We start from the raw sequence: 55708 nt of genomic DNA, 5'->3' as shown, positions 1-55708 counted from the left end.
CGGTGGTGGCTGGTCGGTCGCGGTTGAGTACGGCCGGGGTGATGATCGCGGCGTTGTTGGCGTTGCTTGGTTTCACCCTCGTGGTGCAGTTGAAGACGACGTCGACGGATCCGACGTTGGGGGCGACGCGTCAGGAGGACCTGGTGCGGATCCTGTCGGATCTGGATGCGCGGGAGAACCGGCTTCAGCAGGACATTCGGGCGTTGGAGGACAGTCAGCGGCAGTTGGCCTCGGGCGAGCAGGGCCGTCAGGCGGCGTTGGACGAGGCGACGCGGCGGGCGGACGAGCTTGGTGTGCTGGCGGGGACGTTGCCGGCGGTGGGGCCGGGTCTGACGGTGCAGTTCATCAGTGGGGCCAAGCCGATCTCGGCGACGCGGGTGTTGGACGCGGTGCAGGAGCTGCGGGGCGCCGGTGCGGAGGCGATGCAGATCACCGGTGGTGACCGGACGGCGGTGCGGGTCATCGCGTCGACGTACTTCCTGGACGGGGAGAACGGGTCGCTGGTGGTGGAGGGGCGGCGGTTGCCGCCGCCGTTCACGATCACGGTGATCGGTGATCCGGCGACGATGCGTACGGCGTTGAACATTCCTGGCGGGGTGGTCGCGTCGGTCCGGGGTGACGGCGGTAACGTGACGTTTGGGGAGCGTGAGGTTGCCGAGGTTTCGGCGCTGCACGCGCCGATCAAGTTGGAACACGCCCGTCCGGTCTCCTGACCGGCGCGGCCGCGCCGGGCCGGTGGTCCGGGGCACCGATGGATGAGGACGCGTCTGGTGATTCCCGAGGATCTGCGATACACCGCCGAGCATGAGTGGGTGGCGGGTGAGGGCACGGGTTCGGCCCGCGTCGGCATCACGCACTTCGCGCAGGACGCGCTTGGCGACATCGTGTACGTGCAGTTGCCTGAGGTCGGTGCGGTGGTCGCTGCCGGTGATTCGTTGGGTGAGATCGAGTCGACAAAGAGTGTGTCGGAGATCTACTCGCCGGTGGCGGGTACGGTGGCGGCGCGCAACGAGGCGCTTGGTGACACGCCCGAGTTGATCAACTCGGATCCGTATGGTGCGGGTTGGTTGGTGGAGATCACGCCGAATGACCCGACGGCGTTGGACGGGTTGCTGACTGCGGGCGCGTACCAGAAGATCACCGAAGGCTGAGTGTGCTTGATCCGGCGGGCGTGTTGTCTGCGCGCGTCCGGTTGCCCTGCATTTCGGCGCTGGCTAGGCTCGCCCAGTCGACCGAGAAGAAACCATTAGTTGAGCGTTGCGGAATTGCCTTCCCGGGCACGGGGAGCCAGCCGCCGGGTGTTCGAGTGCCCGGCGGCCAGACCCGCCATTACCCGACGCCGACCGAACAGATCCGTGAGGTGGTCCCATGACGCGGCCAGACGACGAGTTCCCCCCGCTCGACGTCACTTCGACGCTCAATCTCGGCTCGCTCGACGAAGTGCTGGAGGGCCCGGACACCGATGTGGTGCCGAGCCGGATGTCCGGTTCGTTGCCGCCCGGCATGGCGCTGCTGGTGGTTCGTCGGGGTCCGAATGCGGGTGCCCGGTTCTTGTTGGACCACGATGTGACGACCAGTGGCCGGCACCCGGACAGTGACATCTTCCTTGACGATGTGACGGTGTCGCGGCGGCATGCTGAGTTCCACCGGGACGGTGGCACGTTCACGGTGCGGGATGTGGGCAGCCTCAACGGCACGTATGTGAATCGTGAGCGGGTCGAGGCGGCCACGTTGAGCAATGGTGACGAGGTTCAGATCGGTAAGTTCCGGGTGGTGTTCATCGCCGGTCCGCGCCCGGAGGAGGAGGCCGGCCGGGGGTGAACGAGCCTGCGGCCTCCACGCCACCCGGGGCGGCCCGGTCCCAACCGCTGATGAGCATCGGTGAGGTGCTGGGGCAGTTGCGGGTGGATTTCCCGGACACCACGATTTCGAAGCTGCGGTTCCTCGAGGCCGAAGGGCTCGTCGAGCCGCAGCGGACGGCGGCTGGTTACCGGAAGTACAGCTGGGACGATGTGGCGCGGTTGCGGTTTGTGCTGTCCGCGCAGCGGGACCGGTATCTGCCGTTGCGGGTGATCCGTGAGCAGTTGGCGGAGTGGGATTCGTCCGGTGAGCAGCCGGGGCGGTCGCGGCCTTCGTTGGTTGCGGTCGGTCCTGATGGTGCGGTGCCGGGTCGGGAGTCGGTGGAGCCGGCCGAGTCGTCGCAGGTGCGGCTCGGCCGGGCTGATCTGGTGGCCCGTAGTGGGATCGACGAGTCGACGTTGGTGGAGTTGGAGCGCCTCGGTGTGCTCGTGTCTGATCCGCCTGGCTGGTACGACGGGGATGCGTTGATCATCGCGTCGGCGGTGGCGGGGTTGGCGGCGTACGGGTTGGAACCGCGGCATCTGCGGGGTTACCGGAGTGCGGCTGATCGTGAGGTCGGTTTGTTCGCTCAGTTGGTGGCGCCGTTGGCGCGGCAGAGTGATCCGGCGGCGCGGGCGCGGGCTGCGGAGACGGCGCGGGAGTTGGTGGCGTTGTCGGAGCAGTTGCATGCGGCGTTGGTGCGGGTGGGTCTGCGGTCGACGTTGGGTCGGTGATGGTGGCGGCTGGGCGGCGGCGGAGCGGAAAGATCTCTTTCGGGAAGAGTGCCGTAGGCTTGCTGGGGTAACCCCTTTCTGGCGCGGGCGTGGTGCTGTAGCGCATGGGACGGCCGTGTTTCGGTCCGTGTACCGTGCAGGGAAGGGCGCGGTGCGTAGGTTGACGACGACACGGAGGCGGCGGTGCGCGAGCTGAGCGTGGTCGGAGTTCGGGTGGAGCTGCCCAGCAACCAGCCGATCGTCCTGCTCAGGGAGGTCGAGGGCGACCGCTATCTGCCGATCTGGATCGGTGCGGTCGAGGCCACGGCCATCGCTTATGAGCAGCAGGGTGTGAAGCCTGCCCGTCCGTTGACGCATGATCTTCTGCGGGACGTGTTGGCGGCTTTGCAGGCGCCGTTGCAGGCGGTGGAGATCACTGAGCTCAAGGAGAACGTGTTCTACGCGGATCTGTTGATCGGCGATGGGGTGCGGGTGTCGGCGCGGCCGAGCGATTCGATCGCGTTGGCGTTGCGGGTTGGTGCGCCGATTCGTTGTGCTGAGCAGGTCCTCAGCGAAGCGGGGATCGTTATCCCTGACGAGCAGGAGGACGAGGTGGAGAAGTTCCGCGAGTTCCTGGAGCAGGTGCGTCCGGAGGATTTCGCGGGCTGACTGGGCTCGGTTCCCGGGTGGGTGTCACTGTTGGTGATGCCCCGGGGCGGGTTGGTGATCTTTCTCGGGTGGCTGCGCGGCGTGTCGCGCCTGTTTCTCCGTGGTAACTCCTGAGCGTGGCGATAGGGTTGCCGTGTCGAGGGGTGCGCGTCCCGGAAGCGACGCGTCGCCGCACTGACGGGGAGGTTGTCCGGATGCACGAGCCGCAGGATTCCGATCCGGGTGCACAGTTGAGTGAGCCGGGTGTCTCGGCGACTGAGAGTGATGGCTCGGTGGGCTACCGAGGTGTGACGGCTTGTCACGCGGTGGGCATCAGTTATCGGCAGTTGGATTACTGGGCGCGGACGACGCTTGTGGTGCCGAGCGTGCGGGACGCTTCGGGCTCGGGGACGCAACGGTTGTATTCGTTCCGGGACCTTGTGGTGTTGAAGGTCGTGAAGCGGTTGTTGGATGCGGGGGTGTCCCTGCAGAACATCCGTAAGGCGATCGAGGCGTTGCGGTCGCGTGGTGTGGAGGATCTGGCGGGGATCACGCTGATCTCTGATGGGACGACGGTGTACGAGTGCCGGTCTCCGGAGGAGGTGGTCGACCTGTTGCAGGGTGGCCAGGGTGTGTTCGGGATCGCGATCGGTGGGGCTTTCAAGGAGATCCAGGGGTCGTTGTCGCATCTGCCGGCGGAGCCGGCGAGTGGCCCTGCGGAGCCGGCGGTGGCGCCCGAGGTGGAGTCGGTGGCCGACGAGTTGGCGGCCCGGCGGGCGCGGCGGCGCGCGGGCTGAGTCCCGTCCCCGCTGTTGCGGGTTTTCTTTCGCAGTCCTTTGGTCGACTTCGTCTTCTGGGGATTCGCGGTGTCCGAGCGCGTCGGATGCCCCGGTTTCAAGCGAGCCGACCCGTGGCGCTGGTGTTGCCCCGCGGGTCGGGGGTCCACTGTGGGTTCCGGTCATGGGCTCTGACCTGGCTGTGGTGACTCTGCGTGTGTGGCGTTGTCGGGAATCGGATAGGGGGGCCCTGACCGGGCGTCAGCGGCACGCTATCGTCCGACACGGTCCATCGGTGTGGCGCCGTGGCATGAAGGTGTTGCGCCGGTGTCCGTTGCCCCTGCGCGCTGACCCGGCGCGACCCCTCCATCCCTGGAAGGAACGACCGTGACGGTTACGCAAGAAACCGCTCCCTCCTCGCACTACGACCGCATTGGCGGTGCGAACGCTGTGAAGGCGGCCGTCGAGCTGTTCTACGACAAGGTGCTCGCCGATCCTGAGCTGGCGCCCTATTTCACCTCTGTGGACATGGCGGCTCAGCGGCGGCACCTCGCGCTGATGCTGGCGGTGGTGTTGGGTGGCCCGAACGAGTACGCGGGTCGCGGGTTGGCCGAGGCGCACCAGCCGTTGGGTATCACCGCGGAGCAGTACGCCAAGGTCGGTGGGCACCTGAGCGCGGCGTTGACCGAGTTGGGTGTGCCCGGGGACATCCTGGCCGACGTGCAGGCGGTGCTGGCGCAGGTTCAGGATCAGGTGGTGGCCGCCGGGACGCATCCGGGCGCCTGAGCGTGGACGCGGCCCGACTCAAGCAGAGTTGGTCCCAGGTCGCCGGGCACGGCGATCAGGTTCCGCTCTTCTTCTATTCGACGTTGTTTCTGGCCCACCCGGAGACTCGGCAGATGTTCCCCACGAACATGGCCGGTCAGCGGGACCGCCTCGTCACCGCGTTGGGGCACATCGTGTCGCATGTGGACCAGGTGGACCGGCTTGTGGGTTATCTGCAGGATCTGGGGGCGGACCACCGGAAGTTCGCGGTCCGCGCCGAGCACTATCCGGCGGTCGGTGAGGCGCTGCTGGCGACGTTGCAGCATTTCCTGGCAGAGCAGTGGACCGACGAGTTGGCCCAGGACTGGGCTGCGGCGTACGGGCTGGTCGCGCAGGTGATGACGGAGGCGGCGCAGGCGGCGGAGGCGGTGAATCCGCCGTGGTGGGTGGCGGAGATCGTGGCCCATGAGCGGCGGGCGTTCGACGTGGCGGTGTTGACGTTACGTCCGCAGTACCTGTTGCCGTTCACGCCGGGTCAGTCGATAGGGGTGTCGCATCCGTCGGTGCGGTCGTGGCGGTACTACTCGCCGGCGAACGCTCCCCGCGCGGACGGCACCGTGGAGTTGCATGTGCGGGCCGCGCCGGGTGGTGCGGTGTCGTCGCGGCTGGTGTATGGGTCGTCGGTGGGTGACCGGGTGCATCTGGCCGCGCCGGTGGGGGAGCGGCTGGCGTTGTGGTCGGCCGGCTCCAGCGATCTGTTGTTGCTGGCGGCGGGCACCGGCTGGGCGCCGGTGAAGGCGTTGGTGGAGCAGGTCGCCGCGGAGGGTTCCCATCGTCGGGTGGATCTGTACGTGGGGGCTCGTTCGCGCAGCGAGTTCTATGACAGTGACGCGATCGACAAGTTGGCGTCGTCGTGTCCGTGGTTGACGGTGACGTATGTGGTGGGTGCGGATGTGAACCGGCCTGGGGAGTTCGTGCACGCGGTGGACCGGGCGTTGGCCGATGGTGACTGGCGTTCGCGGCACGTGTACGTGTGTGGGTCCGACGAGATGGTGTCGCATTCGGTGCAGGCGTTGGCGCGGGCGGGTTTCCACGCCGGTCAGGTGCACCACGAGGGTTTGGGCGCGCAGTGGTACGGCCCGGCGTGGCGTACGGCGGTGCGGCAGCAGTCGAGCGAGAGGGGTGAGCAGTGAGCGCGACCCCGATCAGCCGGTACGACGGTGTGCAGGTCTCCGGTGGTGTGCAGGTGCGGATGACGGCCGACCGGGTACGGCGGTGGGAGTTCGGTACGGCGCCGTTCGCGCGGCGCGGCTATGACAGCGCCGACGTGGACCGGTTCCGGGTGCAGGTCGCCGACGAGCTGGATCTGATGGCGACGCAGATCGCGAACCTGCGGGCGGAGAACGAGCGCCTCACCGACCGGGTGGAGTTGCACCGGCACGGGGTGATCCCGAGCGCGGGTGCGGTGGCGAAGACCCCGGCGGCGAAGGAGGTGAATCTGCTGTCGGCGGCGCAGCGGGAGGCGGAGCAGATCATCGCGCAGGCGCACGACTACGCGCGGCGGGTCGCCGAGTACGCCCGGGTGCAGTACGAGAGTTACATGCGGGCGGCGGCGGAGGAGGCGAAGTTGGAGGCGGAGCGGGCGGTGGCGGACTACCGCGCGTCGGCCGGGCCGAGCTTCGACGATTCGGTGGCGACCCGGGAGGCGTTGCGGATCTTCGGGGAGATGATGGTGTCGCACATGCAGGCGGCGGCGCGTCATCTCGACGAGGGCAGTGAGCAGTTGGCGCGGACGATGGATCGGATCGCCGCGCAGACGCCTGGTGGGCCGTTCGTGGACGGTGCGCCGGGTCAGACGGCGTTGCCGCGGCACCACCAGCGCTGAGGTGTGTGACCGGTGGGGTCCGCCGACAGCGGATCCCACCGGTCAGGTGCGGGTGGCGTCGACGGCGTCGGCGATGGGTGTCGGTCCGGCGACGAGTTCCAGTGTCGCGCCTGCGGTGTGGGGTGCGTCCAGGAGCGCGGCGAGGACGAGGGCGACGTCGGCGCGGCTGATCGCGCCGCTGCCGGCGTGGCGGGTGAGGGTGACGTGGCCTGTCGGGTCGTCGTCGGTGAGTCGGCCGGGGCGCAGCACCGTCCAGGCGAGGTCGCGGGCGCGCAGGTCGTCCTCGGCGGCGCGTTTGGCCAGCAGGTACGCGGCCCACACGTCGTCGGTGCCGGGGCTTGGTGGCTTGTCCACGCCCATGGAGGACACCAGCAGGTAGCGGTGGACGCCGGCGTGGGTGGCGGCGTCGGCGAGGAGCGCGGCGGCGCCCCGGTCGACGGTGTCCTTGCGGGCGGCGCCGCTGCCGGGGCCGGCTCCGGCAGCGAAGATCACCGCGTCGGCGCCGTCGAGGTGCGCGGCGAGGTCGGTGACGTCGGTGTGTTCGAGGTCGCAGACGACCGGGGTGGCGCCGGCGGCGCGCAGCGCGGGCGCCTGGTCGGGGTTGCGGATGAGGCCGACGGTGGTGTCGCCCCGGTCGGCGAGGTGACGCTCCAGCAGTCGGGCGATCTTGCCGTGGCCTCCGGCGATGACGATGCGCATCGTTTCAACGTACCGGCCGGGGCCGGTCGCGGCTCGTGCACTGCTGAGGGCGGGGTTGGTCGGCGGTGGGCGGGCTGAGGCAGCATGGTGGGGTGACCGACAGCCTCGACGCGTTGACCTCGCTGCTGGCCGGTGGGCGGGTGGTGGTGCTCAGTGGGGCGGGCCTGTCCACCGAGTCGGGCATCCCGGATTACCGGGGGCCCAGCGGCGTGGCCCGCCGGCACACGCCCATGACGTTCCAGGCGTTCACCGGCGATGCTTTGGCGCGGCGGCGGTACTGGGCGCGGAGTCATCTGGGGTGGCGGGTGATCGCGCGGGCCGCGCCGAACGCCGGGCATCGGGCGGTGGCGCGGCTGCAACACGCCGGTCTGGTCGACGCGGTGATCACCCAGAACGTGGACGGGTTGCACGGCGCCGCCGGCAGCGCGCCGGTGGTGGAGTTGCACGGCCGCCTGGACGAGGTGACCTGCCTGGACTGCGGCAACCTGACGTCCCGGGAGGAGGTGGACCGGCGGCTGCGCGAGGCGAACCCGGACTTTGTGGCGCAGGTCGACGCGGTCAACCCGGACGGTGATGTGGATCTCCCCGACGAGCAGGTGGCCGGTTTCCGGCCGGTGGACTGCGGGATCTGTCAGACAGGCATGCTGAAACCGGACGTGGTGTTCTTCGGTGAGACGGTGCCGCCGCAGCGGGTCGCGCGGTGTTTCGACCTGGTGGAGCAGGCGCGGGCGTTGGTGGTGTTGGGCTCGTCGTTGACGGTGATGTCGGGTCGCCGGTTCGTGATCCGGGCGGCGAAAAACGGCATTCCGGTCGCGATTGTCAACCAGGGGCCGACCCGTGGTGACGGGTACGCCACAGTGTGCGTGGACGCGCCGTTGGGTGTGGTGCTGCCCGCGCTTGCCGACCGGGTCGCCGCCGGGGCGTGGGTGTGACGGTCCGGGGGTAGGACATCGGCTCGAAACACCGGCGCTGGTAGCGTTGACCGCGCCGGTAACACCCACGTGGGAGAGACCGCCCGACAGCACCCGGGGCGGCGCCGAAGGGGCAAATCCTCCCCGGAACCTCTCAGGCAAAAGGACCTCGTGGGCAGGCACTGTGGAGCGCCCCTACAGGGGTGCGACAGAGGGGGAGGCCGACACGTCGACCTCGCCCCGGGAGTGCCACTGATGACCGTTGAGCAGTTCGCCACCCGTCACATCGGTCCCGGACCGGACGATGAGCGCCGCATGTTGGAGGTCGTCGGGCACGGCTCGGTCGACGAGCTGATGGACGCGGCGATTCCCGAGGTGATCCGCTGGCACGGCACGCTGGACCTGCCGGAGGCGGCCACCGAGGCCGAGGCGATCGCCGAGCTGCGGGCCCTGGCGGCGCGTAACACCGTCGCCGTGTCGATGATCGGCCTGGGGTATCACGGCACGCACACTCCGGCGGTGATCCGCCGCAACGTCCTGGAGGACCCGGCCTGGTACACGGCGTACACGCCGTACCAGCCGGAGATCAGCCAGGGCCGCCTGGAGGCGCTGCTGAACTTCCAGACGATGGTCACCGACCTGACCGGGCTGGCCACCGCGAACGCCTCCATGCTCGACGAGGGCACCGCCGCCGCGGAGGCCATGACCCTGGCCCGCCGGGCGTCCAAGAGCAAGAGCCGTGTGTACGTCGTCGACGCCGACGCGCTGCCGCAGACCATCGCGGTGATCGCCAGCCGGGCGGAGCCGCTGGGCATCGAGGTGCGGGTCGTCGACGTCGAGCGCGACGAGCTGCCGCAGGAGTTCTTCGGCCTGCACCTGCAGTACCCGGGGGCGTCCGGGGCGGTCCGTGACCACTGCGCCCTCGTGCAGGCCGCGCACACCGTCGGGGCCCTCGTCACCGTCGCCGCGGACCTGCTGGCGTTGACGCTGCTGCGCGCTCCGGGCGAGATCGGCGTGGACATCGCCGCCGGCACCACGCAGCGGTTCGGCGTACCGATGGGCTTCGGTGGGCCGCACGCCGGTTACCTGGCGGTGCGCTCGGGCCTGGAGCGGATGCTTCCCGGCCGGCTGGTCGGTGTGTCCCGTGACGCCGACGGCAACCCCGCCTACCGGTTGGCGTTGCAGACCCGTGAGCAGCACATCCGTCGGGAGAAGGCGACGAGCAACATCTGCACCGCGCAGGTGCTGCTGGCGGTGATGGCCGGCATGTACGCCGTCTACCACGGCCCGGACGGGCTGCGGGACATCGCGACGCGTACCCATGCGATGGCGGCGCGGCTCGCGGCCGGGCTGCGCGCCGGTGGCGTGCGGGTCGCGGACGTCGCGTTCTTCGACACGATCACCGCGAGCGTGCCCGGTCGGGCGGAGCAGGTCGTCGCGGCCGCCGCCGAGCGTGGGGTGAACCTGCGGCTTGTCGACGCCGACCGGGTGGGTGTGTCCTGCGACGAGACGACGACTGTGGCGCACCTGCAGGCGGTGTGGGCGGCGTTCGGGGTGCCGGCGTTCGACGGCGACGGCGACGGCGACACGGCGCTGCCGGCCGACCTGGCCCGGACGAGCGACTTCCTGACCCACCCGGTGTTTGGCAGTCACCACTCGGAGACGGCGATGCTGCGCTACCTGCGGCGGCTGTCGGACTTCGACTACGCGCTGGACCGGGGCATGATCCCGTTGGGGTCGTGCACGATGAAGCTCAACGCGACCACCGAGATGGAGCCGATCTCCTGGGCGGAGTTCGCCCACATCCATCCGTTCGCGCCGGACTCCCAGACCGCCGGCTACCGGGAGATGATCGGCCAGTTGGAGTCGTGGCTGGCCGAGGTGACCGGCTACGACGCGGTGAGCGTGCAGCCCAACGCCGGGTCGCAGGGTGAGCTGGCGGGGCTGCTGGCGATCCGCTCCTACCACGCGTCGCGGGGCGAGTCGCACCGCGACGTGTGCCTCATCCCGTCGTCGGCGCACGGCACCAACGCGGCGTCGGCGGTGATGGCCGGCATGCGGGTCGTCGTGGTGGCCTGCGACGACGACGGCAACGTCGACCTGGTCGACCTCGACGCGAAGATCGACAAGCACCGCGACGCGCTCGCCGCGATCATGGTGACGTACCCGTCGACGCACGGCGTGTACGAGACGGGCATCGCGTCGCTGTGCGCGAAGGTCCACGACGCCGGCGGGCAGGTGTACGTCGACGGGGCCAACCTCAACGCGCTTGTCGGGTTCGCCAAGCCGGGGAAGTTCGGCGCGGACGTGTCGCACCTGAACCTGCACAAGACGTTCTGCATCCCCCACGGCGGCGGCGGCCCCGGTGTGGGTCCGGTGGCGGTGCGTTCCCACCTGGCGCCGTTCCTGCCCGGCGACCCGCTCGGCGCGCACGTCGATGCGACGCCGGCGATCTCGGCGGCGAAGTACGGGTCGGCGGGGATCCTGCCGATCCCGTGGGCGTACCTGCGGATGATGGGCGCTGCCGGTCTGACCCGGGCCACCGGCGTGGCGGTGCTCGCCGCGAACTACGTGGCGGCGCGGCTGCGCGGGCACTACCCGGTGCTGTACGCCGGCAACAAGGGCCTGGTGGCGCACGAGTGCATCCTTGACCTGCGGCCGTTGACGAAGGCCACGGGTGTGAGCGTGGACGACGTGGCGAAGCGGCTCATCGACTACGGCTTCCACGCGCCCACGATGTCGTTCCCCGTGGCGGGGACGCTGATGGTGGAGCCGACCGAGAGTGAGGACCTGGCCGAACTGGACCGGTTCTGCGACGCGATGATCGCGATCCGCGCGGAGATCGACCAGGTCGCCTCGGGGCAGTGGCCGGCGGGCGACAACCCCCTGGCGAACGCGCCGCACACCGCGGCGATGGTCAGCGGTGACGACTGGCCGCACCCGTACCCGCGGTCGGTGGGCGCGTATCCGGCCGGCGTGGACCGGGCGGGGAAGTACTGGCCGCCGGTGCGGCGTGTCGACGGCGCGTACGGCGACCGGAACCTGGTCTGCTCGTGCCCGTCGCCGGAGGCGTTCGAGGACTGACACCGCCGGAGGCTCTGGCGACGGCGGGCCGGGGCGGGCGGTGTGTGCCGCCCCGGCAGCCGCGCTGACCTGGGCTCGGGTGTCCCGTACCGGGGGACTAGCCTGGGTCGGCGGCGGCGATTCGGTGACGCTGGGTGGTCAATCAGGCCGCGAGGGCGTGTCGGGCGGGGCCGCGGTGCGGGGCGATGCTGCTGCCGTCGGGGAGCAGCTCACCGGTGTCCTCGAAAACGATGACACCGTTGCAGAGCAGGCTCCAGCCCTGCTCAGGGAAGCAGGCGAGGACCCGGGCGGCGTCCCGGTCAGTGGCTTCGGCGGAAGGGCAGGTCGGTTGGTGCTGGCACATCGGGTTCTCCGGACTGTGGGGGCACTGTGTCATGGTTCACATGACCAGTGACGCACAGTACCAAGTGAAAGTGTCCAGCATCGAGCAGGTGTCGGTCTTGTGTACGGGAAATCCACTGAACGGATGAGGAAGATCAGTCCATACGGCGTGGAAACGCTCCCAGAGGTGCTGGTCGATGCGCCAGCGGCCCCCGCCGGGTGCCGCGGGGCGCTCGTCGAACGCGCCCGTCTGCACTGGCGCCGCACCGACGGAGGCGACCCCGCCGCGCTCGCGCAGGAGTTCCTCGCCGCGCACGGGCTGCCCCTGCACGACCTGGCCCGACCCACACCCACCGGCCACCGCACCGACACCGGCCTCTGCGGCGCCGCCCTGTACCTGTCCGCCGCCGCCGGCGCGCACCTGACCGGCGGCCCACAGGGCAACGCCGAGCCCGCACCCGCCCTGCCCGACCTCGCCGTCGTCGTCTACCACCACCGCCCGCGCACCACCCCGGCCAGCGGCCCACCCGCAGGCTGGTGGCTCGGCGACTGGGCCGAGAGCTGGACACCCACCCAACACGCCCACGCCGTCGACGCCGTCCGCGCCGCCATCGGCCGCGGCGACGTCTACCAGACCAACCTCGTCGGCCACGCCGCCGCCCGCTACACCGGCGACCCGATCCCCGCCCTGCGACGCCTCGGCGGCCTGCCCGGCGCCCGCTACGGCGGCGTACTCACCGGCGACGGCTGGGCCATCGGCTGCGCCTCACCGGAAACCCTCATCGAAGCCCACGACGGGCAACTGATCACCCGACCCATCAAGGGCACCCGCCCCGCCACCCCCGCCGGCCGCGCCGAACTGCTCGCCAGCGCCAAGGAACGCGCCGAACACATCATGATCGTCGACCTGGAACGCAACGACCTCGCCCGCGTCGCCCGCACCGGCACCGTCGAGGTCGACGACCTGTTCGCCGTACGCCGCTGGTGCGACCTGTGGCAGGCCGAGTCGACAGTCCGCGCCCACGCCGCCGACGGCCTCGGCCTGGCCGACCTGCTGCGCGCCACCTGCCCCGGCGGCTCCGTCACCGGCGCACCCAAACACGCCGCCCTCACCCAGATCGCCGCCCTCGAACCCGTCGGCCGGGGCGCCAGCATGGGCGCCCTCGGCTGGGTCGCCCCCGGCCGCGTCGACCTCGGCCTGACCATCCGCACCGCCGCCGCCGACGGCGACCGGCTGCACACCTGGGCCGGCGGCGGCATCACCTGGGACAGCGACGCCCACGCCGAGGTCGCCGAAGCCGCGGCGAAAACCGCACCGATCCGCGCCACCCTCGCCGGGCAACCGCCACCACCGCCGATACGCTGACCCCATGACCATGCGGCCCATCCGGATCATCGGCGACCCCGTCCTGCGCACCGACTGCGAACCGGTGACCAGCTTCGACGCCGAACTGCGCGCCCTCGTGGCCGACCTGATGGACACCCTGCTCGGCGCACCCGGCCGCGCCGGCGTCGCCGCACCCCAGATCGGCGTCAGCGCCCAGGTGTTCGTCTACGACGCCGACGGGCACCGCGGCCACCTCGTCAACCCCACACTGGAACTGTCCGACGAACTCCAGGACGACGAGGAGGGCTGCCTGTCCATCCCCGGCCTGTACTTCCCGACCCGACGCGCCCTGCACGCCACCGCCCACGGCGTCGACCAGCACGGCGAACCACTCACCATCTCCGGCAGCGGCTTCCTGGCCCGCGCCCTGCAACACGAGACCGACCACCTGCGCGGCACCCTCTACGTCGACACCCTGCGCGGCGACATCCGCCGCCGCGCCCTGCGCGAGATCCGCGCCGGCCGGTTCGACTCACCCAGCCGCCCCCGCTGACCGGCTACCGGGCCGTCACCACACACTCGTCGAAGTCGGCCACCCGGGTGAACCCCACCCGCTCGTACAGCCGCACCGCCGCTGCGTTGTCCGCCTTCACGTTCAACGTGACGTGCTCGACGCTCTCGCGCAGCCGTACACACAGCGCCGCCACCACCGCCGCGCCCAACCCCCTGCCCCGCCACCGCGGATGCGTCGTCACGTTGCCCAACGCCGCCACCCGGTAGGTCCGCGAGAACACGTGCACACCCGCCACCGCCACCAGCTCACCGCCCTCGCGCACCCCCAGGTACTGCCCGGTGTCCAGCATCCGCGCGTCGAACCAGTTACCCGGGTACGCCCGCGCGTACAGCTCGCGCAACTGCGGCAGATCCGCCGCACCCAACTGCGTGCCGGCAGGCGGCACCGCCGCCAGCCGCGCCGGATCGGTAAGCGCCATCCGATGATGCCGGCCAGCAGCACCCACCCGGAACGACCCGTCCAGCGCCTCGGCGAGGCCGGGGGACAGGTGCGCGTACAGCCGGGCCGGCAGCACCGGCGCCGCCTCGGCCAACAACGCCGCCAGCTCCGCCCGCCCGTCCGGCGCCGCGAGCGCCACAAGCGTCGGCGGATCCATACCGTGATACAGCAGGATCACCTGTTCACCCCGCCGGAACCACGACGTGTACGGCCAGAGGAAATCGTCCAGATCACCCAACTGGTACGCGTGCAGCACCGGGTCCCGCCCCAGCAGCCGCGCCAGGACCGCCCGGTCGTGCTCGGCCACCACCGGCATCAGCGGGCCACCCACTGGTCGTAGCCCAACTTCGTCACCAGCGCCAACACGACCACCAGCAGGACGATCCGCACGAACCCCGAGCCGCGCCGCAACGCCATCCGCGCACCCAGCACCGCACCGGCGATGTTGCACACCGCCATCGCCGCGCCCAACAGCCACCACACGTGCCCGGTCACCCCGAACACCACGAGCGCACCCAGGTTCGTGCCCGCGTTGACGACCTTCGCCATCGCCGATCCGTGCACGAAGTCCGCACCCACCACCATCGTGAACGCCAACACCAGGAACGTGCCCGTACCCGGCCCGATCAACCCGTCGTACAGGGCGATGCCCACCCCGGCCACCGCGATCACCACAGCCACCCGCGCCGGGGTACGCCGCGCCGGCTGCGCCACCACCCCGAGCCGGGGCCGCAGCAGCACGAACAGCGCCACCGACACCAGCACCACCAACACCACAGGCCGGTACGCCGACGCCGGCACCGCACCCGCCAACGCCGCACCCACACCCGCGCTGAGCACCGCGAACCCCGCCGCCGGCCCCACCACCCGCCAGTCGATCTTCGTGCGCCGCGCGTACGTCGCCGCCGCCGTCGCCGTACCGAAGATTGCCGCCAACTTGTTGGTGCCCAACGCCGTCGCCACCGGCAACCCCGGCGCCGCCACCAGCAACGCCGGCAGCAGCAGCAACCCGCCACCGCCGACCACGGCATCGACCCACCCGGCCATCGCGGCAGCGGCCAGCAGCGTACTCAGCGTCACGGCGTCCACGGCCGGCAATTCTCCCCACCCAACGCCCCTGACCGGCGCCCAAGTGGCCAGCCTCACCCCGTCACCGACCCCGAGCCCGCCGCAACCACACCCCCAACGCGCCGATCGCCACGAACACCAGCACCGAACACAGCAACAGCTTCACCACCGGGCAACCATGCCACGGGGACGTAGGGTGCAGGAGTGCGCCTGGCCACCTTCAACCTGCTGCACGGACGATCCCTCACCGACGGGCTCGTCGACCCCGACCGCCTCGCCGACGCCGTCCACGCCCTCGACGCCGACGTCCTCGCCCTTCAGGAAGTCGACCGCGACCAGAGCCGCAGCGGCCACCTCGACCTCACCGCCATCGCCGCCCGCGCCCTCGACGCGCCGCACCACCGCTTCGCCGCCGCCGTCGTCGGCACCCCCGGCGAACAGTTCCGCCCACTGCGCCACGACGACGACGGCCACGGCGAACCCTGCTACGGCATCGGCCTGATCAGCCGCCACCCCGTCCGCAGCTGGCACGTCACCCGCCTCAAACCCGCACCCGTGCGCTCCCCGGTCTACGTTCCCGGCCCCGGCGGCGGCCTCATCCTGCTGCACGACGAACCCCGAGTCGTCCTCGCCGCCGTCCTGGACACCCCCCACGGGCCACTCACCGTCGCCGCGACCCACCTGTCCTTCGTCCCCGGCTGGAACGCCCACCAACTCCGCCGCACCATCAGCGCGCTACGCGCCCTGCCTGGCCCCCGCGTCCTGCTCGGCGACCTCAACCTGCCCGCCGGCCCGGCGCGGCTCATCACCGGCTGGCGCCCCCTGGGCCGCCGCCCCACCTACCCCTCCGGGCAGCCCCGCGTGCAACTCGACCACATCCTCGCCGACCGGCACGCCCTCGCCGAACTCCCACCGGTACGCGCCGTCACCGCACCGCTGTCCACCATCTCCGACCACCGCCCCCTGCTGGTCGACCTCGGCTGAAAGCGGGCACTTCGGCCCCGCGAGCCGCAAGATTCCCTCAAGATCATTGCATCGACGTACTCCGACAACCATGCTGGGCGGGTCGCGCCACGATCAACTAGTCGGAGGCCACATGAGACGCAAGCGACCCACCCTCATCGCCATATCCACTGTCATCGCTCTCACGCTGACCATCTCACCCACCCCCGCCAACGCCCAGAGCGCCGCGCAACCCAACCAGGTCGCCAACCTCACCGTCCGCCAGAGCGACGGGTACGCCACCCTCGCCTGGCAGCACGTCGACGGCGCCACCGACTACCAGATCGAACGCACAGCGGTCGACGCCAACGGCAACCCCACCGGCGCACCGACAATCGTGGGCATCTGGCGACCCAACCGCCAGGTCAACCAGCAATCACCCACCTTCGCCGACGCCGGATTCAACCCCGGAGACCGGTTCCAGTGGCGGGTACGCGCCCGCGCCGGCACCACCGAACAGCCCTACTCCGAACCGGTCGTCGCCACGACCACCGCGCCCTGGGGCAACCCCGACACCCCCGGCGAGCAACTGCGCACCCAGTGGGAGACCACCCGCGGCGCGCAGTACACAAACGACGTCAACGAGTACGCCTACACCGAGGCCATCGACGCCCTCAGTGACCGCGTCCGCGTCGTCGAGCTCGGCCGCACCCTGCAGAACCGGCCCATCAACATGATGGTCTTCGGCAACCCGCCGGCGGCCACCCCGGAGGCCGTCGCCGCCACCGCACCCGTCGCCATCAACTGCAACGTGCACGGCAACGAGCCCGGCGACCGCGAAGCCTGCCTCATCATGGCCCGGCAACTCGCCTTCAGCACCGACCCGCGGATCATCGACCTGCTCAGCCGCACCAACGTCCTGATCGTCCCCACCATCAACGGCGACGGTCGGGCCAACAACACCCGCGGCAACGCCTCCGGCCAGGACCTCAACCGCGACTACTCGCTGATCCGTCAGCCCGAGACCACCGCGTACATCAAGATGGTCCGCGACTACCGGCCCGTTGCCGGCTACGACGGCCACGAGTACGGCAACGCCCGCGCCGGTGACCTGCCGATGCTGCCGCCGCGGCACCAGAACGTGCCCCAGTCCATCTTCGACCAGTCCCAGGACATGATCGAAGGCCACATGTACACGAAGGGCGCCGAAGACGGCTGGTGGGCCTGCCCCTACGGCTGCGAAGGCGGCAGCACCGTCGGCAACAGCGAGGAAACCATCCTCCGCAACACCCTCGGCCTGAAGAACGTCGCCAACTCCCTGCTGGAGCTGCGCAGCTCCGGCGGCCAGACGCGACCCGACGAGGGCAACACCGCGAACAACCGCCGCCGCAAGACCTACTCCGCGCTGTGGACGTTCCACCAGTTCCTCGACTACCACCGCGCCAACAAGGCAGAGATCCTCGCCTCCCGCGCCGAGGGCATCGAGAGCCAGGCCGCCAACACCGGCCGCCTTGTCTTCCGCGGCTCCCGACCGATCCCGGCCCACCCTGCACCGCACCCGGGTGACAGCCCGCCGGGACTCGACGCCCCCCGCGCCGACCTCATCCTCGACGACGCGCCGTGCGCCTACCGGCTCACCGAGGAGCAGTACAACGGCGCACGCACCGACGGCCCCGGCGGCGTCGGCGCCACCGTCGCGCAGCGCATCGCCGCACACGGCTGGAAGGTCGTCAAGACCACCGACGGCTACTACGTGCCCCTCAACCAGCCCGAACGCGGCCTGATCCCGCTACTGCTGGACACCAAGGGCGTGGAGAAGCTCGTCGACGGCGAGCGCATCTACCCGAACCTCACCGGCCGCCGCAACGGACCACTGACCGTCTCCGGCTTCACCTGCGCCGTCGACGCCACCATCAACGGACCGGTCACCATCCGGGCCGGCGCGGCGCTCGTCGCGACCGGAACCACAATCAGCGGCCCGGTCACCGCCAACGGCGCCTCCGGTGTCCTGCTCGCCGACAGCACCGTCAACGGCCCGGTCCAGATCGCGAACAGCACCAACGCGGTCTCCCTCATCGACGTCGCCGTCTCCGGCCCGGTCAACCTGACCGGCAACACCACCGGCGCCGACGTGCCGCTGCTGGCCGGCAACATCATCCGCGGCCCGCTCAACTGCACCACCAACAGCACCGCCCCGACCAACCTCGGGGTCAGCAACACCGTCCACGGCCCACGCAACGCCCAGTGCGCCGCGCTGTGACCGTCAGCTAGTCGCACCACAGTGCCGGCGGCGCGGGCGTGAGCCCACGCCGCCGGCACACCCATCAACCCGACACCCATGGAGTACGCCGTGTCGCAACCCGCCACCTCGAACGGCACCCGACCGCGGCGCTACCGCCTGCTCGCGCCCGCCCTGCTGCTCGCCCTCACCGCGTGCAGCAGCACCCCCGCCGACCCACGCCCGGTCGCGGTAGCCGAGATCACCGGCCCGCTCTGCGCCGCCCTGCCCACCGGTGACGACCCCGGCAACCCGACATTCCTCGCCGGCCAACCCGTCGACGAGGCGCTGCGCTGGATGCCCACCCTCACCACCTTCGAGGCGGCAGTGCGCGCCAGCGGCGTCCTCACCGAACTGCCCAAGGACGGCCTCACCGTCCTCGCGCCGTCCGACGACGCCTTCGCCGCGAAGTTCTCCGAGGACAACTGGGACGACCTCATGGTCCGACACACCGGCCAGCTGCGCCCCCTGCTGAAGGCACACCTCGTCGCGGGAACCCACGCGATCGACGACCTGCTGAAGGCCGGCACCGCCACCACCCTCGACGGCACCACCATCACCGTCACCGGCACCGCCCCCACCGTGCGCCTCGCCGACCGCGCCGACACCGTCTGCGCCGACTACCGGGCCACGAACACCCGCATCCACATCATCAACTCGGTCCTCGGCACCCTGCCCACCACCGCCAACGACTCCGACCACAAGGCCCACTGATCACCGCGCCGCCGGCTCCTCCCGGCCCGCCGGCAGGAGCGCCGCCAACGCGCGGTTCGTCCGGTTGGCCCGCACCGCGTCGCGCTGCTGCCCGGCAGTCACCTCGATGTACGTCTGCGACGACGCCAACGACGCGTGCCCCAACAACCGCATGATCTCCGCAGCGCTCGCCCCGTCCTCGGCCAACCGCGTCGCGAACGTGTGCCGCAGCGCGTGCAACCGCGCGCCCCGCGGCACCCGGTCACCGATGCCCGCCCGCCGGTAACACGACTCCACCAGATACTGCAGCCCACCACGGCGCAACGGCTCACCGCGCCGGTCCACGAGCAACGCCGAGTCGGGGCGTACCGACCGGGACCCGAAACGCCGCGCCCGACTGTCCAGGTAGTCCACCAGCACCCGGTCCAGATCCGCCTCGATCGGCACCACACGGGGCCGCCCGCCCTTTCCGGCCACCTCGATCCGCCGCTCACCGGGCCGGCCACCCAACGAGTCGACACGCAGCGCGAGCAGCTCCGACAGGCGCAGCCCGGCGCAGAGCGCCACCGCCAACACCGCGACGTCCCGCTCCGGCCACGGGTCACGCTGCCTGCCCTCGTCACGGGCTGCGGAGGCCAGCAGCACCTCGGGGGTGTCCGCGCCACGCAACGGCTTGGGCTGGGGGAGTAGCGCCCGGGGACGCCCGACCGCCGGCATCGGATTGCCCGCCACGACACCGTCGGCGACCAGGAATGTGAAGAAACTGTTCCAGGTGGACCAGGCCCGGTGCACCGACGCGGCGGCCCGGGGCGCGGCGAACCGGGCGAAGGCCGCCCGCATCACCCGGGGGGAGAGGTCGGTGATCGACAACGCGTCGAGGGGGAGGGGAGTGGTGGCGTCCTCGGCGACCAGGGCGGCCACCGCGTGCAGGTCCCGCCGGTACGCCGCCAGGGTGTGGGGGGAGGGCTTGCGGGTGGCGCGGGCGGTCAGGAACTCCTCGATCAGAACCATGAGCGATTCGTCCTTTTTGTCATGCATAAGGGATATTATGCATGATTTTCGCGTTGCTCGGAAGGGGGGGAGAAGGGGAGTGGCGAGCGGGCTGGGGCACGTATCGTGCGCGACATGACGTCGCCCGTCGCCGCATGTCCCGACTGCGGTCGACCCGGCATGCCGACGGTGTACCGGGAGCCGTACGACACTGCGGAGTGGGTCTGCGCCGAAGGGCACCGGTGGCGGGCTGTTGACCGGCCCGGGTGGGCGCCGTGGGCAACGCCGGCCGCTGTCAGCGGTGACCGCGCGTCGACCCCGGATCTCATGGACGTCGTCAGGGACGGGCGGAGGTGGCGGATCGGCACTGCCAGCGACGTCGCCTGGATCGCGGGCCGCACCTCGTCCGGCGGCCGGTCCGTCACCACGGCGATTCCTGCGGTGTTCGAGGCGTACGCCACCTTCCATCCGCCCGACGACGTCAGCTTCGACGCCCACGAACGTGCCGTCGTCGACGAGTTGACGGCACGTACCCCGGATCAGCCCTGGTGGCTGGGCTACCTGGACACCGGCGCCCACGACATCGTCTTCCCGGACGCCGCGAAGGTGTCGCTCTACTGGGGCTGGTCGTACGTGCTCGTCGAGGCCGGGCCCGAGCAGGCGCTCACGTGGCGGACCGGGCACATGCGCGGCGACGGGCGGTTGCCCGACCTGTTCTTTCCGGCGGATCGCTCCTGGCTCGTCTCCGCCCTGTGGGACGACACCTGGACCGATGTCGGTGGCAGCGCCGCGCTGCTCGCGGGCCTGCGGCGCAACCCGTTGGTCACGGCGCGGCTCGTCCAACCTGACGAGGCCCTGACCCGCCAGTGACCCCTTCCGAGGGGACCGCGAAATCACGCTACTTTACATAATGCACATTATCGAATCGAGGCTGCCTGCCGCCGCTGTACCGCTCGGCGTTCGTCTCTGTCCCCCGCTGGCCGAGACCGTGGAGCCTCCAGCCACTGTCCGCACTCATCACGTCATCCGTCCGACTCGTCGTGTCCCGCCGTGGGTGTGACGGGTGCGGGCGCGAAAACTCATCACCAAGCCGTACCCACGAGGGAGCGCAACCGGCGGTCGGCCGGAAGCGCTCCCCTCGCACAAGTGGTCAGGAGGCCGCTAGGGCACCATCCAGCTCAACACCGGGGTCGCCTGTAGGCCGACCAGCAACGCCATCGCGGAGATCAGAACCACGCTCCAGCCGAACATGCGGCGGAACAGGTCGCCCTCCCGGCCACTCAGTCCCACCGCGCTCGCCGCGATCGTCAGGTTCTGCAACGAGATCATCTTCCCGACTACGCCGCCGGACGCGTTGGCCGCGGCGAGCAGCACCGGGTCCAGGCCGGCGCGCTGCGCGGCGGTGACCTGGAGTGCGCCGAACAGCGAGTTGGACGACGTGTCCGAGCCGGTGAGCGCCACACCCAACCAGCCAAGCACCGGCGAGAGCAGCGCGAACAGCCCGCCGGCACCGGCCATCCAGGTGCCCAGCGTCGCGGTCTGCCCGCTGCCGTTCATCACGAACGCCAGCGCCAGCAGCCCGCAGACGGTGAGGATCGCCCAGCGCAGCGACGCCAACGTCTGCCCGTACGCGACGAGTGCGGCGCGCGGGGTGACGCGCAGGATCGCCATCGTGACCAGGCCAGCCAGCACCAGCAGCGTGCCGGTCGAGGAGAGCCAGTTGAAGCGGAAGACCGGCAGCGACGACGGTGTGCCGGCCACGGTCAGCAGATGCAGCCCCGGCCAGTCGAAGGTCACGGTGACCGCGTTGAGCGCGTCCGCGATCGCGGGCACCTGGGACAGGCCGAAGATCGCCACGATCACCAGGTACGGGGCGTACGCCCGCCAGACCTCCACCGGGGCGTCCGGCTGGTTCGGCGCCACCGCCGGGCGGCTGGCGAGGGCCACCGCACGATCCGGCTGGCTCACCGACCCAACCGGCCCGCCCGATTCGGCAGTCGGCCGGGGCCCTGCCGGTCCTTCCTGCGGCGGGGCGTCGGACGCGCCACCGGTCACCTGGTCCTCGTGGCGCCGGGGCGGCCACGCCCGCGCGGTCACGGCCACGACCACGGCGCTGACCAGCCCCGCGACGATGTCGGCGAGGGCAACCGAGAGGTAGTTCGACGTGAGGAACTGTGCCAGCGCGAACGACCCGCCGCAGGCGACTGCCACGTGCCAGGTTCCGCGCAGCCCTCGGCGACCGCCGACCATGCCCACCAGCAGCAGCGGAATGAACACCGCGATCACCGGTACCTGACGCCCGGCCATCGCGCCCAGGTCGCCCGTCGGCAGGTCGGTGACCCGGGCCAGCGTGGTGATCGGCAGGCCGAGCGGCCCGAATGCGGCCGGCACGGTGTTGGCCACCAGCGCCACCGTGGCCGCCTTCATCGGACCGAAGCCCAGCGCCAACAGCATCACCGTGGTGATCGCGACCGGAGTGCCCTGCCCGGCCAGCCCTTCGAGCAGTGAGCCGAAGCAGAACGCGATCACCAGGGCCTGCACCTGCCGGTCGTCGCTGACCCGGGCAAACGAGCGCCGAAGCACGTCGAAGTGCCCAGTCGTCACGGTCATCCGGTAGATCCAGATGGCGGTGCCGAACGTCCACACGAGCGGGAACAGCGCGAACGTGGCACCTTGACTCGCGGTGAGCAGCGCCTGACCGGTCGGCATCGCGTAGACCACGATGGACACCAGTAGTGCGACGGAAAGCGCGCCGAGCGCAGCCAGCCACGCCCGTACCCGTACGACGCCGAGCAGCAGGAACAGCGTGATGATCGGCAGCCCGGCGACGAGGGCACTCAACGCCAGTGAGTCGGCGAGAGGATCCAGAGTCGGACGGTACACGCACACCTCCAGCAGCACGTCGACCAGAGGCCATCGCATCGAAGGTGCTCACTTTAATCCGGCCGACGGCGGCGTACCCACTTCGAAAATGCGCGGTACGAGGACATGCTGGACCGGGTGCTTGTGCCTCAAGCCGCTTGAGGTCGCATGGTGGGCGTCGTGGACAGCGATGAGCTGTACCCGATCGGGGATGTCGCCCGGCGGACCGGCCTGTCCCGCCACTGATCTATTCGGGGATCGTGGCGGTCGCCGCGCTGCTCGGCTGGGCCGCCATCATGACCTCGACGGGGGTGGCCATGCGGGCGCAGCCGATCGACGCGCGCGAGTGACGGCCCACCCCCGTGCCGGCAGTTGTGCGGCGGCGGGACGTTCGGCCGTGCGCCTGATGGTGTGCCCGGCGGGCGGGGCCGGTGCCGCTCCTCCGCCGGGTTCGCGGTGAAGGAGCCACGAGGGCAAGATCGGGGGCCCGTAGGATCGGGTCATGTCTGAGGCCCAGCCGCTCCCCCGGTTCCGCCAGCGCGCGGCGAAGATGGGTGAGCTGGTGGCCCGGCAGATCCTTGAGGACATCGTCGAGCAGGGGTTGTCGGCCGGGGCGGGGCTGCCCACCGAGGCGCAGATGTTGCAGGCGTACGGGGTCAGTCGCGGGACGCTGCGGGAGGCGCTGCGGATCCTGGAGATCAACGGTCTGGTGCGTGTTCGGCCGGGTCGGGGTGGTGGGCCGATCGTGGGGGCTGTCGATCCGCACACGTTCGGTCGGACGATGGCGTTGTTCATGCAGATGGGTCGGACCCGGTTCGGTGAGCTGGTCGAGGCGCGCGTGATCATGGAGCCGTTGATGGCCCGGTTGGCGGCCGAGCGGCGTGATGAGGCGCACCTGCGGGAGTTGGCCGAGTCGATGCGGGAGCACGCCACGTTGGAGGAGCGTGACGAGGCCAGCTATCTGGCGGTCATGCAGCGTTTCCACGGTGTGGTGGCGGGACTGTCGGGCAACGGGGTGCTGGATCTGTTCGGTAGGGCGTTGAAGGAGATCTACACCGAGCGGGTGGTGGCGGCCGAGCGTCGTCCGGAGCGGTGGGAGGACGTGCGGCGGGAGCACCAGGCGGTCGCGGCGGCGATCGCCGATGGGGACGCGGCGCGGGCGGAGACGTTGATGCGGGCGCACATGGTCGCCCTTGCCGATCACCTCGAACGTGATTACGCGGGTCTGCACGACGAGGTGATCGGCTGGTGGTGACCTCCGGTCAGGACAGGGCGCTGGAGAGGACCGCCTGCACGGGCGTGGTGTCCTTGTCGACGCGCCAGGTGGTGTCCTGGTCGTGCCAGTCGGCGCCGAGGGCGGTGACGGCGGGCATGACGTCCTTGGCGAACAGGGTGAGGTGGTCGCGTACCTCGTTGCTCGTCATGTCGCCGGCGTGGTTCATGAGGATGAGGTGCCCGGCGCCGGTCTGCTCGTAGAGGCGGTGGATCTGCGCGGTGACCTGGTCGGGGGTGCCGACGAGGAGGATGCCGGCGTCGATGAGGTCTTCGTAGCTCATGCGGCGGACGGCGCCGAGGCGGCCCTGGAGGGCGGCGACGGCGGCGGCCGGTGGAAAGTAGCCGGGTGGGCTGGCGGCGCCGAGCCGGAGTTTGCCGGGCTTGAGGTAGTACATGAGTTTGCGGCCGATCTCGCGGGCCTTGGCTTCGGTCGGTGCGACGTGGCACAGGGCCATGTAGGCGAAGCGGTCCGGGCCGGGTTCGGGTTGGCCCGCGGCGACGGCGGTTCGGCGGTAGAGCCGGAACGAGGTGGCGGTGTCGTCGTAGGTGCCGAGCAGGTTGCACAGTGTGTAGCCGTGGCGGGCTGTCCATTCGACGAGTCGGGTGGAGGTGCCGCTGATCCAAATCGGTGGGTGTGGCTGCTGGTACGGGCGGGGCCACACGCTGACGTACCGGTAGTGGTAGTGGCGGCCCTCCCAGGAGAAGACGTCGCCGCTGGTCCACGCCTTTTTGATCAGGTCGTGGGCTTCGATGAACATGTCGAGGTTGTGCACGGGGTTCTGGTTGGACGGGAACGTCTCGCCCTGGACGCCGCGGACGAAGCCGCAGTCGATGCGGCCGCCGCTGACCGAGTCGAGGTAGGCGATCTCCTCGGCGACGCGGATGGGGCTTTCGCGGTGTGGCAGTGGGGTGCCGAGCACGAGGACCCGGCCGCGTCGGGTGCGGTGCAGGACGGAGGCGGCGCTGAGGGTGGCCGAGACCTGCAGGGTCGACGCGGACTGGTGGTGTTCGTTGACCATGAGGTCGAAGCCGAGTTCGTCGGCGAGTTCGTACTCGTCGAGGTAGCGCTGGTAGAGCTCGTGGCCGAGGACCGGGTCGTAGTAGCGGTTGGGCATGAAGTATTTGAGGCCGCGGTTTGCCTCTTCGGCCTCGGGTGCGATGTACGGGTAGGGCATTTCGGTGAAGTGGTAGAGCTTCACTGGGCCTCTCCGATCAGGAAGGACCGGACCAGCCGGTGGAATGCGTGGGGGCGTTCCAGGTACGGGTAGTGCCCGGCGTGCGGCAGCTCGACGAAGCGGGCCGAGGGCAGCAGGTCGGCCAGTGCGGCGCTGTGGCGTGGGGGTACGAGCCGGTCGTGGGTGCCGGCGATGACGAGGGTGGGCATGGTTGCCAGGTGCAGCCATCGGCGTAGGCGTGGGTCGTGCAGGAAGGGTTTCCAGGCGTACCGGGACAGGGCGGCGCGGTCGGCGAAGGCCCGTTCGTAGTCGTCGTCGGTGAGGCCGGGTGGGTAGCCGGGCATGCGCAGGTCGTGGCAGGCGGTGGGTTCGGCCCAGCCGAGTTCGACGATCTCGGTCGGGTCGAGCAGGAGGATGTCGGCGAAGTCGGGTTCGGTGGGTCCAGACAGTTTCACCCCGTACGGGCTGACGAGGGTGAGGGTGGTGAACAGGTGTGGTGCGCGTACTGCCATCTCCAGGGCGATCCAGCCGCCGAAGCCTGCGCCGGCCAGGTGCAGGGGGCCGTGTGGAGGGTCGGTGACGGGGTCGGACAGGTAGTGCTGGGCGAGGTCGGCGACGCTGTCCCAGTCCTGTGCGGTGTCGTCGAGTGGTGTGCCGAAGCCGGGGTGTCGGGGTACGACGACGTGCAGGTCGTCGGCGAGCAGGCCGAGCGCGCCGATTCTTCCGGGGAGGACGTCGGCGTCGTGGAGGAACAGCAGGGTGCTCATTGTGTGGTCCTCCCCCGGTTGAAGAAGGTGCGCAGGAGGGTGGCGACGGCCTCGGGTTGGTCGAGGTTGGGTGCGTGGCGGGCGTCCATGCGGTGCACGTACACGTGGGGGGTGAGGTTTTCCAGGTGGCGGCCCCAGTCGGGTTCGAGCAGGTCGTCGCGGGTGGCCTCGACCACGAGGATGGGGACTGTGGTGTCGCGCAGGGGGGTCGGCCAGTTGTCGGGGCCGGGTTTGGGCAGGGTGGGGTGTTGCAGGCGGGGGGCCATGCAGGCCTGGACGTGGCCGGGTTTGCGGGTGTTGGCGTAGCGCACCTGGACGGTGTCGTCGAAGCCTGGGTATTCGTCGGCCATGAGGGCGACGAGGCGGCGTGCGTCTTCTTCGGTGCCGTCGAAGCGGCCGAGTTCGGTGGTGCCCTTTGTGGAGCGCCAGGGGCCGCCGGTGCCGCAGATGCTCACGGCGGACAGGGCGGGCAGCGCTGGTGTGGGTGTGGCGAGTGCGCGCAGGAGGAGGGATCCGCCGAAGGATTGGCCGGCGAAGTGGGCGGCGTCGACGTCGAGGGCGGCGCAGAACGCGGCGAGGTGGGCGGTGCGGAATGAGTACGGCGAGCGGTCGAGGTAGACGACCTTGTCGGTGTCGCCGTAGCCGAGCAGGTCGGGTGCGAGGACCCGGTAGTGCTGGGCGAGCAGCGGCATGACCCGGGACCAGCTGCCGATGGCGTCGCCGCCGAATGCTCCGTCGTGGACGAGGACGACTGTGCCTTCGGGTTGTCCGGGCGGTGTGGATTCCCAGTAGCGGGTGGTGAAGCCGCCGGCGTTGATGGTGTGGGTCCGTGGTTGGGTCATGGTTCTGCCTCGCGGTGGGTGGGCTGCGGTCAAGGGCTGTCGGGGTGGAAGGTGCCGTAGCGGCCGTTGTGGTGCAGCAGGGGTTCGGCGTCGGTCTGGGCGCGGGCGTGTAGCACCTCGCCGCAGAGGATCCAGTGGTCTCCGCCCTGGTGGATGGCGGTGGTGCGGCATTCGAGGACGGCTGTGGTGCCGGTGGCGAGGGTGGGCACCGGTGTGCGGCCGGTGACGATGGCGGCGGCGAGGTCGTCGAGGTCGCGGCCTCGGCTGGCGAAGGCTCGTGCCCAGGCGGCGCGGTCGGCGGCGAGGTAGTTGATGCTGAATCGGCCGGCCTGTTCGGCCAGCGGGGCGACGCCGGTTTTGGTGTCGACGGCGACCATGGCCATTGGTGGTTCGCCGGACAGGGATGTGGCCGAGGTGCAGGTGACGCCGGTGATGCCGCCGGGTCCGCCGGGTATGAGGAGGATCGCCACGGGCGCGGGTACGCGGCGGAAGGCGGCCCGGAACCGTGCGGGTTCCACGAGGCGGTCAGGGCTTGTGGGGTTCATGGTGCCGCTCCCCTGTCGGTGGGGTCGTCGGTGCGGGTCAGCCACAGGTGGTGGACGTCGGTGCGGGTGGTGAGGTGTGCGGCTGTGGGGCTGCCGCCGATCACGACGGCTGAGGCGACCCAGTCGGCGCTGGCGCCGGTGCGGGCCAGGACTGTGCTCTGGGTGATGTCGGAGGTGGCGGGTCGGCCGGTGCGTGGGTCGATGAGGTGGTGGTCGTTGGTGCCCCAGCGGCGTTTGCCGATGCCGCTTGTGGCGACGCCGCCGTCGCGGACTCGCAGGACGTGGCCGTTGGGCAGGTTGACGGGCCAGCCGTCGCCGTCGGGGCCGGGGCCGCGGCAGGTGACGTCTCCCCCGACGCTGGCGGCGGAGTTGGGGCCGAGCCAGGTGACGATGTCGTCGGCCCACCGGCCCTTGGCGAGCGCGCCGACGTCGATGCCGTATCCGGGTGCCAGGCGGGCGGTGCTGGGGCGTAGTTCGAGCACCTCGGCCAGGGGTGGCACGGGGGTGGGTGTCGTGGGTGGCGCGGTCGGTGGTGTGCCGGTGGTCCAGGAGTGGACGTAGCCGGCGGCGAGGAGCCGGGGCAGCATCGCGGCGTTCACCAGGTTGGCGCTGGCGGCGGCGACGGCCAGGGCGTGGCGGAGCATGGCGTGCAGGTCTGCGGAGACGGGGTGCCAGCGGCCGGCGGCGGCGTTCAGGTGCGACAGTTCGCTGTCGGGGCGGAATCGTGAGTAGCGCCTGTCGAGGGCATGGAGTCGTCGCTGGACCTCGGCGAACGGTGTGGCGGGTGTGCCGTGGCTGGCGAGGGTCACGTCGCAGGTGAACACCGAGCAGGTGTAGCGCTGTGTGGGCGCGGTGGTCATGCGGGTGCTCCCTTCATCACCAGTTTTAACATGCTAAACATGATGATGTTTCGGGAGCAAGGGGCTGTCCAGGTGGTTCCCCGCCCGACCCGTCGTCGTTGACGGGCCGGGCGGGTCACCGCGGCGGGCTATCGGCCCGCCGCGTCCCGGTCCAGCACCTCCTGGGCGCTGCGGGCGACCGCGGCGTCGATCAGCCGGCCGTCGGCGGTGACCGCCACTCCGGAGCCGCTACGTGCGACGTGGGCCAGCCGGTCGACGATGTCGCGGGCCGCGTCGATCTCGGCCGTCGTCGGCGAGAACACCGCGTTCACGATGGGCACCTGCGCGGGGTGGATCGCCGTGCGTCCGCGGTAACCCTGACGCAGCAGCAGGCGGCTTGTCGCCTCGAGCCGCTCCGGGTCACGCAGGGCCGTCTCGGTCGGACCGACCGGCGGGGCGATACCGACCGCCGCGCAGGCCAGGACGATGCGCGAGCGGTGCGGCCACAGCTCCTCCCGGTCCGGACCGGGTTGCAGGCGCAGCTCCGCCGCGAGGTCCGCCTCGCCCAGGCCGAGACGCTCGACGCGGGGGGCGGCGGCCACGGCCTCGGCGCGTAGCACGCCGCTCGCCGTTTCCAGCAGCGCGAACACGGCTGTCGACCCGTGCGGGACGCCACTGTCGCGTTCGGCGTCGCCGAGCAGCCGGTGCACCTCGGCCAGCAGGTCGACGTCGGCCTTCGGCACGACCACACCGGTCAGGTGCGGGCCGACCACCGCGGCGATGTCGGCGGCCGGTGTGTCCGCGTTGAGGCGTACCCACCACTGCACCGTGGCGTCGGCGTCGGCGAGGAACGCGCCGACGCTGGCCCTGGCGGTGGCCTTGCTCGCCGGTGCGACAGCGTCCTCCAGGTCGAGGATGCAGGCGTCGGCGCCCCGGGCCGCCGCCCGGGCCATCTTGTCCGGCTGGTCCCCCGGCACGTACAGGTAGCTGCGGGCGGTGGGCAGGGGTGCCCCGATAGCCGTCACGGGCGCGTGGGGCGGGCCAGGTACCGGCCGCGCGGCTGCCCGACCAGGGCGCCGTCGCGCAGGATCTGCTCGCCGCGCAGGAACGTGTCGGTGACGCGAGCGGTCAGTTCCATCCCCTCGAACGGCGTGTACTCCTGCGTCGACAGTGAGTCGTCGGCCCGGACCGTCCAGGTGTGGTTCTCATCCAGCAGGCAGAAGTCGGCGTCCAGCCCTTCGGCGATGGCGCCCTTTGTGGCAAGGCCGTAGCGGCGTGCCGGCGCCCACGAGGTCAGCTCGGCGACGCGGGCGTAGGACAGGCCGCGCTTGGAGCCCTCGCTGACCAGGCCGGGCAGCAGGTACTCGGCGCCGCCGAAGCCCGACTTGGCGACGAAGATGTCGTCGGCCGGCTCGCCGAACTTGGTCTCGGCGCGGCAGCAGGCGTGGTCGCTGACGACCCAGTCGAGGTGCCCGTCGAGCAGGTAGCCCCACAGCGCCTCGACGTCCTCGCGGGGACGCAGCGGCGGGTTGACCTTGCCGCCGAGGCCGTGGGCGGTGTCGATGTCGGCGAGCAGGTGGCCGATCGTCACCTCACGGCGGAAGTCGACGTGCGGGAACGCCTTCGCCATGCGCAGCGCCGCGTCGACGGCCTTCGCCGAGGTCAGGTGCAGCAGGTTGATGGTGGGCAGGCCGGTCTCGTGGGCGAGGTAGGAGGCGATGCTGATCGCGAGGCCCTCGGAGTGTGGCGGCCGGGAGGCGCTGTAGGCGGCAAGCCCGGTGAGGGCGCCCTCCTCCTCGACCAGGCGGGTGTACGCCCGCATGATCTCGGCGGTCTCGCAGTGCAGCGACAGCGAGATCTCGTCGGCCAGGTCGGGGAACTGCTCGCGGGCGGCCTGCACGCCGCGCATGACGAACTCGAAGTGCGCGTAGTCGTAGCGGGCGTCCGGCGGGATCATGAGGAAGGAGCTCTGGTCGGTGGAGCGGCCGTGCAGGCCGTGGCCGCCGTAGAACATGAACACCTTGAACGAGGTGACGCCGTGGTCGCGGATCAGCTCGGGGATCTCGTCGATGTGCTCACTGGTCATGGGCGCGACGTGGAACGCGTAGTCGACGTAGGACCTGTGGTCGGTGGCGCTGCGCACCTCGGGGAAGAACTCGCGGTACGGTCCGCCGCGGTTGAGGTAGTACTGCCCGGTGCGGATGTAGTTGATGGCGGACGTGACGCCGCCCTGCGCGCAGGCGCGGCTCTCCGTGGCGGTGTCCTCGGCCAGCGGGTGGTAGATGCCCCAGTGCTGGTGGGCGTCGACGACGCCGGGGAAGGCGAGCTTGCCGCCGCCGTCGACGACTGCCTTCGCGCCGGTGGGGTCGATCGCCTGCGCGAGGCGGGCCACGCGGCCGTCGCGGACGGCGATGTCCAGCGCCGCCGGTTCGGGCTGGTCGTGCCGCACGACTCTGACGTTCTTCACTACGAGGTCGAAAGGTTCCACGGTGTGTGCTCCTGGGTTGGCGGACAGCGAGTCGGTGCCGGCGTCAGTCGGCCTGTAGTCGGGTCAGTGGGCGCAGCACGTCGGTGACGTCGGTGACGTCGGCGAGGCCGAGCACCGCGGCCACGACCTGGTCGGCGGTGTCGGAGTCGACGCGTCCGGCGACGTTGTCCCGGAACTTCAACGCCAGTTCCGCGTCGGACAGGGGCCGTTGCGGGCCACCGCGGTTGGTCAGCACCTCCTCGCGCCAGGTCTGCCCGTCGTCGGTGCGTACCGTCACGACGGCCGGGAACTGGTGCGGGAAGATCGTGTTGCACTCGTCGTCGGGGACGACGTCGACGCGGGCCATCAGCGCCCGACGCTGCGGGTCACGGGCCAGGTCGTCGGTGAAGTCGCCCAGGCCCAGGCCCAGTCCCCCGCCGCCGAGCAGGCCGGCGACGACGGCGTACGGGCCGCTGAACTGCGCCTGGTAGCCGGTGTCCGGTGCGCGTTTGGTGGTGATCGGTTCGCCGATGGTGCGGATCACCGCTGCGGGTACCCGCAGTTCGATGTGGGTGATCCGGTCCACGGGCACGCCCGCGGCGCGCAGGGCCAGGCCGGCGTCGATGGCCGCGTGGGTGAAGTGGTTGGCGGGGTACGGCTTGAAGAAGATGTCCGGCACCGCCCACCGCTCGCCGAGGCCGTCGGTGATCTGGTCGTGGTCGGCTTCGCCGCGCAGGAAGGCGGTGAAGAAGCCGAAGCGGCCCTCCAGGACTGTGGGTGGCCCGGTGAAGCCGCGTCGGACCAGGTCGGCGGCGGTGACGGCGCTGTGGGCGGCCCAGCCGCAGTGCAGCCGCTTGACAGTGCCGCCGGTCCGGTTGGCCTCGATCACCCCGGAGGCCATGGAGGCGGTGACACCGAGGACGTCCAACAGGCCGTCCTCGTCCAGGCCCAGGAGCATGCCGGCGGCCACGGCGCCGCCCATCGCGCCGCAGATGGAGGTGGCGTGCTGGCCGTGCTCGAAGAACACCGAGTTCTTCAGGGACGGGTCGTAGCCGGCCATTCCCAGTCGTACCGTCGTCTCGATGCCGACGGCCACGGCGTTGGTGAGGGCGGCGCCGTTGGCGCCGGCGGCCTGGGCGGCGGCCAGGGCCGCCGGGACGACGGCGGCGCTGGGGTGCAGCACCGAGGGCAGGTGGGTGTCGTCGTAGTCCAGCGAGTGCGCCAGGACGCCGTTGCCGAACGCGGCCTGCGCCGCGGGCACCGCGTCGGGTAGCCCCACGACGTGAGCCTGGGGGCGTCCGCCCTGGTCGGCGACGAACTCCAGGGCGGCGCGGCTGGTGGGCAGCCGGTGCGCGCCCACGCACAGGCCGAGGATGTCCAGGACCCGTTGGCGCACGCTTGCGGCGACGCGTTCGGGCAGGGGCTCGTCGCCGGTGCGGGCGGCGAACGCGGCCAGCTGCCGGGCCAGGGTCTGCTCAGACATGGGCGACCACGGCCAGGGGGCGCACGGGTGAGCCGGTGGCGCCGAAGATGGCCAGCGGCGACAGGACGAAGAGGAACTCGTGGACGTTGTCGGCGGCCAGCTCCTCCAGCGCCATCGTCTCGATGATGTAGACGCCGCGTTCGACGAGCAGCACGCGGTGGGCGGGCAGGACGCTGTGCCCGGCGCCCGGTGGCAGGCACTCGAAGGCGATCGTGTCGGCCCCCACGGCGTGGACGCCCTGGCCGGCCAGCCAGGTGGCGCCGGCTGCGCCGACTCCTGGTACGCCTGTGGTGTGCCCGATGTAGCGGGTGCGGTCCTCGTGGTCGAACAGCCTGCCCCAGCCGCTGCGGACCAGCGCCACGTCGCCGGGGCGCAGCGGGGTGCCCTGCCGGTCGGCGGCCGTCGACAGGTCGGCGGGGGTGATCTCGTATCCGGGCTCGCAGCCGTCGGACAGGCCCAGGGCTGCGGGGACGTCGAGCAGCACGCCGCGGCGCACCATCGGGGCGATGGTGTGCGCGCCCAGGTCGGGGTAGCGGCCGCCGCGGCCGGCGTCGGCGGCGTCGGAGCCGTCGAGCAGCCGACCGTCCTGCGAGACGTGGGAGAACGCGTCGATGTGGGTGCCGACGTGGGTGCCCATGGTGATGATGTCGTTGGCGGCGGAGCCGCCGTCGGGGCGTACCGCGTCGCCGTGCCGGCGGGGCAGGGCGTGCCAGAACGGCGGATGGTTCGGCGACTGGGGCATGCCGATGGTGAGGCGGCGGCCCAGGTCGTACACCCGGACTCCCGCCTCGACGGCGGCCAGGAGCGCGGCCGTGCCGGAGTCGGTGGTGATGTTCGTTGTGGTCACGACAATCCTTAAATCGGTGGTGGCGACCGTCAGGCCACGATCTCCCGTGAGCGCAGCTCCGCGACGGCGTCGGGAGTGCAGCCGAGTTCGTTGACGAGGAGGTCGTCGGTGTCGGCGCCGAGGGGTCGGCCGGTGAAGCGGATCCGGCCCGGTGTGTCGGACATGCGCCACAGCACGTTGTGCATGAGGACCTCGCCGAGGTCGGGGTCGGGCACCTTGACGACCATCTTGGTGGCCTGGACGTGTTCGTCGGCCACGATGTCGCGGGCGGTGTAGACGGCGGCGACGGCGGCGCCGGCCTCTTCGAAGGCGCGCATGACCTCGTCGCGGGTGCGCTCGGCGATCCACCCGCCGACGTACTCGTCGAGCAGGTCGGCGTGCGCGGCGCGTTGCCGGCCGGAGGCGAACCACGGCTCGTCGATGACCTCGGGGTGACCGACGAGGCGCAGGACCCGCTCGGCGATGGACTGCGCGCTCGTGGACACGGCGACCCAGTCGCCGTCCTTGGTGCGGTAGGTGTTGCGGGGGGAGTTGTTCGTGGACCGGTTGCCGTGCCGGTGCTCGACGATGCCGAGCTGGTCGTAGACGGTGGGGCCGGGGCCGACCGCCGTCATGATCGGCTCCAGCAGGCTCATGTCGACGATCTGGCCCTTGCCGCCGTTGCGGTCGCGGGCGAACAGCGCGGCCATCGTGGCCGACGACGCGGCGATGCCGCAGATGCTGTCGGCCAGGCCGAACGCGGGAAGCGTGGGCGGGCCGTTCTCGTCGCCGGTGAGGTGGGCGAAGCCGCTCATCGCCTCGGCGAGGGTGCCGAAGCCGGGCCGGCTGGCGTACGGGCCCTGCTGGCCGAAGCCGGAGATGCGCACGATGACCAGGCCGGGGTTGACCTCGTGCAGCTTCTCGGGGCCGATCCCCCACCGTTCCAGGGTGCCGGGGCGGAAGTTCTCCACCAGCACGTCGGCGGTGGCGGCCAGGCGCAGCAGCAGGTCGGCGCCCTCGGGCGCGGACAGCTTGAGGCCGAGTGTGCGCTTGTTGCGGGAGATCTCCTTCCACCACAGCGGTACGCCGTCCTTGGCGTGGCCGTGCCCGCGCATGCTGTCGCCGGCCACGGGGTGTTCGACCTTGATGACGTCGGCACCGAAGTCGCCGAGGATCTGGCAGCACAGAGGGCCGGCCAGGATCGTCGAGGCGTCGATGACGCGGAGTCCGGTCAGCGGTCCGTCGTGCACTGGGCCTCCCCAACTCAGTCCGTTCGCTTCAAACGAACGGTGTTTCGCTCAGCAGAATAGGTTGGAATGCGGTGCGGGGTCAACGGCGACGCGCTCTGTCATCCCTGCTGGACAGGCCCGGCGGCGTCACCGCGCCGGGTCAGCCGACCGCGCAGGACCACAGCGGCGGCCACCGCGGACCCGGCCGCGACGAACGCTCCCGCAGATGCCGAGAACGTGTCGCCGAGCCAGCCGTGCAGCATCGCCGCGGCCGGCCGGATACCGAGGAAACACATCGACCACAGGGCCATCACGCGGCCACGCACCGCGTCGGACAGCCCTTCCTGCATGGTGGCGTTGACGTCGCTGACCGCGAGCAGATAGCCGGCCCCGCCCACGGCGATGCCGACGGTGGCCAGCACCGGCCCCGGGCTCACCGCCAACACCGCCATCCCGAGGGCCAGCGCGGCCACACCGACCGCGCCCGTCTTGCCGCTGCCCACAGTGCGTCGCAGCCGGCCCACGAAGACGGCGACAAGCGCCGAGCCGACGCCGAAGAACGTGATGAAGACACCCACCAGCAGGTCACCGCCGCCGAAGCTCTCGGCGAACAACGGCGACAACGTGTTGATCGGCTCCATCGCCAGGCCGATCAGGGCCACCGCCACCAGGCACCGCACCAGCACCGGCCGGTGCCGTACGTAGGCGACCCCGCCCAACACGCCCAGCCTGCCCCGCGCGCCGGCAGCCGGTTTCGGTAGCCGCACACCACGCAGCGCCAGCGCGAACGCCAGGAAGCTTGCGGCGTTGACGGCGAACGCCGTACCGGCGCCGGCCACCGCGTACGTGGCCGCCCCGGCCACCGGGCCGATGGCCCGCGACAGGTTGAACGTCAGCGAGTGCAGGGCGATCGCCTGCGGCACGTCGGCGCGGCTCACGATGTTGGGCACCAACGCCTGCGCGGCCGGACCGGTGATCGCCTGCCCCACCCCGGACAACCCGATGAACGTGAGCAGCAGACCCGGATTCAACGCGTCCAGGAAGGCCAGCAGCGCGAGCACCGCCGCTGCGGAACCGCCGAGCGTCTGCCCCACGATGATCAGCCGCCGCCGGTCGACACGGTCGGCCAACGCCCCGATCACCGGGGCGAGGACCAACTGCATGGCGAACTGCAGGGCGGTGACAAGACCCACCATGAACGCCGAGCGGGTCAGCGCGTAGATCGTCAGGATCGCCGCGACGTTCTGGAACCACGTGCCGGTGTTCGACGCCAACGACCCGAAGAAGTACGGGCCGAAGCGACGGTCCCGCAGTAACGCGAGACCGCCGCGGCCCCTCTCGTCGGCTGGCGCGTCAACCGGTGACCCGGCCGGGCGGTCAGCCTGCCGCACCAGCGCCTCCCATGCCGTACCCCTGCGGGGTGCCGCCGGTCAGCGAGGTCCACACCGACTTCGAGCGCAGGTAGAGCCGGGCCGCCTCGGTGCCGTTCTCGCGGCCGTATCCGGACAGGCCGACACCGCCGAACGGCACCAGGTCGGACATCACCCGGTAGGTGTTGATCCACACCGTGCCCGCCCGCACCTGCCCGGCGAACCGGTGTGCGCGGGCGATGTCGGCGGTCCAGATGCCCGCAGCCAGGCCGAACTCGGTGTCGTTTGCCAGCCGCAGCGCGTCGGCGTCGTCGCGGAAGGACGACACCGCGAGGACCGGCCCGAACACCTCCTCGCGCAGCAGGCGGGCATTGTCGTCCAACCTGTCGAACACCGTCGGCGCCACGTAGAAGCCGTTGCGCAGCCGCTCGGTGTCCGGCAGCGTGGCCTGCGCGACGAGCCGACCCGCGCCGCGGGACTCGGCGATGAACGCCGCCGTCTTGTCCCGCTGCACGGCGGTGATCTGCGGACCCAGGTCCGTCTCGGCGTCGAACGGGTCGCCCACCCGCAGCGCCCGTACCCGCTGGGCCACCCGGTCCAGCACGTCGTCGTAGATCGACTCGTGCAGGACCAGCCGGGAGCCGGCGATGCACATCTGCCCGCAGGAGGCGAATACGCCCAGCACCACTGCGTCCACGGCCTGGTCCAGGTCGGCGTCGGGGAAGAGGACCTGCGGCGACTTGCCCCCCAGCTCCAGCGCCACCGGGGTGAGGTTGGCCGCCGCCGACCGGGCGATCGCCTTGCCGGTGTCGTGGTGGCCGGTGAACACGATCAGGTCGACGTCCGGGTGCGACACCAGTGCCACGCCGGTCTCCCGGCCACCGGGCAGCACCCGCACCAGCCCGTCGGGCACACCCGCCTCGGCCAGCAGGCCGGCCAGCCGCAGGGCCGTCAACGGCGTCTCCTCGGCCGGCTTGAGCACGCAGGCGTTGCCGAAGGCGAGCGCCGGGGCGATCTTCTTGACCGCGAAGAAGAACGGCACGTTCCACGGGATGACACCGGCGACGACGCCGTGCGGCTCGGGCACCGTGTAGGTGTGGTACTCCGGCCCGACCGGGATGGTCTCGCCCCGTACCTGCTCGGCCCAGCCGGCGTAGTAGCGGAAGCTGTTCGCGGCCCGGATCGCCTCCCGGCGGGTGTCGCTGAGGATCTTGCCGGTGTTGCGGGTCTCGGTCTCGGCCAGCTCGTCGATGCGGGCCTCGATGAGGTCGGCGACCGCGTGCAGGATCCGGCTACGGTCGCTGCCGGTGCGGCGGGCCCACGCCGGCTGGGCGGCGCGCGCCTCCCGGACGGCGGCGTCGACCTCGGCAGGCGAGGCGGGCGCGATGTGGGTCAGGACCCGGCCGTCGATAGGCGAAACGACATCAGCCATCGGTGTTCCCTTCGTCGTGAGCCGGGCGCGCCCGGCGTGCCGGGTCCATCGACCCGGTGAGATGCTCGGGCACCCAGACGTCCAGCACGGCCGGGACGCGGTCGCGCGCCACCGCCGTACGGGCCCGGTCCAGGGCCGCGGTGAGGTCGGCCGCCCGCACCACCTGCTCCCCGTAGCAGCCCTGCGAGCGGGCGTGCGCCGCGAAGTCCGGCGACGGGGTGAGGTGGCCGCCGAGCACTGTGGGTTCGGTGACGGCCAGGCCGTCCGGGTAGTGCGCGGCAAGGGTTGTCGTGCCGGTGCGGTAGCCGCCGTTGTTGACCACCACGGTGACCACCGGCGCGTCGTGCTGCTGCTGCAACCACAGGCACGAGTCCGGCGAGCCGAACAGGTACGAGCCGTCCCCGGTGACCGCCACGGCGTGCGCGCCGCCGGCGGCCATGCTGGCGCCGGTGGCCGCCGCCACCGACCAGCCGAGGCTGGACCCGCCCTTCTCGAAGAGGGTGCCCGGCTTCGTCCGGCGGACCGGCGCGGTGTCGAACACCTCCCAGGTCAGCAGGTCGTCGGGGCGCAGGTGCCGGTCCAGGGCGGCGGCGATCAGCGCGGGCGTGGGAGCACCGGAGACCGCCGCGTTGCCACCGGCCGGTCGCGGCGCGGCGGCTGGCGGTCGTTGCCGCCGCCGGCGTACGGCGTCGGCGTCGCCCGGTCCGGCCGCGCCGACCTCGGCCAGCACGGCGGCGAGGAACGCCGCCGGGTCGGCGGTGGTACGCGCGTCGGCGCGCAGCTCGTACAGCGGGACACGACCCTCGATCGGGTCGGGCCCGGCCCAGCCGATCCACGCGTCGTCGTGGGGGCGTTCCACGGCGGGCATCCACGGCACCGGATGGTCAAGCACGATGATGACGTCGAACTCGTCAAGTGGCGCTGTGGTGTGCCACGGGTTGTCGTCGGGCAGGTTCATCCGGTAGCGGGTGGCGCGTACCTCCACGCCGAGGGTGTCGGCCAGCTCGGCCAGCAACGTCACGGCGTGCGGGTTGACGCCGACGCGGTCGGTGACGATGACGGGCCGCCGGGCGGTCGTGAGGCGGCGGGCCACCTCGCTGACCACGCCGGGGTCGCCCGGTCCCAGGGTCGGGATGCCGAGCCGTTGGGCGCTGGGGACCGGGTTGCCGACCGGGATCGGGTACCTGCCCACCTCTTCCGGCATCGCCAGGTAGACGGGGCCCCGCCGAGGCGCGAGCGCGACCTGGAGGCCACGCGCCACCACCAGTGCGGCGTCGTCGAGGGCGGACAGCTTGTAGTCCCACTTGACGTACTGCCGCACGATCGAGCCCTGGTCCCAGCGCTGCTGCTTCCAGAACACCGGCGAGTTGCGCGACTCGGCGCGGGTGGGCGGATAACCCGACATGATCATGATGGGGTGGTCGCCCCACATGGCGTTGTGGATGGCGCCGCCGTGGTGCAGCAGGCCGAGGTCGGCGTGGGCAGCGGTCATGGACGGCTGGCCGGTGACCATCGTTTCGCCCATCGCCGCGGTGAGCGCGACGTGTTCGTGGGGGCAGGTGATGATCTGCGGGGTCGGCTCGCCCTGGTGCCGGGCCTGCGCGCTTGCCTCCTGGAACGAGGTCAGCTCGGAGCCGCTGTTGAACCACAGCCGTCGCACACCGCTGGCCGCGGCCGCCGCCAGGACCGCGGAGGCGGCGCTGGCGGCGGCCGGGCCGCCCGTCACAGGTTCCTCGCGCGCTCGAGGTAGCTGCGGTTGATCAGTTTGTCGATCGGCGCAGCAGACTTCACCAGCTTGGCCTTGATGAGGCTCTCCTGACCCTTGAGCCAGGTCTGCTCGTTCATCTCCAGGGCCTTGTCCGGGCCGGCCGCCAGCCAGCTCTCCACAAGCAGCGGCAGCTCGGCACGGGCCTGGGCCGGGTCGGCCTCCGGGTTGTACTTGCGCAGGTCGTTGATGACCTGATCCCAGTTCGCTTCCTTGCTGGCGTAGTCGATCGCCTTGAGCACGCCGGCGAGGAACTTCACAGGCATGTCGCTGCCCGACTCGACCATCTTGGCGCTGGTGTTGTACGAGTCCGACGGCATCGGGGCGAAGTCGTCGGTGCTGAAGAAGACGACCTCGCCGACGTCCTTCTGGATGGTGGCCCGGTCGGTGTTGACGCAGATCCACGCGTCCACATCGCCCTTGCGGGCCAACTCGTACGCGGCGGTGCCGACACCGGTGACCGGACGCTTCACCGACGTGGGGTTGACCCCCGCGTTGATCAGCATGACGTCGAGCAGGTTCTCGGTGGCGCCGCCGGTGGAGACGATGCCGCAGGTGCGTCCGGCCAGCTCGGCGGGGTTGCGGATCGGCTTGTTCGGCAGGGACACCACCTCGAACTGCGACTTCTGCCGCACGCTGGCGATGCTGACGAACGGGGCGTCCTCGTTGGCCACCGCGATGATCGCGTTGATGCCGTTGGCCCGGGTCAGGTCGGCCGAGCCACCGAGCACCGCCTGGATGGCGGTGGCGGTGCCCTGCCCGCCCTTGATGTCCAGGCTCAGCCCGAACTCGGAGAAGAAGCCACGCTCCTTGGCGACCATCGTCTCCACGAAGCTCAGCGTCATGCCGGAGGCGGTCATGTACGAGCCGTTGAGGCTGCCGTCGGCGTTGACCTTGTCGTCGTCGCCGCCGCAGCCGGTGAGCAGCAGGGTCATGCCACCGGCGGTGGGCAGCAGGAGCCCGGCTGTGGTGCTGGCCCGAAGGAACGAACGCCGCGAGACCGGCGCGCCAATTGAACGGTCGTTTCTCATGAAGATCTCCCGGTACGGAGGAGGGGGATGAAGGTGTGCGACGGAGAAAGGCAAGGTGTGACCTGCCCGCGCCGCGTCGCGGCGCCGACCAGGGATCGGGAGGAGCGGACCTGTCAGGGGGTACGGCGTGGCTGCACGGACTCGTGCCAGGGGATCAGCAGCCGGCGGGCGCCGGTCACGATGCTGTAGAGGGTGAAGCCGAACAACGCCATGATCAGGATCGCGCCGAACAGTTTGTCGACCTGAAGGCCGTTCTGGAGGTTGACGGCGTACCGGCCGAGGCCCTTGTCACCGCCGAGGTACTCACCGACGATCGCGCCGATGGTCGCCTGGACGACCGCAAGCTCCATGCCGGCCAGGATGAACGGCATCGTGTACGGCAGGTCGGCGCGCCAGAACCGCTCCCAGCGGGACGCCTTCAGCGTCGTCATCAGGTCGTGCATCGAGCCCGGCACCGAACGGACACCGAACGAGGTGTTGATGAGCAGCGGGAAGAACGCCAGCAGCGCCGCCATGACCACCTTGGACGACGGGCCGAAGCCCAGCCAGAGGATGAACAGCGGGACCAGCGCGACCTTCGGCACCACCTGGGTGGCGACGATGAACGGTCGGGCGATGCGGTCGAACAGCGGCGACTTGCCGATCATCAGGCCGAGCCCCACGCCCAGGACGATGGCCAGCGCCAGACCCATGATGACCTCGTAGAAGGTCGTCCAGATGTGGGTCTGCCACACGAACGGGTCGGTGATCTGCTCGATGAAGGACTTGAACACCGCCTCCGGCGCCGGGAGCACGAACCGGGACAGGTCCGTGACCTCGACGTAGATCTTCCAGGCGACCAGGAACAGCGCGACGAGCAGAGGGCTGGTGTAGAAGGACAGCCAGCGGTTGTTGCGCAGTCGCTGCGACAGCGTCAGCGGCGGAGGGCGTAGCTGTTCTGCGGTAGGCGACGTCGGCGCCGGGTGGCGCTGATCTGTAGTGGTCACGTGCGACACCTCAGTTGCTGATCAGGCCGAGACGGCGGGTCGAATGTCGTTGTCCTGCTGCACCTCGCCGATCTGGCGGCGCAGCTCGGTCGCGAGGGAGCGGAACTCGGCGGACTCGGTCATCGCGAGGGTGCGCGGCCGCGGCAGCGTCACCTCGGTGATGGAGTGGATGTGACCGGGCTTGGTCCCCAGCATCACGATGCGGTCGGCCAGGAAGACGGCCTCGGAGACGGAGTGCGTCACGAAGACGACCGTCTTGCGGTTCTCCAGCCAGATGCGCTGCAACTCCGCGTTCATCATGTCGCGGGTCTGCGCGTCCAGGGCGCCGAACGGCTCGTCCATGAGCAGCACCTGGGGGTCGTGCGCGAGCGCCCGGGCGATGGAGACCCGCTGCCGCATACCGCCCGAGAGCTGGTGCGGGAGCTTGCTCGCCGCGTCGGGCAGCCCGACGAGGGCCAGCATCTCGCGGACCTTCGCCTCGCGCTCCCGGCGGCCGACGCCGGCCATCTCCAGCGGCAGGGCGACGTTGGCGCCCGTCGACCGCCACGGCATCAGCGTGGCTTCCTGGAAGACGAAGCCCAGCGGGCGGTCGGCGTTCTCCTGCCGGTCGCCGTGGTCGATTCGTACCCGCCCCACGGTCGGGCTCTCCAGCTGACCGATGATCCGCAGCAGTGTCGTCTTGCCGCAGCCGGACGGGCCCAACAGCACCACGAACTCACCGTCGGCGATGTCGAGCGAGACGTCGCTCAGCGCGAGCATCGACTGGCCACCGGCGCCGGCGAAGACCTTGCTGACGCCCTCCACTTTGATCGCACTCATGGGTACCCCTGTCACCGGCCGGTCCGTGAAATTACGCGACGCTGTTCGCTTGTGCAGTACGCCGTTCTGTTGGAGGGAACGTAAGCTATGTTCAGCGGCGAGGTCAATGGTCCGCAAGGCCCGACTCCATACGACTAGTTCCTTACTAATCGCCCAACCCCGGAGAAACCCTCATGGAACACCTGTCGCAGCGCACAGCGGTGCTGGTCATCGACATGCAGAACGACTTCTGCTCCCCCGTCGGGGCCATGGCGAAGCTCGGCGCCGACGTCAGCGTGAACACCGAGCTGGCCCGCAGGCTGCCGCGCTTCCTCGACCAGGCGCGGGCCGCGGGATGCCTGGTCATCTGGGTGCGGCAGGCCGCCCACGAGCAGCTCGTGTCACCGGCCCGGCGGGCCCGTGCCGAGGCGATGGGCCGCAGCCCGCTCAGCGTCTGCGCCGCAGGCTCCTGGGGCGCCGAACTCGCCGAGGGCCTGCGCCCCGAGCCGGGCGACTGCCACCTGGAGAAGACGCGCTACAGCGCGTTCGTCGGCACGCCCCTGCACAACCTGCTCCGCGCGCACGGACGTGACCACGTGGTGGTGGTCGGGACGGCCGCCAACGTCTGCGTGGACTCCACCATCCGCGACGCGTACATGGCCGACCTGACCACCACGATGCCGACCGACCTGGTCGGCTGGACCCGTGCGGACCTCGCCGAGGCGGCGATCCGCAACCTGGGCTTCTACTTCTGCGAGACGACGACCTCGGCCGAACTGGTCGCGGCGTGGTCCGCGACCGACCGCGTCGCCTGACGCCGGGGCGCACGCTTGCGCTGCACCGGCTCCGGCTGCGGGGCTTCCTGCGCCGCGGGGGCCTGATAGCCCAGCTCGGCGCTGACCTGGCGGGCCGCGTCGGCCACCAGCTCGCCGTACTCGACGAGCAGCTGCGCCGAGAAACGGTCCTGAGGGCCGCACAGCGACAACGACCCGTAGACCTCGCCGGAGGCCAGCCGGATCGGCGCCGCCACGCTTACCGCGCCGGCCTGCCGCTCGCCCCGGCTCACCGCGTAGCCCTGCTCACGGACCTCCCGCAGGTCGGTCCAGAGCTGCTCGACGGACGTGATGGTGGCCGCGGTGACCGAGACCAGCTCATGGGTGGCCAGGTATTCGGCGATCTCGGAATCGGGCAGGGCCGCCAGGATCGCCTTGGACGACGAGCCGGCGACAAGCGAATGACGGGAACCGAGCGTCACCGACATCCGGATCTCGTGCGGCGAGAGCACCTGGTCGGTGTAGACCCGCACCCACCCCTGCCGCATCGACAGGGTCGCGGTCTCCCCCGTGGCCTCCACCAACCGCCGCATGTGCCGGTTGGTGATCGCCTGCACGTCGATGGCACGCAGGGCGGCCAACCCGACCGCGAGAGCGCCCGGCCCGAGCCGGTAGCGCCGGGTGCCCTCGTCGAACGTGACGAACTGGTTGGCCGTCAGCTCCTTGAGGATGCGGTGGGCCACCGCCTTGGGCAGGTTCAGGACCCGGGCGACAGTCGACACCCCGATCATCTCCGGGCTGCGTTCGGCGAGGAGGTCGATCACGGCCAGAGCGCGACCCAGGCCGCTCGTCGTGTAGCGATGACCGTCCTCCGGCTCGGACGCCGGTACGCTGATCCCCATTCAGATCACCTCTCGAAGGTGCATAGGAACACGCCAGCGGTTGACCGATCTGGCTGTGGTGAACGGCCCGACGTCTAGTGCTGGATCCCGAGCATACTGACACGACGGAGGTAGTTTCGGGCGTCCTCGGGGTTGTCCGCGAGCGCCCGCAGGCGCAGCAGCCGCTCGCGGCGACCGGCCAGTTCGACACCGTCGGCCGAGGTGCGGTTCTCCGTCGTGGTCGGCTGGACGAAGCGCTCGGCGATCGACCTGCGACGTTGCGCGTACTCGCTGGTGGCCGTGTCCGGGTCCGGCTCGGCCAGCGCGATGGCTACCGCCACCGCGTCGTGGATGCCCGAGTTCAGACCCATGCCGCCGGTGGTGCTGCTCAGGTGGGCGGCGTCGCCGGCCAGCAACACCCGGCCGATCCGGAAGGACTCCGCGAGCCGCTGGTGGCTGCGGTAGGTCTGGTGCTGGCTCAGCGGCAACTCACGGGCGTCGGGCTTGCCGCCCAGCAGCAGGTCCACGGCGGCCAGGAAGGCCGGGTGCGTGCCGGACGGGGGCTCGTCGTCGACGCCGGTGCCCGTCGACAGCGCCGCACGCCAGATGTCGGGGGTTCTGATCAGCGAGAAACGGCCCTTCGGGCCGGACCAGTAGCCGACCGCGCCGAGATCGGGCACCGCGTCCTCGAAGCGGAACGGCGTGGCCACCACAAGGCTCAGCGTCGGGTACGTGAAACCGGGGAACGGAACGTCGAGCAGTTTGCGGGCGGTGCTGTGCGCGCCGTCGGCGGCCACCACCCACTGGGCGCTCACCACGCTCGGGGCGCCGTCGACGGTCACGTCCAACTCGACATGCGTGTCGTCCTGACGCAGGCCGACCACGTCGTGCCCGAACCGGATGTCGATGTTCGGCGTCTCGGCGACCGCGCGGCGCAGCAGCCGGACCAGCTTGTACTGCTCGTACTGCAACCGGAACGGGTACCGGGTCTCGCCTTCGAGCGCCTCGTAGGAGAAGCAGGCGGACTCGGTCAGCTCCAGGTCGCGGTAGTCCAGCCGGTGTACCCGGACCGCCTCCTTGAGCAGTGGGGCGGCCAGGTCGAGTTCGTCGAGCAGTTCGGTGGTCGGGGGGTGAACGGTGGAGCCGCGCCACTCCGACCGCACCTCGTCCGGGTCACGTTCGAGAACGATCACCGGGATGTCCCGGCGGGCCAGGGCGAGGGCCGTCACCATGCCCACCGGCCCGCCGCCGAGGACGACGACTGGGGCTTGCACGGCGTGACTGGTGGACGCCACGGTCACTCCTTCCCGCCGGCGACAACGCCGACGATTCCGGTCGAGGGGGTTTGGGTCAGGGTGGCGGCCAGGTGCCGCAACGCCGGGCTGGGCGACTCGCCCGCCAGGTGGGTGATCCCGGCGGTCTCCAGCAACTGCCAGGCGCCGGCGAGGTTCGACGACAGCACCGGGACGGGTGCCTGCGGCAGGACCTCGTCGAGGACGTCCAGGCTGGGTGCGCCCGTCCCGGTCAGCAGCACCGCGTGCCCGGGCGGGAAGCCGTCGTCGGCAAGCGAGCGCAGGGTCTGCAGCACTGTGTCGCGGACGGTGGTCGAGCTGAGGTCGTAGATGGCGCCCGTGCCGGGCACCGGCACCGGCGTGCCGACACTGCGGCCGTTCGCGCGCCAGAATGCCGCCGCCTGCTCGGTGAGCCAGTCCGGGTACGGCGAGATCAGGGTCAGTGACCGGACCGCGAGACGGTCGAGCACCTGCCGGACCGCGTTCGCCGCCCCGAACACCGGCGAGCCGAGGCGCCCGCTCGCCGCCTTGTCGGTGCGGTGCACGTCGCCGCGCCCCGGTCGGTAGTAGCAGCCGGTGCAGGCGACGTAGGTGGCCCGCAGGTCGAGGCCGTCGAGCGTGGCGGCGGTATCCGGCAGCAGTTCGGCGTAGCGGTCCAGCCGCTGTGCGAGTGACCCGTTCACGACCGGCAGCCGGGCGACGTGGTAGCGGACCCGCGCTGGCAGCAGGCGACGGAGTTCGGGCTCAACCGTCGGGTTGGCGGGTGGAACAATGATGCCCAGAGCTGCCTCGACCATTACCAACCACCAAATCGTTCGACTGAGCCGTACGCCGTTCTACGTACTGGAACGATAGGGGCTGTGGTGGGGTCGGTCAACCCATTGCGGCCGACGGCTCGCAGGCAGTGACCAGGCAGTCGTGGCGCCACCCGCCCACCCGCGACGCGACCGCCGTGGCAGTCTGGTCCCCCGTGACAACCGACCAGACGATGCTCGCGCTCGCCGAACAGGCCGAGGCCGAGTTCATGTTCCAGTACGAGGCGGGGGCGCCCACCGACGTCCGAGCCGCCCTCGGCATGGCCGCCACCCGGATGGGCGGCGCGGTGGTGCTCTCCATGCGACACGACCCCACCGGCTACTGGAGCAAAGCGCTCGGGTTCGGCTTCGACGAGCCGGTCAGCGCCGACCTCATCGCCGCGGTGTGCGACTTCTACCGCGCCGAGGCGACACCTGCCGCCGTCCTCCAGATCGCTCCCGACCTGCTACCTGCGGACTGGGACGACATCTGCGCGCGGGAGAACATCACCGGCGGCAGCACCTGGGTGAAGCTCGCCGCCGAGATCGGAACGCTCCGACCCGGCCACACCGACCTGCGGGTCGGCCCAGTGCCCCCGGAGCTGCACGGCCAGTGGGCGTCGGTGGTGCTGCGCTGCTTCGGCATGCCCGAGCAGCACCTCGGACCGATGCTCACCGGCGCCGTGCGCGACCCCCGCTTCCAGCCGTACGCCGCCTGGGACGGCGACGAGATGGTCGCCGCCGCCAACCTGTTCGTCCACGGCGCTGTGGGCTCGCTCAACACCGGCGCGACACTGCCGAGCCACAGGGGTCGGGGCGCGCAGTCGGCGCTGCTGACGGCCCGGGCGGCCGCCGCGGAGCGGGCCGGCTGCCGGTGGGTCGTCTCCGAGACGGGCCGACCCGACCCGGGCTCGTCCAACCCGTCGCTGACAAACATGCTCCGGGTCGGCCTCACACCGCTGTACGAGCGGCGCAACTGGGTGTGGCGGGCGGAGCCGACCGGGTCGTGAAGCCGGCCGGCGCCGCCGTCACCGACTCGCCTGCGTCGCCCGCTGGCTCAGCTCGTCGACGTGCCCGATGAGCTGGCGCACGGCTGCGTCGTCACTCGCGTCGACGGTCTCGATGCGGTCGAGCAGCCCGGCGTAGTCCGAGGTCAGCTCCAGGTACCGCCTGCCGAAGTCCTTCTCGACATCGGTGACGCCGCTGCGGCGGCGCGTCGCCGCGTACCGCTTGTCGAGGTCGATGATCTGCTGAGCCAGCACGGCCGCGCCGGCGCCCAGCGCGCTACTCGCGTCGGCGTGCTCGTCGCGCCGGTGCCGACGGGCGGCCGCGAGCCGGCCCGCCCGGCGACCCGCCACATAGATCGCAGCCGAGCCGATGACGACGGCCACGATCGCCGCCCCCGCGAGCAGGAAACGCGGCAGCGACGGGCTGATCGTGCGCGTGCCGTCGGGTACGGTGCCGGCCTTCACCAACAGGTCGTAGTTGACGGTGACGACCTTCAGCGCGTCCAGCGGGCGGTCGGTGAAACTGTCGACGCCCCGGCTGATGATGGTCTCCGCCACGACGGCCCGCCCGAAGTTCTCGTCGTCGCGCCCGGGCAGCAACGCGCAGCCCCACGTGTCGTAGTCGTCGCCGTCGGGGCTCATCACCAGCACGACGTTTCCCTCGGCGGCGCGCCTGACCTGGCGGCAGCCGTCCCGCAGGTCGGCGCCCGGCTTGAGCAGCAGTACGACGAGCCGGCGGTTGCCGATGATCCGTTCGGCCGCGGCCCGGTCCAGGTCGACGCCCGGTGCCGCGTACACCGAGGACGTGCGGACCTGACGGGCGGCCGGACCGTCGAGCACCCCGCCGGTCCACAGTGCCCAGGCGGCAAGCACCAGGCATGCCAGCACGGCGAGACCGAAGGGTGTGCTGACCAGGGCGCCGAGCCATCCTCGAAGAGACTTCTTCACGACAACCTGCCCTGTAGGTAGAGCTCGGGGCGGTAACTGGTCAGGCCCGACGTCCGGGCGCCGTCGTCCAGTTCCTCGGCCGCCTCCTTCAGCAACGACAGCACGTGATGCTCCGGCAGCTCCTCGTCCAACGCGGCACGGGCCGCTTGGAGCTTGACGATGCCTCTCGTCAACGCCGGGTTGCTACGCGCGTCGGTCAGCAGGGACATCTCGACGGCGAGCGCCGTGAGACCGGCCAGCCGGGCCGGCGCGCCGTTGCCCCGCCGGATCCCCGTGCCGTCCGGCCGGCGCAGCGACCGCACCGACAGGGCCAGGAACGTCGCCACGCAACCCGCGAACAGCCACGGCAGCACGGGCAGCGCCACCCGCAGCGGGTCGACCGGCCGGTACGGCAGCGGACGGTCGAACAGCCCCGAGTAGCGGATGTCGGTGACCCGGTTCAGGTAGACCGCGAGCACCTGGTCCTGCGAATAGTCGTACTTACTGATCCGGTCGGCGAAGTGGCCGTAGAAGCTAGCCCCGGCCACCTCAGAGAAGTCCGCCGCCGGGCCGTGGTACTCGATCCAGTTGCCGTACATCACGATGATCGGGGTGTTGGGGAACAGGCCGGTCAGTGCCGGACCGAAGCGAGGCAGGGGCTCACCGAACGGCTGCGGGGGAAGCGCCACGTACAGGGCGCCGTCCGGGAACGCGGTCTTCGCGGCCTTGTCCGGCACCGCGGTGAGGCTCGCTCCCGCGGCGGCGTGCAGGCCCTTGGCCCGCAGGTCGGCGGCGACGGCGGTCAACTCCGGGCCGCTCGGCTCGCGCCAGCGCACCACGTCCTGGTCGGCCGGGGCGGGCACCTCCCGCAGCGCGGCGATCAGTGCCACGAGCGAGCCCGTCACGTCGGCGGTGGCGAAGCTCGCACGCCAGCTCGGCAGGTCATCGGGCACGGCCCGGTAGATGCCGCCGGACACCTCGGTGCCGATCACCGTGATGGTGGCGTTGTCCACGTCGCGTACCCGGCGTTGTTCGTCCTCGTCGAGCCAGGGTGGCGCGACCAGGATGCGGACAGGGTGGTCGCCGGCCACCGCACGGACCTGCTGCTCGTCCCACCGTGCGATCGAGCCGGGCAACCGCACCACGGGACTGCCGGCCACCAGCGCTGTCATCTCCTCCACCGACGGGACGGTCGGGTCGCCTCCCCGGGGAGGCGGGCCCTTCGGGACCGTCGTCGAGTCAGCCGGCGACCGGCCGTAGCTCACGTCGGCGCCGTGCTGCTGCTGGGCACCCAGGAAGATCACCAGGACGACAACGGCGATGCCCAGAAGCGCCCAACGCAGGGCCTCGTAGCGGTGCGACCTGCGGGCCGTCACGGGTGCGCCCGCCACAACCGGTCGGCCTGCCGGGCGTGTTGCTCCGCCGTCCGGGCTGCCGAAACCCCGCCGCGGTCGGCGGCGATCAGCTCGGCGCGGGCCAGCAACTGCTCGGCCGCCGGCACCGGGTCCGGTGCCGCGTCCCGGCTGACCGTCGCGCTGTCGATGGCAGCGCGGGCGGCCGACCAGGCGGCCCGCCGTTTGCGGTCGCGTGCCCGCCGGGCGGGGACCAGTGTCGTCGCGAGCCCGGCGCCCACCAGCAGGACGCCGCCGGCCAACCAGGCGAGGAGGGTGTGGGACATGCGCTCCAACCATCGGACGAGGGGTACGGCGGTCGCGCGACCAGGGGGTCGGGCGGCCGCGGGGTACGAACGAGTCTGACCGATGCTGTCGAACCGGCGCGCAGGAGGCCTCGCGGCACTGGGGCGGGGCGGACCGTCGGGATCAGAGGCCGCCGGAGACGCGCAACACCGTGCCAGTGGTGTACGAGGCGTCCGGGCCGAGCAGCCACGCGATGGCGGCGGCGATCTCGTCGGGTTCGCCGGCCCGGCCCAGCGGTATGCGGCCGGCAGCCCTGTCGGGACGGTCGGGCACTCCGGAGACGGCGTGGATGTCGGTGCGCACGATGCCGGGAGCGACGGCGTTGACCCGGATGCCACGCGGGGCGAGTTCCTTGGCCAGGCCGACGGTGAGGGTGTCGGTGGCGCCCTTCGCGGCGGCGTAGTGCACGTACTCACCGGGGCCGCCGAGGGTCGCCGCCGCCGAGGACACGTTGACGATCGCCCCACCGTCGGTCATCCGGCGGGCCGCCTGCTGGGCACAGAGGACGTACCCGATGAGGTTGACGTCGACGACGCGGCGCAGGTCCTCGACGCGCAGCTCGGTGAACGGGCCGATGGGGCTCGTGACACCGGCGTTGTTGACCAGGCCGGTGAGCGGGCCGAGCCGCTCGGCGGCGGTGAACAGCTCGTCGACCTGGTCGGGGTCAGTGGTGTCGGCGCACACCGCGACGGCAGCGACGCCGGCGGCCCGCAGGTCGGCGACGACCGCCTCGGCGGCGGCGTGGTCGCGGAGGTAGCACAGCGCGACGTGATGCCCGGCAGCGGCGAGGCGGCGGGCGGTGGCCGCGCCGATGCCCCGGCCTCCGCCGGTGATGACGGTGACGGGTGCCATGGTGCCTCCGCTGCTGTCCTGGGGCGCGTACCGGTCGCGCCGACGCTACCGTGACCGACGCGGACCGGTCGTCGAGAGGAGAGTCACATGGAACGGGCGTTGGTGCTCGGTGGTGGCGGGGTGACCGGCGTGGCCTGGGAGCTGGGTCTGCTGGCCGGACTGGCCGAACGGGGCGTGGACGTCTCCGAGGCGGACCTGGTGGTGGGCACGTCGGCGGGCTCGGTGGTGGGCGCGCAGGTGTGCTCGGGGCTACCACTGGAGCAGTTGTACGCCGAGCAGTTGACGCCGCCGTCGGGCGAGCGGCCGGCACGGCTGGGGTTCATGGCGCTGGCGCGGCTGGTCTGGGCCGGCGGGCGTACCCGGGACGCGGTGCGGTCACGGGCACGGATCGGGGCGATGGCGGTGGCGGCGCGTACCCCGTCGGAGGCCTCGCGCCGCGCTGTCATCGAGGCCCGCCTGCCGGTGCGGGAGTGGCCGGCACGGCGGTTTCTGGTGACCGCCGTGGACGCCGCCTCGGGCGAGTTCGTGGTGTTCGACGGCGACAGCGGAGTGTCGCTGGTGGACGCGGTGGGGGCCAGTTGCGCGGTGCCCGGGGTGTGGCCGCCGGTGACGATCGGCGCGCGCCGCTACATCGACGGCGGGATGCGCTCGGCGGTGAACGCGGACCTGGCGTCCGGCGCGCGGCGGGTGCTGGTGATCGCGCCGACGTCGGGGGCGTTCGGTCCGATGCCCCGGCTGTCGGCGCACGTGGCGCAGTTGCGCCAGGCCGGGTCGCGGGTACTTGTGGTGACGCCGGACGAGGGCGCGCGTAGGGCGATCGGCCGCAACGTGCTGGACCCCGCGCGGCGGGCCGGGTCGGCGCGGGCCGGTCGGGCGCAGGCAGCTGTGCTGGCGGATGAGGTGGCGGCGCTCTGGGCGTGATCGCTTACGCTCACCGCCTGTCCCGACTGACAAGCGGAGGTGCGCGGTGGCGGATGTGACTGTCGGCGACGTGGTGGAGGACTTCGAGCTGCCGGACGAGACGGGCACCCCACGGCGGTTGTCGGAGTTCCTCGCGACCGGTCCGGTGGTGCTGTTCTTCTACCCGGCGGCCCTGAGCAGGGGTTGCACGGCCGAGAGCTGCCACTTCCGGGACCTGGCTGCGGAGTTCACGGCGGTGGGCGCGACGCGGGTGGGCATCAGCCGCGACACAGTGGACAAGCAGGCGGAGTTCTCCGCGCGACACGGCTTCGACTATCCGCTGCTGTCCGACCCGGACGGGGTCGTCACGCAGCGGTTCGGGGTGCGGCGGCGGCTGCCGTTGGGTCCGCTGAGCACCAAGCGGATGACGTTCGTCATCGGCACGGACCGGCGTGTCATCGACGTCATCCACAGCGAGGTCAGCATGAACGACCACGCCGATCGGGCACTGCGGGCGCTGGGCGGCTGAACGGGCGCGAGCCCCGTGCGGCGCGTGTCGCAGTGGACTGGTATCAAGACAGCAATCAAACAGGTGTACGGAAGAGGGTTGCGATGGATGCCGGCCAGGGTTTGTCCACTGACGAGGTGCAGAGCCTGCGGGAGGCGTTGGCGGCCGGGCGTAAACCGCGGGTGGTGTTCACCGCCTCGGCGGGGCAGATCGCCGGCCAGGTGGGCCAGGTCATCGAGCTGACCGACCCGGAGGTGTCCGACGAGTTCGTGGTGGTGCGCTTCGGCCGCGACGAGCTGCCGTTCTCCCCCGCCGACCTGGCGATCGCCCCCAAGGGCGCCGGTCGCCGGGTTGTCGAGCCGAAGCCGGAGCCGCCGACACCGGAGCCCCCTGCGGCACCGGAACCGGAGTTCGTGTTGGACACGCCGCGGGTGCCGGCGCAGCGGCGGGAGGAGCCGAAGGTGGAACAGGTGGAGAAGCCGCCGGCGCGGCGGGCGGTCAAGGCGACCAAGCCGAAGGGCCCGGCAGGGCTGACGGTGACGCTGGCGTACGCCGACGGCGAGTGGACTGTCGCCGCGCAGCAGGGCAGCAAGGCGCTCGCGAAGCCGTACGTGGTGAAGCCGGCCGAGGCGCTGAAGATGGTGGCGCTCGTCGACGTGCCCGGTGTGCAGGAGGCGGTGGAGCAGATTCTCGGCACCGAGCGGGCCGAGGCCGAGCAGCAGGCCGAGAAACTGCGGGCCGAGTTGGCCGAGATCGAGGCACGGTTGGCGGAGCTGCGCGAGGCCCGCTGAGGCGGGTCAGCGCTGGCTGTGATGCTCCAGCAGCCGGGTTAGCAGGCGCGTCAACTCCGTACGCTCGCTTGCCGACAGCGGGGCGAGCAGGTCGTCCTGGACCCGGCCGACGGTGTCGGCCAACTGTCGGGCCTTGTCGGCGCCGGCGGCGGTGAGGCTGATGACGTTGCGGCGGCGGTCGGCCGGGTCGGGGGCGCGGACGACGAGCCCCCGACCGGCCAACTCGTTGACGGCCGCCACGACGTCGCTGCGGTCGATGGCGCAGCGACGTCCGAGGTCGGCCTGGCTGGCGGGGCCTCCCTCGGCCAGCGCGGCGAGCAGCCGGAAGTGGTAGCCGCGCAGGTCGTACGCGGCGAAGCCCGCGGCGACGAGTCGGGCGGCGTGGCTGGCGGTCTGACTGAGCAGCCAGCTCGGGGTGGTGCGTAGCCCCGCGGGCGCCTGCGGGGAGCTGGACTCCATGGGCAGCAGCCTAACAGCAATCGTTGGTGCGACCCACGACTCGTGCTACGTTGGCCGCACCAACGTTGGTGATGCCAACGTTTCGAAGGAGGCGTCATGTCCACTCCCACCCTCACCGGGCAGGTCATCGGCCAGGCCCACTACGCCACCCGGGCCCTGCTCGAACGGGCTGTCGCGCCGCTCGGCGTCAGCTTCGGGCAGGTGCTCGCGCTCAACGTCCTCGCCGCCGGTGCCGTCGAACGGGACCGGCTCGTACAGCGAATCACCGGCACACTCAAGGTCGACGAGCCCGCGGTGCAGCAGATCATCGCCGAGCTCCTCGACGCCGACCTCGCGCGCAATGCCTCCCCCGACGGTGGTGCTTCCGTCGGTGACGACAGTGCCGCCATCGGCGATGCTTCGGTCGGCGGCGACAGTTCCGCCGTCGGCCCGGCGATTCGGCTGACCGACACCGGGCGTGCCGTGCAGGCTCGCATCGCCGGGGCCGTCGGGGACATCACCGGCCGGCTGTACGGGGACATCCCCGCCGACGAGGCGGCCACCGTCGCCCGGGTGCTCACCCTGGTCACCCAGCGTGCCAACGCCGAGCTGGCCACACTTCCGGCGTCATCCATATGATCGACTCGGGTTCGGTGAAATCGCGGTGTCCGGGCGGCCGGAACACCCCGATTTCCAGGAGCCCGAGTCGATCAGGCTGGCCTACGGCGCGGCAAGCCGACCTGCGGCGCGGCGGCGGTCAGGCCAGAGTGCCGGCCCGGCCGACCCGGCCGGTCAGAAATAGTCGAGCATCTGCGCCGGGCCGCCGGCACCCAGCAGGTCCAGGGCGTCGGGCCGCACACCGGTGGCGTGCAGCAGACCCGCCTCGGCGACCGCCTGGGCGCGGGCGGCGCCGGCGTAGAGCAGGGCGAAGCCCCGTACGTTCAGGTGCAGGTCCGGCTCTACGCCGACCCGGGTCAGCTCGGCTGCGCCGTCGGCGACCGTCAACCGCCACGTGCCGGTGTTCCACTCGGCGAGCGGGTCGGCGAGGGCGAAGTCGACAGCACCCCGGGCGTGGGCGGGCCACCCCCGTGCGGCGACCGCCCGCGCCACGTCCACCGGCCGGTGCATCCACAGGTTGCGCTGGTGTTCGCGGGCCGACTCCAGCGGCAGGTGGGTGCTGACGGCGTCGCCGTCGAGGAGGCACAGCCGCAGGGTGGGCGCGACGCTTGCCCAACTGCCGAGCACGCCGACGAGTTCCCGGGCGGCCTCCGGGGTCACGGCCAGAGCCTCGTCGACGGTGAGCACGGAGTTGGCGTCGTAGCCACGGCCCCGCTCCCAGCTCGCGTAGCCGACCAGGTCGCCGCCGTCCTCGATGAGGGTGAGCGCGTCGCCGGGCAGGCCGCCGTCGGCGGCGGAGACGTCGAACAGTTCACCCCGGCGTGTGAGCATCCCGTTGCGGTTCCGGCTGACCCGCTCGTACAGGGCGGTGACGGCGGGCAGGTCCGCAGGAGTGCCGGCGCGGACGGTGAGCCGGGGATCCGGCCGGTGCCGGGGCAGCGCGGCGGTCGCCAGATCGAGGGTACGCAGCACGCCTGCCGCTTCCCAGCCGCAGGCGCGGTACGGGGCGGCGACTGTGGGATAGAGCGCGCTGAGGGCCGCACCGCGCTCGTTGGCGCCGCGGAGCAGGGCGGTGAGCATCGCGCGGGCCGCTCCCCTGCCCCGGGCCTCGGGGGCGACGGCCACCCCGCCCACGTCGGCGGCCGGCACCGCCTGGCCACCCCACCACTGGTCGTGGTGCAGGTCGACGGCCTTGCCGACGAGCCGGCCGTTGTCGTCGAACGCGCCGTAGCGGGTCATGCCGGGCACGTCGACTCTGGTGCGCGGATGGCGTTGCTGCGGGTCGGATCCGAACGCGAGGCAGCTCAGCGCCCAGGCGTCGTCGAGGTCGTCGACGGTGAGTTCGCGGACGTGGACGGTGGCGGGCATCGGCACACCGTAGCGGGGCGGCTCGTCGCCGGCCGCTCATTTTCGGCCGGGTACCGGTCGTCCCCTGTGCGCGCTCGGAGAAGGCTGGCACGCGCCCGCGCAGGGGCTTGCGGCCCGGTCCGCCAGAACATAGCGTCTCGACGTATCGGCCCGATACATCGGGTCGACATTCGGGAGAGGTGACGGCATGACCAGTGGGCAGTTGTACGACACCATCGGCGCCACGTACACGGTGACGCGGCGCACCGACCCGCGGATCGCCGCGAGGATCTGGGCGGCGCTCGGAGACGCGCGGACCGTCCTGAACGTCGGTGCCGGCACCGGCTCCTACGAGCCCACCGACCGCGACGTCACCGCTGTGGAGCCGTCGGCGCTCATGCGGGCGCAGCGCCCGGTGGGCGCGCCGCCGTGCGTGGCCGCCGTCGCGGCGAACCTTCCGTTCGAGGACCAGTCCTTCGACGCCGCGATGGCTGTCTCCACAGTGCACCACTGGCCGGACCCGATCGCCGGGTTACGCGAGATGCGACGGGTGGCCCGGAAGGTGGTGGTGTTCACGCACGACGACAGTGACACCGGGTGGCACCGCCGGTTCTGGCTCACCCGCGACTACCTGCCCGAGGTGGCACAGCTTCTCTCCGACCGGCCTCCGCTGGTCGAGCAGGCCCGCGCGATCGGAGCCCGCATCGAAGAGGTGCCGATCCCGTGGGACTGCGCCGACGGCCTGTTGGAGGCGTACTGGCGTCGGCCCGAGGCGTACCTCGACGAGCGGGTGCGCCGGGGTCTGTCGCTCTGGACCAGAGTCGGCCCGGAGGCCGAGCACCGGGCGGTGCGCGACCTGCGGGCAGACCTCGCCTCGGGGCGGTGGGCCGAACGCAACAGTGACCTCGTCGCTCTCGAAGCGGCGGAACTCGGCCTTCGCCTGCTCGTGACCTGACCGGCCGCCGATCAGCGGCGGCCGGTCAGGTCACTTCCGTCAGTGCTGCGGGATGTTGGCCACGCCGATGCGCTTGCGGAACACCCAGTACGTCCAGCCCTGGTAGGCAAGCACGATCGGAGTGAAGATCACCGCCACCCAGGTCATGATCTTCAGGGTGTACGGGGTGGAGGCCGCGTTCGTGGTGGTCAGGGTGCCCGCAGCGTCGAGCGTGGACGGCATCACGTTCGGGAACAGCGCGGCGAACAGTGTGGCCACCGCCAGGCCGATGGCAACTGCCGTGCC

General features: G+C 71.3%; 56 protein-coding genes, 1 pseudogene and 1 riboswitch (2 of these 58 running past the window's edge). Of the genes and pseudogenes, 25 read left to right on the top strand and 32 right to left on the bottom strand.

Annotated features, from left to right (window positions below):
• From ACLQ23_RS06250 to ACLQ23_RS06210, 9 genes are all read left to right on the top strand, one after another.
• Nucleotides 1-713, top strand: the 3' portion of a protein-coding gene (locus ACLQ23_RS06250) for a DUF881 domain-containing protein (protein ID WP_425880434.1). 289 nt of this gene lie to the left of the window's left edge; the window shows 713 of its 1002 coding nt (coding positions 290-1002); its start codon lies off the left edge, out of view; the stop codon is at nt 711-713.
• 57 nt (nt 714-770) lie between these two features.
• Nucleotides 771-1151: a glycine cleavage system protein GcvH gene (gene gcvH, locus ACLQ23_RS06245; protein ID WP_355628319.1), complete on the top strand. Its 381-nt coding sequence runs from the start codon at nt 771-773 to the stop codon at nt 1149-1151.
• Nucleotides 1152-1368: 217 nt separating this feature from the next.
• Entirely contained in the window at nt 1369-1821 is a 453-nt protein-coding gene (gene odhI, locus ACLQ23_RS06240; RefSeq protein WP_007071101.1) for an oxoglutarate dehydrogenase inhibitor Odhl, read from the top strand.
• Between the two features lie 50 nt (nt 1822-1871).
• Nucleotides 1872-2573 (top strand): MerR family transcriptional regulator, encoded by a 702-nt coding sequence (locus ACLQ23_RS06235; RefSeq protein WP_355596643.1) that lies wholly within the window; start codon nt 1872-1874, stop codon nt 2571-2573.
• A 183-nt stretch (nt 2574-2756) separates the two neighbouring features.
• The gene (locus ACLQ23_RS06230; RefSeq protein ID WP_007460347.1) at nt 2757-3221 is read left to right on the top strand and encodes a bifunctional nuclease family protein; all 465 of its coding nucleotides are present in this window, start codon (nt 2757-2759) and stop codon (nt 3219-3221) included.
• Between the two features lie 194 nt (nt 3222-3415).
• Nucleotides 3416-3997 carry a MerR family transcriptional regulator gene (locus ACLQ23_RS06225; protein WP_355596481.1) on the top strand — a complete coding sequence of 194 codons (582 nt, stop codon included), beginning with the start codon at nt 3416-3418 and terminating at the stop codon, nt 3995-3997.
• Between the two features lie 366 nt (nt 3998-4363).
• The gene (locus ACLQ23_RS06220; RefSeq protein ID WP_425880433.1) at nt 4364-4762 is read left to right on the top strand and encodes a group I truncated hemoglobin; all 399 of its coding nucleotides are present in this window, start codon (nt 4364-4366) and stop codon (nt 4760-4762) included.
• Nucleotides 4763-4764: 2 nt separating this feature from the next.
• Nucleotides 4765-5934 (top strand): globin domain-containing protein, encoded by a 1170-nt coding sequence (locus ACLQ23_RS06215; protein WP_355596484.1) that lies wholly within the window; start codon nt 4765-4767, stop codon nt 5932-5934.
• Nucleotides 5931-6626, top strand: coding sequence for a DivIVA domain-containing protein (locus ACLQ23_RS06210; RefSeq protein ID WP_425880432.1), 696 nt, complete (start codon nt 5931-5933; stop codon nt 6624-6626). The genes ACLQ23_RS06215 and ACLQ23_RS06210 overlap by 4 nt, the downstream gene beginning before the upstream one ends.
• Nucleotides 6627-6668: 42 nt before the next feature.
• Here the strand turns inward: ACLQ23_RS06210 and ACLQ23_RS06205 are convergent, their stop codons facing one another.
• The gene (locus ACLQ23_RS06205; protein WP_355596488.1) at nt 6669-7325 is read right to left on the bottom strand and encodes an NAD(P)H-binding protein; all 657 of its coding nucleotides are present in this window, start codon (nt 7323-7325) and stop codon (nt 6669-6671) included.
• 92 nt (nt 7326-7417) lie between these two features.
• Between ACLQ23_RS06205 and ACLQ23_RS06200 the strand changes: the two genes are divergently transcribed.
• Both ACLQ23_RS06200 and gcvP read left to right on the top strand, forming a co-directional pair.
• Nucleotides 7418-8257 (top strand): NAD-dependent protein deacetylase, encoded by an 840-nt coding sequence (locus ACLQ23_RS06200; protein ID WP_425880431.1) that lies wholly within the window; start codon nt 7418-7420, stop codon nt 8255-8257.
• 60 nt (nt 8258-8317) lie between these two features.
• Nucleotides 8318-8416, top strand: a riboswitch (glycine riboswitch).
• A 75-nt stretch (nt 8417-8491) separates the two neighbouring features.
• A complete protein-coding gene (gene gcvP / locus ACLQ23_RS06195) occupies nt 8492-11320 on the top strand; it encodes an aminomethyl-transferring glycine dehydrogenase (RefSeq protein ID WP_425735923.1) in 2829 nt (942 codons plus the stop codon).
• A gap of 142 nt (nt 11321-11462) precedes the next feature.
• Here gcvP and ACLQ23_RS06190 read toward each other — a convergent pair whose 3' ends face one another.
• Entirely contained in the window at nt 11463-11663 is a 201-nt protein-coding gene (locus ACLQ23_RS06190; protein WP_053661069.1) for a DUF5999 family protein, read from the bottom strand.
• 123 nt (nt 11664-11786) lie between these two features.
• Here ACLQ23_RS06190 and ACLQ23_RS06185 point away from each other — a divergent pair, with 123 nt between their 5' ends.
• Together ACLQ23_RS06185 and ACLQ23_RS06180 are read left to right on the top strand one after the other, a co-directional pair.
• A complete protein-coding gene (locus ACLQ23_RS06185) occupies nt 11787-13007 on the top strand; it encodes a chorismate-binding protein (RefSeq protein ID WP_425735924.1) in 1221 nt (406 codons plus the stop codon).
• Between the two features lie 4 nt (nt 13008-13011).
• Nucleotides 13012-13521 (top strand): peptide deformylase, encoded by a 510-nt coding sequence (locus ACLQ23_RS06180; protein WP_355596496.1) that lies wholly within the window; start codon nt 13012-13014, stop codon nt 13519-13521.
• Nucleotides 13522-13525: 4 nt separating this feature from the next.
• Here ACLQ23_RS06180 and ACLQ23_RS06175 read toward each other — a convergent pair whose 3' ends face one another.
• The gene (locus ACLQ23_RS06175) at nt 13526-14311 is read right to left on the bottom strand and encodes a GNAT family N-acetyltransferase (RefSeq protein ID WP_425880430.1); all 786 of its coding nucleotides are present in this window, start codon (nt 14309-14311) and stop codon (nt 13526-13528) included.
• A complete protein-coding gene (locus ACLQ23_RS06170) occupies nt 14296-15069 on the bottom strand; it encodes a sulfite exporter TauE/SafE family protein (RefSeq protein WP_355596500.1) in 774 nt (257 codons plus the stop codon). The genes ACLQ23_RS06175 and ACLQ23_RS06170 overlap by 16 nt, the downstream gene beginning before the upstream one ends.
• Nucleotides 15070-15252: 183 nt before the next feature.
• Here ACLQ23_RS06170 and ACLQ23_RS06165 point away from each other — a divergent pair, with 183 nt between their 5' ends.
• The 3 genes from ACLQ23_RS06165 (at nt 15253) to ACLQ23_RS06155 (ending at nt 18982) form a co-directional block, all read left to right on the top strand.
• On the top strand, nt 15253-16032 hold the full coding sequence (locus ACLQ23_RS06165; protein WP_377666123.1) for an endonuclease/exonuclease/phosphatase family protein: 780 nt from the start codon (nt 15253-15255) through the stop codon (nt 16030-16032).
• A 112-nt stretch (nt 16033-16144) separates the two neighbouring features.
• Nucleotides 16145-18250 (top strand): M14 family zinc carboxypeptidase, encoded by a 2106-nt coding sequence (locus ACLQ23_RS06160; protein ID WP_425880429.1) that lies wholly within the window; start codon nt 16145-16147, stop codon nt 18248-18250.
• A gap of 90 nt (nt 18251-18340) precedes the next feature.
• Complete coding sequence (locus tag ACLQ23_RS06155) at nt 18341-18982, top strand: fasciclin domain-containing protein (RefSeq protein WP_425735926.1); 642 nt, start codon at nt 18341-18343, stop codon at nt 18980-18982.
• Here ACLQ23_RS06155 and ACLQ23_RS06150 read toward each other — a convergent pair whose 3' ends face one another.
• Nucleotides 18983-19999 (bottom strand): tyrosine-type recombinase/integrase, encoded by a 1017-nt coding sequence (locus ACLQ23_RS06150; protein ID WP_425880428.1) that lies wholly within the window; start codon nt 19997-19999, stop codon nt 18983-18985. It lies immediately after the preceding gene.
• A gap of 87 nt (nt 20000-20086) precedes the next feature.
• On the opposite strand from ACLQ23_RS06150, the gene ACLQ23_RS06145 reads away from it, so the two are divergent.
• On the top strand, nt 20087-20821 hold the full coding sequence (locus tag ACLQ23_RS06145) for a hypothetical protein (RefSeq protein ID WP_425880427.1): 735 nt from the start codon (nt 20087-20089) through the stop codon (nt 20819-20821).
• 291 nt (nt 20822-21112) lie between these two features.
• Here the strand turns inward: ACLQ23_RS06145 and ACLQ23_RS06140 are convergent, their stop codons facing one another.
• Complete coding sequence (locus ACLQ23_RS06140; protein WP_425735927.1) at nt 21113-22873, bottom strand: L-lactate permease; 1761 nt, start codon at nt 22871-22873, stop codon at nt 21113-21115.
• A 442-nt stretch (nt 22874-23315) separates the two neighbouring features.
• Here ACLQ23_RS06140 and ACLQ23_RS06135 point away from each other — a divergent pair, with 442 nt between their 5' ends.
• On the top strand, nt 23316-24068 hold the full coding sequence (locus ACLQ23_RS06135) for a FadR/GntR family transcriptional regulator (RefSeq protein WP_355596512.1): 753 nt from the start codon (nt 23316-23318) through the stop codon (nt 24066-24068).
• 7 nt (nt 24069-24075) lie between these two features.
• Here ACLQ23_RS06135 and ACLQ23_RS06130 read toward each other — a convergent pair whose 3' ends face one another.
• The 16 genes from ACLQ23_RS06130 to ACLQ23_RS06055 all read right to left on the bottom strand — a co-directional run bounded on the left by ACLQ23_RS06130 (nt 24076) and on the right by ACLQ23_RS06055 (nt 41664).
• On the bottom strand, nt 24076-25287 hold the full coding sequence (locus tag ACLQ23_RS06130) for an LLM class flavin-dependent oxidoreductase (protein ID WP_355628335.1): 1212 nt from the start codon (nt 25285-25287) through the stop codon (nt 24076-24078).
• Complete coding sequence (locus ACLQ23_RS06125; RefSeq protein WP_355596516.1) at nt 25284-26030, bottom strand: alpha/beta fold hydrolase; 747 nt, start codon at nt 26028-26030, stop codon at nt 25284-25286. Before ACLQ23_RS06125 ends, ACLQ23_RS06130 begins: the two co-directional genes overlap by 4 nt.
• Nucleotides 26027-26872, bottom strand: coding sequence for an alpha/beta fold hydrolase (locus ACLQ23_RS06120; RefSeq protein ID WP_425880426.1), 846 nt, complete (start codon nt 26870-26872; stop codon nt 26027-26029). The genes ACLQ23_RS06125 and ACLQ23_RS06120 overlap by 4 nt, the downstream gene beginning before the upstream one ends.
• A 29-nt stretch (nt 26873-26901) precedes the next feature.
• On the bottom strand, nt 26902-27417 hold the full coding sequence (locus ACLQ23_RS06115; RefSeq protein ID WP_355596520.1) for a flavin reductase family protein: 516 nt from the start codon (nt 27415-27417) through the stop codon (nt 26902-26904).
• Nucleotides 27414-28277, bottom strand: coding sequence for an FAD:protein FMN transferase (locus tag ACLQ23_RS06110; protein WP_355596522.1), 864 nt, complete (start codon nt 28275-28277; stop codon nt 27414-27416). Before ACLQ23_RS06110 ends, ACLQ23_RS06115 begins: the two co-directional genes overlap by 4 nt.
• A 128-nt stretch (nt 28278-28405) precedes the next feature.
• Nucleotides 28406-29281, bottom strand: a complete 876-nt coding sequence (locus ACLQ23_RS06105; protein WP_355596524.1) for an HpcH/HpaI aldolase/citrate lyase family protein — start codon at nt 29279-29281, stop codon at nt 28406-28408.
• The gene (locus tag ACLQ23_RS06100; RefSeq protein WP_425735928.1) at nt 29278-30744 is read right to left on the bottom strand and encodes a dihydroorotase; all 1467 of its coding nucleotides are present in this window, start codon (nt 30742-30744) and stop codon (nt 29278-29280) included. Before ACLQ23_RS06100 ends, ACLQ23_RS06105 begins: the two co-directional genes overlap by 4 nt.
• 43 nt (nt 30745-30787) lie before the next feature.
• Nucleotides 30788-32206, bottom strand: coding sequence for an MmgE/PrpD family protein (locus ACLQ23_RS06095; RefSeq protein ID WP_355596527.1), 1419 nt, complete (start codon nt 32204-32206; stop codon nt 30788-30790).
• Complete coding sequence (locus ACLQ23_RS06090; protein ID WP_425735929.1) at nt 32199-33053, bottom strand: cyclase family protein; 855 nt, start codon at nt 33051-33053, stop codon at nt 32199-32201. The genes ACLQ23_RS06095 and ACLQ23_RS06090 overlap by 8 nt, the downstream gene beginning before the upstream one ends.
• Nucleotides 33054-33082: 29 nt before the next feature.
• Entirely contained in the window at nt 33083-34282 is a 1200-nt protein-coding gene (locus tag ACLQ23_RS06085) for a CaiB/BaiF CoA transferase family protein (RefSeq protein ID WP_355596529.1), read from the bottom strand.
• 98 nt (nt 34283-34380) lie between these two features.
• Nucleotides 34381-35652 carry an MFS transporter gene (locus ACLQ23_RS06080; protein ID WP_355596531.1) on the bottom strand — a complete coding sequence of 424 codons (1272 nt, stop codon included), beginning with the start codon at nt 35650-35652 and terminating at the stop codon, nt 34381-34383.
• Nucleotides 35639-37063: an aldehyde dehydrogenase family protein gene (locus tag ACLQ23_RS06075; protein WP_355596533.1), complete on the bottom strand. Its 1425-nt coding sequence runs from the start codon at nt 37061-37063 to the stop codon at nt 35639-35641. The genes ACLQ23_RS06080 and ACLQ23_RS06075 overlap by 14 nt, the downstream gene beginning before the upstream one ends.
• Nucleotides 37056-38789, bottom strand: a complete 1734-nt coding sequence (locus ACLQ23_RS06070; protein ID WP_425735930.1) for a thiamine pyrophosphate-dependent enzyme — start codon at nt 38787-38789, stop codon at nt 37056-37058. Before ACLQ23_RS06070 ends, ACLQ23_RS06075 begins: the two co-directional genes overlap by 8 nt.
• Nucleotides 38786-39859, bottom strand: coding sequence for an ABC transporter substrate-binding protein (locus ACLQ23_RS06065; RefSeq protein ID WP_355596537.1), 1074 nt, complete (start codon nt 39857-39859; stop codon nt 38786-38788). The genes ACLQ23_RS06070 and ACLQ23_RS06065 overlap by 4 nt, the downstream gene beginning before the upstream one ends.
• Before the next feature lie 113 nt (nt 39860-39972).
• On the bottom strand, nt 39973-40845 hold the full coding sequence (locus ACLQ23_RS06060) for an ABC transporter permease (protein ID WP_355596539.1): 873 nt from the start codon (nt 40843-40845) through the stop codon (nt 39973-39975).
• 21 nt (nt 40846-40866) lie between these two features.
• Nucleotides 40867-41664: an ABC transporter ATP-binding protein gene (locus ACLQ23_RS06055; RefSeq protein WP_355596541.1), complete on the bottom strand. Its 798-nt coding sequence runs from the start codon at nt 41662-41664 to the stop codon at nt 40867-40869.
• A 173-nt stretch (nt 41665-41837) separates the two neighbouring features.
• Here ACLQ23_RS06055 and ACLQ23_RS06050 point away from each other — a divergent pair, with 173 nt between their 5' ends.
• On the top strand, nt 41838-42458 hold the full coding sequence (locus ACLQ23_RS06050) for a cysteine hydrolase family protein (protein ID WP_355596543.1): 621 nt from the start codon (nt 41838-41840) through the stop codon (nt 42456-42458).
• Here ACLQ23_RS06050 and ACLQ23_RS06045 read toward each other — a convergent pair.
• From ACLQ23_RS06045 to ACLQ23_RS06035, 3 genes are all read right to left on the bottom strand, one after another.
• The gene (locus tag ACLQ23_RS06045; protein WP_425735931.1) at nt 42389-43318 is read right to left on the bottom strand and encodes an IclR family transcriptional regulator; all 930 of its coding nucleotides are present in this window, start codon (nt 43316-43318) and stop codon (nt 42389-42391) included. The genes ACLQ23_RS06050 and ACLQ23_RS06045 overlap by 70 nt on opposite strands.
• A 74-nt stretch (nt 43319-43392) precedes the next feature.
• On the bottom strand, nt 43393-44592 hold the full coding sequence (locus ACLQ23_RS06040) for an FAD-dependent oxidoreductase (RefSeq protein ID WP_355628338.1): 1200 nt from the start codon (nt 44590-44592) through the stop codon (nt 43393-43395).
• Between the two features lie 2 nt (nt 44593-44594).
• Complete coding sequence (locus tag ACLQ23_RS06035) at nt 44595-45386, bottom strand: maleate cis-trans isomerase family protein (RefSeq protein WP_355596549.1); 792 nt, start codon at nt 45384-45386, stop codon at nt 44595-44597.
• A gap of 173 nt (nt 45387-45559) precedes the next feature.
• Here ACLQ23_RS06035 and ACLQ23_RS06030 point away from each other — a divergent pair, with 173 nt between their 5' ends.
• Nucleotides 45560-46393 carry a GNAT family N-acetyltransferase gene (locus ACLQ23_RS06030; RefSeq protein ID WP_355628341.1) on the top strand — a complete coding sequence of 278 codons (834 nt, stop codon included), beginning with the start codon at nt 45560-45562 and terminating at the stop codon, nt 46391-46393.
• Between the two features lie 18 nt (nt 46394-46411).
• On the opposite strand, the gene ACLQ23_RS06025 is transcribed toward ACLQ23_RS06030, so the two are convergent.
• From ACLQ23_RS06025 to ACLQ23_RS06010, 4 genes are all read right to left on the bottom strand, one after another.
• Complete coding sequence (locus ACLQ23_RS06025; RefSeq protein ID WP_355628344.1) at nt 46412-47338, bottom strand: hypothetical protein; 927 nt, start codon at nt 47336-47338, stop codon at nt 46412-46414.
• The gene (locus ACLQ23_RS06020; protein WP_355628347.1) at nt 47335-48693 is read right to left on the bottom strand and encodes a hypothetical protein; all 1359 of its coding nucleotides are present in this window, start codon (nt 48691-48693) and stop codon (nt 47335-47337) included. The genes ACLQ23_RS06025 and ACLQ23_RS06020 overlap by 4 nt, the downstream gene beginning before the upstream one ends.
• Nucleotides 48690-48995: a DUF6403 family protein gene (locus tag ACLQ23_RS06015; RefSeq protein WP_355596557.1), complete on the bottom strand. Its 306-nt coding sequence runs from the start codon at nt 48993-48995 to the stop codon at nt 48690-48692. Before ACLQ23_RS06015 ends, ACLQ23_RS06020 begins: the two co-directional genes overlap by 4 nt.
• 142 nt (nt 48996-49137) lie before the next feature.
• Nucleotides 49138-49866: an SDR family NAD(P)-dependent oxidoreductase gene (locus ACLQ23_RS06010; protein WP_355596559.1), complete on the bottom strand. Its 729-nt coding sequence runs from the start codon at nt 49864-49866 to the stop codon at nt 49138-49140.
• Between the two features lie 87 nt (nt 49867-49953).
• On the opposite strand from ACLQ23_RS06010, the gene ACLQ23_RS06005 reads away from it, so the two are divergent.
• The 3 genes from ACLQ23_RS06005 (at nt 49954) to ACLQ23_RS05995 (ending at nt 52065) form a co-directional block, all read left to right on the top strand.
• Nucleotides 49954-50787, top strand: coding sequence for a patatin-like phospholipase family protein (locus ACLQ23_RS06005; protein ID WP_355628350.1), 834 nt, complete (start codon nt 49954-49956; stop codon nt 50785-50787).
• 46 nt (nt 50788-50833) lie between these two features.
• Nucleotides 50834-51295: a peroxiredoxin gene (locus ACLQ23_RS06000; RefSeq protein ID WP_355596563.1), complete on the top strand. Its 462-nt coding sequence runs from the start codon at nt 50834-50836 to the stop codon at nt 51293-51295.
• A gap of 83 nt (nt 51296-51378) precedes the next feature.
• Nucleotides 51379-52065, top strand: coding sequence for a hypothetical protein (locus ACLQ23_RS05995; RefSeq protein ID WP_355596565.1), 687 nt, complete (start codon nt 51379-51381; stop codon nt 52063-52065).
• A 6-nt stretch (nt 52066-52071) separates the two neighbouring features.
• Here ACLQ23_RS05995 and ACLQ23_RS05990 read toward each other — a convergent pair whose 3' ends face one another.
• Complete coding sequence (locus tag ACLQ23_RS05990) at nt 52072-52524, bottom strand: MarR family winged helix-turn-helix transcriptional regulator (protein ID WP_355596567.1); 453 nt, start codon at nt 52522-52524, stop codon at nt 52072-52074.
• Nucleotides 52525-52620: 96 nt separating this feature from the next.
• Between ACLQ23_RS05990 and ACLQ23_RS05985 the strand changes: the two genes are divergently transcribed.
• Nucleotides 52621-53142, top strand: coding sequence for a hypothetical protein (locus ACLQ23_RS05985; protein ID WP_355596569.1), 522 nt, complete (start codon nt 52621-52623; stop codon nt 53140-53142).
• Nucleotides 53143-53295: 153 nt separating this feature from the next.
• On the opposite strand, the gene ACLQ23_RS05980 is transcribed toward ACLQ23_RS05985, so the two are convergent.
• Nucleotides 53296-54489 carry a GNAT family N-acetyltransferase gene (locus ACLQ23_RS05980; protein ID WP_355628352.1) on the bottom strand — a complete coding sequence of 398 codons (1194 nt, stop codon included), beginning with the start codon at nt 54487-54489 and terminating at the stop codon, nt 53296-53298.
• Nucleotides 54490-54688: 199 nt separating this feature from the next.
• Between ACLQ23_RS05980 and ACLQ23_RS05975 the strand changes: the two are divergent.
• A pseudogene (locus tag ACLQ23_RS05975) lies at nt 54689-55423 on the top strand (class I SAM-dependent methyltransferase); the annotation flags it as partial.
• Nucleotides 55424-55462: 39 nt separating this feature from the next.
• Here the strand turns inward: ACLQ23_RS05975 and cydB are convergent.
• On the bottom strand, nt 55463-55708 hold the end of the coding sequence (gene cydB / locus ACLQ23_RS05970) for a cytochrome d ubiquinol oxidase subunit II (RefSeq protein WP_355596573.1). Its footprint extends 753 nt past the window's final position; the window shows 246 of its 999 coding nt (coding positions 754-999); its start codon lies off the right edge, out of view; the stop codon is at nt 55463-55465.

The sequence above is a fragment of the Micromonospora sp. DT41 genome (assembly GCF_049841715.1).
Taxonomy (GTDB): domain Bacteria; phylum Actinomycetota; class Actinomycetes; order Mycobacteriales; family Micromonosporaceae; genus Micromonospora; species Micromonospora profundi.
This window is presented reverse-complemented; position numbering and strand designations above follow the sequence as displayed.

Coding starts and splice junctions, on each gene's coding strand:
- ACLQ23_RS06190 (WP_053661069.1), bottom strand. CDS start 11,663: ATGTGCCAGCACCAACCGACCTGCCCTTCCGCCGAAGCCACTGACCGG.
- ACLQ23_RS06035 (WP_355596549.1), bottom strand. CDS start 45,386: ATGGTCGAGGCAGCTCTGGGCATCATTGTTCCACCCGCCAACCCGACG.
- ACLQ23_RS06135 (WP_355596512.1), top strand. CDS start 23,316: ATGTCTGAGGCCCAGCCGCTCCCCCGGTTCCGCCAGCGCGCGGCGAAG.
- ACLQ23_RS06005 (WP_355628350.1), top strand. CDS start 49,954: ATGGAACGGGCGTTGGTGCTCGGTGGTGGCGGGGTGACCGGCGTGGCC.
- ACLQ23_RS06115 (WP_355596520.1), bottom strand. CDS start 27,417: ATGAACCCCACAAGCCCTGACCGCCTCGTGGAACCCGCACGGTTCCGG.
- ACLQ23_RS06160 (WP_425880429.1), top strand. CDS start 16,145: ATGAGACGCAAGCGACCCACCCTCATCGCCATATCCACTGTCATCGCT.
- ACLQ23_RS06125 (WP_355596516.1), bottom strand. CDS start 26,030: ATGAGCACCCTGCTGTTCCTCCACGACGCCGACGTCCTCCCCGGAAGA.
- ACLQ23_RS06050 (WP_355596543.1), top strand. CDS start 41,838: ATGGAACACCTGTCGCAGCGCACAGCGGTGCTGGTCATCGACATGCAG.
- ACLQ23_RS06075 (WP_355596533.1), bottom strand. CDS start 37,063: ATGGCTGATGTCGTTTCGCCTATCGACGGCCGGGTCCTGACCCACATC.
- odhI (WP_007071101.1), top strand. CDS start 1,369: ATGACGCGGCCAGACGACGAGTTCCCCCCGCTCGACGTCACTTCGACG.
- ACLQ23_RS05980 (WP_355628352.1), bottom strand. CDS start 54,489: ATGCCCGCCACCGTCCACGTCCGCGAACTCACCGTCGACGACCTCGAC.
- ACLQ23_RS06015 (WP_355596557.1), bottom strand. CDS start 48,995: ATGTCCCACACCCTCCTCGCCTGGTTGGCCGGCGGCGTCCTGCTGGTG.
- ACLQ23_RS06045 (WP_425735931.1), bottom strand. CDS start 43,318: ATGGGGATCAGCGTACCGGCGTCCGAGCCGGAGGACGGTCATCGCTAC.
- gcvP (WP_425735923.1), top strand. CDS start 8,492: ATGACCGTTGAGCAGTTCGCCACCCGTCACATCGGTCCCGGACCGGAC.
- ACLQ23_RS06120 (WP_425880426.1), bottom strand. CDS start 26,872: ATGACCCAACCACGGACCCACACCATCAACGCCGGCGGCTTCACCACC.
- ACLQ23_RS06145 (WP_425880427.1), top strand. CDS start 20,087: ATGACGTCGCCCGTCGCCGCATGTCCCGACTGCGGTCGACCCGGCATG.
- ACLQ23_RS06225 (WP_355596481.1), top strand. CDS start 3,416: ATGCACGAGCCGCAGGATTCCGATCCGGGTGCACAGTTGAGTGAGCCG.
- ACLQ23_RS06010 (WP_355596559.1), bottom strand. CDS start 49,866: ATGGCACCCGTCACCGTCATCACCGGCGGAGGCCGGGGCATCGGCGCG.
- ACLQ23_RS06095 (WP_355596527.1), bottom strand. CDS start 32,206: ATGTCTGAGCAGACCCTGGCCCGGCAGCTGGCCGCGTTCGCCGCCCGC.
- ACLQ23_RS05985 (WP_355596569.1), top strand. CDS start 52,621: ATGTCCACTCCCACCCTCACCGGGCAGGTCATCGGCCAGGCCCACTAC.
- ACLQ23_RS06150 (WP_425880428.1), bottom strand. CDS start 19,999: ATGCATGACAAAAAGGACGAATCGCTCATGGTTCTGATCGAGGAGTTC.
- ACLQ23_RS05990 (WP_355596567.1), bottom strand. CDS start 52,524: ATGGAGTCCAGCTCCCCGCAGGCGCCCGCGGGGCTACGCACCACCCCG.
- ACLQ23_RS06235 (WP_355596643.1), top strand. CDS start 1,872: ATGAGCATCGGTGAGGTGCTGGGGCAGTTGCGGGTGGATTTCCCGGAC.
- ACLQ23_RS06205 (WP_355596488.1), bottom strand. CDS start 7,325: ATGCGCATCGTCATCGCCGGAGGCCACGGCAAGATCGCCCGACTGCTG.
- ACLQ23_RS06110 (WP_355596522.1), bottom strand. CDS start 28,277: ATGACCACCGCGCCCACACAGCGCTACACCTGCTCGGTGTTCACCTGC.
- ACLQ23_RS06185 (WP_425735924.1), top strand. CDS start 11,787: ATGAGGAAGATCAGTCCATACGGCGTGGAAACGCTCCCAGAGGTGCTG.
- ACLQ23_RS05995 (WP_355596565.1), top strand. CDS start 51,379: ATGGATGCCGGCCAGGGTTTGTCCACTGACGAGGTGCAGAGCCTGCGG.
- ACLQ23_RS06065 (WP_355596537.1), bottom strand. CDS start 39,859: ATGAGAAACGACCGTTCAATTGGCGCGCCGGTCTCGCGGCGTTCGTTC.
- ACLQ23_RS06180 (WP_355596496.1), top strand. CDS start 13,012: ATGACCATGCGGCCCATCCGGATCATCGGCGACCCCGTCCTGCGCACC.
- ACLQ23_RS06055 (WP_355596541.1), bottom strand. CDS start 41,664: ATGAGTGCGATCAAAGTGGAGGGCGTCAGCAAGGTCTTCGCCGGCGCC.
- ACLQ23_RS06140 (WP_425735927.1), bottom strand. CDS start 22,873: ATGCGATGGCCTCTGGTCGACGTGCTGCTGGAGGTGTGCGTGTACCGT.